Below are 56,711 nucleotides of genomic sequence, written 5' to 3'. Positions count from 1 at the left end.
AGGCCTTGCCACGGCCCCAGCCCACGGGTTCCTTAAAAAAGAAAAACCCCGGCGTTGAGTACCGCCGGGGTTTCAAAAGGGTGGAAGTTCTGGTTCAACCATTACCCTACTGCTAGCCACCAAATCCCCCGGGGTCGCCTTTCGGCTGGTTTTCAATGGTGCTGGCGGGCTTGTTGGTCCCCAGAAACCAGGTGAAGCCCAGGTAGCCCACGCGCGTTTCGTACTTGGTTTGCAGGTCGGCGCTGAGGCCGTCGGCGGCCAGCTGGGTGTACTGGCGGCGGGTGTTGAACAGGTCGCTGACGCGCAGGGTGAGGGCGGCCCGGTCGTGGAATAGCCGCTGGCGCAGGGCCACGTCCACGCCGTACACGGCCAGCAGGCGGCCCTGGGGCACCACCAGCGGGGCCCGGTAATTGCCGCTGAGCTGCACGGCCAGCGCCTTGGTGGGGCTGAAGGTGCTGAGCAAATACGCCGTGCCGGTGAAGTTGACGCGGGTGCCGTCGCCGGCGTAGCTGGCCACCTGGCTGCGGTAGAACGAGCCGTTGGCCGTGAGCTTCCACCACGCCGCCAGGGGGCGCGTGAGCGAGATTTCGAGCCCGTAGCTGGCCGTGCGGCCGAAGTTGGCGTAGCTGGTGCGGGCAATGAAATCGGGCTGGCCGCTGAGGCGCGTGGCCAGGGTATCAATCGTGCGCAGGCTCTGGATGGCTTGGCTGGTGAAGCGCCCGAAGAGGGTGGTGCTCAGCGTAGTGGCCTGCCAGGCCACCTGGTGGCCCAGCTCCGCCACGTGCACGTACTCGGGGCGCAGGTCGGGGTTGCCCACCGCGTAGTTGCGGGCATCGGAGTAGATGGGCAGGGCAATGATTTGCAGGAAATTAGGCCGGTTCAAACGGCGCGCGTAGCTGAGCTGCAGGCGCTGCTCGTGGGGCAGCGCGCGGGCCACCGTGGCCGAGGGAAACAGGTTGAAAATGCGCTGGCGGGCCGAGCCCGCAGGCAGCACCTGCGCTTGCAACCCCGTGAATTCGGCCCGCAGGCCGGCCTGGTAGTCCCACGCCCCGGCTTTCTGCTGGTAATTGCCGTAGGCCTGCGGGATAACCTGCTGGTAGTGGTAGCTATACGAGCCCGCCTCCTGCCGCACGAATGGGCCCCCGGCAGCGGGCTGCACCGCGTAATCGGCCGTGCCGGGCGTCACCATCACGTCCGTTTTCATCCCCGCGCCCCAGCGGCGCTTGTCGTCCAGCGGGTGCACGTAATCGAGCTGCGCGGAGGGCAGGTGAATCTTTACGTCGAGCAGCTGCTGGCGCGCCTGCCGGGCGTAGTCGGCCGGCCCGTCCAGCACGCGCTGCTCGGACGTGACCGTGCCGCCGTCCAGGATGTAGGTGGCGCTGGCCGTCAGCTCGCGGCCGGGGTGGGCGGCCCAGGCGCGCCGGTAGTTGCCCGAAACCCGGGCGTTGTAGAGGTTGTCCACTTCCAGGTTCTGGTTTTGTAACGTGATGGCCGGGTCGGGGTCCCTGGCAAGCTGGGTGGTGAAGTCGCTGGTCTGGCGCAGGTCGTTCTTGTAGAACTCGGTGGTCAGGGTGAAGCGCTGCTGGTCGCTGGGGGCGTAGTCCACGCCCAGGTGCAGGCCCTCGTTGGCCTGGTGGCGCGTGTTCTGGCCGGTCTGGTCGGTGCGGGCGGTGCGGCCGTCGGCCGTGGCCACCTGCTGCAAGCCCGCGCTGCCGCGGAACTGGTTATTCAGCCCGTCGGCGCTGCCAAAGAAGTTGAATCTGCCCACCTGCCGGTTGAGGTTGAGCGCCGCGCTGTACTTGTCGCGGGTGCCCAGCGTGGCTTGCGCCGCGCCGTTCCAGCCAGGCTGGGTTTGCTTTTTCTGCACCAAATTGATGATGCCGCCCGTGCCCTGGGCCGAGTACTGGGCCCCCGGGTTGGTGATGACCTCGATGGTTTCGAGGCGGCTGGCGGGCAGCTGGTCGAGGCGCAGGCTGCTGGGCGCGGGCTTGCCGTCGAGGTAGAGCGTGACGCTGGAGCTGCCCCGCAGGCTCACCTGCCCATTGTCGTCCACGGCCACAGAAGGTACTTTCTGGAGCACATCGGCCGCCGTGCCGCCCGCGCTGTTCAGGTCCTTGCCCACATTAATAATGGTTTTACCCAGCTCATTAATCATCACCGCCTTCTCGGCTTGTACCACCACGCCGCCGAGCCGCACGGCCGCCGGCGCCAGCAGCCACGCGCCCAGGCGCACCCCCGGGGCCCCAGCGGTTAGCGCCACAACCCGGCGCGCGGGTTGGTAGCCCAGGGCCTCGGCCCGGAGCAGGTAGGTGCTCGGCGCAACGCCCGCCAGTGCAAACGTGCCGTTCTCCGCCGTCTGGGCGCTGCCCACCAACGTCGAGTCGGGCAGCCGCAGCAGGATGACGTTGGCAAAGGGCAGCGGCTGGCGCGTGCGCTGGTCCAGCAATGTGCCGGCTACCTGCCCGGGGCCCTGGGCCGCCGCTGGGCGGGGCCCCAAGCTGGCCGCCACCAGCAAACAGGCCACGGTCTTCCCACGGCTTCTAAAGACAAAGTGGCCGCTAATGTGGGGCCCTAACCAAACAGCTGATGCTTTCATTTTTGACATAAGTAGTTGTTTGACAGAGATTATTGCAATACAAACTACCCGGTAATACCTAGTAAATTGCGCTGAGAATACCGGCTGATTCATGGGGTTTGGTGTTAAAGCAATGGAAAAAGGGTGGGGCCCAGCCGCTGCCCTGGCAGCTGGGGGCCCCGAAAAAGAGTGGGCAAAAACTGCCGGAAAGTCCCTACTTCGCCTGGCGGCGCAAGTAGAAGTAGTAGGCCGAAAAACCCATTGCGGTACTGAAAATCAGGATGATGACGGAATGGATGCCCAGAGGCAGGTACTTGTTGCAAAGCAGGAGCCCCGCGCCGGTGCTGAGGAGTAGCGCCACCCACTTCACCACCTTGTCCTGCTCATCCCGCGGGCCGGGCAGCAGGCGCTCCACGATGCTTTCCGAGGCGGCCGACGCCATTATCTGCCGCTTTAGCAAATAGTTTAACACCAGCCTTATGGCAGCCAACACGAAATAGCCGAGTAGAAAAAGCGCCAAACCGGGCAGCAGGACGCGGCGTGCCAGCTCTAGCCCGTTGTTGTCGAGGGCGAGGGTCGGGGCCTCCTGCGCCTGGGTTTCCCAGGCCGTCAGGCAAAAAAACAGGAGCAGCCAAATGCGTTTCATGGGTCGGGCCGGGGGGCGGTACCGGATGAGACCGGCCAGCGCCGGTCGGGTTGCAAAAAATTACGAAAAAGCGAGCAGGCGCATTTGCCGCCGGTGCCGGGCCAGCAATTCCAGGCACTGACCGGCCACCAGGAAGGCGGCCACCACCCCCAGCCCGGCCCCCAGTCCATACGACAAGCCGTGGAGCACCTGCCCCAGCACATCCCCAAACAGGGCCAGAAACGCGCCCACCACGCCCAACACCGGCACGGCCACCGCCACGAGCACCCAGGGAAAAGCGGGCCGGGGCCGGGGCAGCTGGGCCAGCACCGCCGCCGCAAGGTCGAACGCAAAAGCGGGCGGCGGCAAGTGGGCCGCGGCGGCAAACAGCTGCCGGTAAGCCGCTGCCTGGGCCTGGCAGCGGGGGCAGCCGGGCAGGTGGGCCGCGGCGGCGGCCGGCAGCGGGGCGGCGGCGGCGGCGAGTTGCAGGTCGTCGTCGGAAAGGTGGGGCTGGGTCATAGGTCGTCGCGGTGGTAGGTGGCCAGCAGGCGCTGCTTCAAGAGTTTGCGCGCCCGAAAGAGGTAGTTTTTTACCGTGCCTTCCGGCAGGGAGGTGATTTGCCCGATTTCCTCGTAGCTCAGCTCCTGCTGGTGGTAGAGGGCCACCAGCGTGCGGTAGAGCGGGGGCAGCTGCTCGATGGCCGCGCCCAGAATACCGGCCAGGTCCTGGTCGAAAAGGGCCGTTTCGGGGTCGTAGGCCGGACCGGCCACCAAGGGTGGGGGGCCCCGGCGGCCGGCTTCCGCCGGGTCGTCGGGCGCGGGCTCCGCCGGGTCTGCCAGCACCAGCTGCTTCTTTTCCAGGTAGTGCAGGCAGGTGTTGTAGGCAATCTGGCCCACCCAGGTCGAGAGCTTGGCCTGAAACTTGAACCCGGCCAGGTTCTTAAACACCTTCAGGTACACCTCCTGCGCAAGGTCCGGGCGGTCGGCGGGGTGGCGAATCATCTTGAATACCAGCTGCGTCACCAGGCCCTCGGTGCGCCGCACGAGCTGCCCAAAGGCCGCGGTGTGGCCCCCCAGCACCTGCGCCACCAGCTGCTGGTCTGTCACGGGAGGGGTGGGCAGGTGGCTCATCTGTGCATTAGACCGGGCCGCCGAAAAGATGTTGCACCCCGGCGTTTTTGGGGGCCCCGGCCGGCGCGTGTTCTCTCAACCGGTACGTTCTGTTCCATCATGCCAGCGCTGGCGTTGGCAAGGGCAATCTACTCTGCCGACAACAGCCAGGACCGCACACTACGCAGCCAAGCTATTCATTTTCAATGCGCAAGGAAGCGTCTTTACATCCCCTTGCCGCCCGACTGCGCATCGACCACGGCAATGGCGGCGATGTTCACGATGTCGCGCACCGAAGCGCCGAGCTGGAGGATGTGCACCGGCTTGCGCATGCCCATCAGCACCGGCCCGATAAGCTCGGCCCCGCCGATTTCCTGAAGCACTTTGTAGGCGATGTTGCCCGACTCCACGTTGGGAAACACGAGGGTGTTGGCTCCCTTTTCGGCCAGCGGGCTGAAGCTGTAATGCTCTTGCAGCAGGCCCGGGCTCAGGGCCACGTTGGCCTGCATCTCGCCGTCGAGGAGCAGGTCGGGGTAGCGGGCCTTGGCCAGCTCGGTGGCGCGGCGGGTTTTTTCGGGCAGGGCCCCGGCGTTCGAGCCGAAGTTGGAGTAGGAGATGACGGCGATGCGCGGCTCGTTGTCGAAAAAGCGCACGGCCCGGGCCGTGAGGCCGATAATCTCCACCATCTGCTCGGCCGTGGGGTCGATGTTCACCGTGGTGTCGGCGAAGAAATAGGGCCCCTGCTTGTGCTGGATGATGTACATCGACGACACGCGCTTCACGCCATTCTCTGTGCCAATGACTTGCAGGGCCGGGATGATGCTCTTGCCGTAGTCCTTGGTGAGGCCGGTGATGCAGGCGTCGGCCGCGCCGGTTTCCAGCATCATGGCGGCGTAGTAGTTGCGTTCGCGCATCAGGCGGCGGCCTTCGTACAGGGTCATGCCGCGGCGCTGGCGCTTCTGATACAGCAGCTGGGCAAACTCGGCGCGGCGGTCGTCTTCCTTGAGAATGTTGACGATTTCGCAGCCTTCGAGGTCGATGTTGTTGGCGCGGGCAATTTCCTCGATTTTCTCGCGGGGCCCCAGCACAATGGGCGTGGCGATGCCCTCGTCGCGCAGAATCTGGGCCGCTTTGAGGATTTTGTAGTTGTCGCCCTCGGCAAACACCACCCGCTTGGGCCCCGACTTGGCGGCGCTCGTGATGCGGTTCATCAGCTTCTGGTTGCCGCCGAGGCGGGCGTGGAGCTGGTCGCCGTAGGCCTCCCAGTCGGTGATGGGCAGGCGGGCCACGCCGCTTTCCATGGCCGCCCGCGCCACCGCCGGACTGATGGTGGTGATGAGGCGCGGGTCCAAGGGTTTGGGGATGAGGTAGGTGCGGCCGAAAGCCAGGGTGTTGTCGCCGTAGGCGCGGTTCACCATGTCGGGCACGGGCTCGCGGCTCAGCTCGGCCAGGGCCCGCACGGCGGCCAGCTTCATGGCTTCGTTGATTTCGGTGGCCCGCACGTCCATCGCCCCCCGGAAAATGTAGGGAAAGCCGAGCACGTTGTTCACCTGGTTGGGGTGGTCGCTCCGGCCGGTGGCCATGATGAGGTCGGGCCGGGTGCCCATGGCCAGCTCGTACTCGATTTCCGGGTTGGGGTTGGCCAGGGCAAACACGATGGGGTCGGCAGCCATCCGCAGCAGGAACTCGGCCGGCAGCACGTTGGCCGCCGACAGGCCCAGGAACACGTCGGCCCCGGCCAGGGCCTCGCCCAGGTTGTTGAGCTGCCGGCTGGTGGCAAACTGCATCTGGATGGGGGCCAGGTTGGTGCGCCCCGGGTGGATGAGGCCGTCCTTGTCGAACACCACCACGTTTTCCTTGCGCACGCCCAGCTCCAGGTACAGGCGCAGGCATGACACGGCCGCCGCGCCCGCCCCGCTCACCACCAGCTGGATATCCTCAATTTTCTTGCCCACCAGCGCCAGCCCGTTCAGCAGCGCCGCCGCCGTGATGATGGCCGTGCCGTGCTGGTCGTCGTGCATCAGCGGGATATTCATCTGCTCGCGCAGCGCCGTCTCAATCTGGAAGCACTCCGGGGCCTTGATGTCCTCCAGGTTGATGCCGCCGAACGTGGGCTCCAGCGCCTTCACAATGCGAATAAACTCGTCGGGGTCGGCGGCGTCAATCTCGATATCGAAGCAGTCCAGGCCCGCGAACTTCTTGAACAGCACGCCCTTGCCTTCCATCACCGGCTTGCTGGCGGCGGGCCCGATGTTGCCCAGTCCCAGCACGGCGGTGCCGTTGCTGATAACGGCCACCAGGTTGCCCTTGGCCGTGTACTTGTACACGTCGTCGGGGTTGGCGGCAATGGCCAGGCAAGGCTCGGCCACGCCCGGCGAGTAGGCCAGCGCCAAATCGAGCTGGGTGCTGACGGGCTTGGTGGGCACCACCTCAATCTTGCCCGCGGGGCTCTGCGAGTGGTAGTTGAGGGCGTCCTGCTTGTTGATTTTCAGCATGAGGGAAGGTCAAATGAAAAACGGCCGCGCGAGCCGCGCGGCCGGGGGGGCCATATCCGAGCCAGCAAAGGTACTGCCGCCGCCAGTGGGCCGGCGGCGCGTCCACCCGGCCCGGCCGCAGGGCTACGAACCAAGCCGGCGGGCGCGGCCTACCCGCGGGGCACCAGCAGCTTTTGCCCCAGCTTCACATCGTCGGAAGTGAGGTGGTTCAGGCGCCGCAGCACCGCCACGCTCACCCCAAAGCGGCGCGAGAGATTGTAGAGCGTGTCGCCGTGCTGCACCAGGTGGGTACTGGGGGCCCCGTCGAAGCGGGTGGCCGGCCGGGCAGCTGGCGCGGCCGCTGCAACGGGCGCGGCGGCCGGGGCCCGGTGCGCCCTGGCAGCGGGGGCCGCCGGCGCGGCCGGCACGGCGGCGTCAAGGGCTTCGCTGCCAGGGCCTTCGGCTTTAGTGAGGGCCTCGGCGGTGGCCAGGGCTTCGAGCGGGGCCGCAGTGGTTTCGGCGTCGGCCTCAGCAGTGGCTTGCTTTCGCTCGGCCAGGGCGGCCGTGATTTTGGCCAGCGCGGCGGCTTGCACGGCGGCAATGCGGGCCTGGGCCCGCTGCGCGGCTTCCTGCCGCTGGCGCAGCCGCGCCAGGCGGGCGGTTTGCTGCTGCTCCTGCGCCGCCACGGCGGCCAGGCGGGCTACTTCCTGGGCATTGGCCGCCGCCAGGGCCTGGCGGGCCAGCAGCTCGCCGGCCGACGGCAAGGCCTTGGCCGGGCGCGGGGCGGGCGGGGCCGCGGCCACCACCGGGGCCGCGGCGGCTGGCGGCGGCACCAGCACCACCAGGGTGCGGCCGGGCATCAGGGCCTGCTTCGCGGCCAGGTCGTTCCAGCGGCGCAGCTGGGCCGGGCTCACGTCGAACCGCTCGGCCAGGCCGGCCACGGTTTCGCCCCGGCGCACTTTGTGGTGCAGGCGGCGCACGGGCGGCGGGCTGCCGGGCTCATCTTCGGCCCCGGGCGCGGCGGCCAGCGCGGCGGCCGAGGCCCAGGGCTCCACGCCGTCGAGGCGGGGCGGCCGCGGGGGCAGCGGCTGGGGCAAGGCGGCCGGGGGCTGGCAGTACGCCAGCAGCGTGGCGCGGTCGGCCCCGGCGAAGGCGGCCCGGGCCGCCGCCGGGTAGCGCACCACGTAGGGCCGGTAGCCGGCCGGCAACCCGGCCCGGAACAGCTCCGGGTTAAAGCGGGTCAGGTAGGTAGAATCAGAATACCCGCAGGCGCGGCTCAGGCGGTACAGGTCGAAGGCCTGGCCGCGCAGGCCCAGCGTGTCCAGCGGCTCGGCGCATTGGTAAGCGAGCTGGTCGGAGTGCAGGCCGTGCTGCCGGGCGTACTTCATGCTGTACATCACCGCCGTGAAGGTGGGCACGTAGTTGCGCGTTTCGGCCGGCAGGTTGGGGTACAGGGCCCAGAAGGTTTTTTTGCCCGTGCGGCGCATCACGCGCTGCACGTTGCCCGCGCCCCAGTTGTAGGCGGCCAGCACCAGGTCCCAGTCGTGGAACACGCCGTAGAGGTAGCGCAGGTGCTTGCAGGCGGCTTCGGTGGCTTTTTCGGGGGCCATGCGCTCGTCCACCCACTCGTCGCGGCGCAGGCGCAGGTCGCCGGCCGTGGGGCCCATGAACTGCCAGAGCCCGGTGGCCCCCACCACCGACTTGGCGGTCGGAATCAGCGACGACTCCACCACGGCCAGGTACTTAAGGTCGGTGGGCAGGCCGTACTGGGCCAGGTATTTCTCAAACAACGGGAAATAAAGGTTTTCGCGCTCCAGGATGCGCTGCGTGTACTCGCGCTTGCGCACCGTGAACAGCGTGACGTAGGCCATCACCGCGTCGTTGAACTGGTGCGGGGCCTCGGTTTCGAGGCAGCTCATCCGGTCGCCCACGAGGTCGCGCACGGTGGGCGGGAGTTGCAACCAGGCCAGCCGCACCGAATCAACGGGCACCAGGGACACGACGGCCAGCGAGTCGGGCAGCGCCAGCACGGGCGCCCGAGCGGTGTCGGCGGCCAGGGGCAGCACGTGCTGGGCCCGGGCCGCTATGGGGGCGGCCAGGGGCAGCAGCACGGCCAGCCGCCACCACAAGCGGCCGGGCCGGGCGGCCGGGGTACGTCCTTGCTTCATAAGCCCGAAGGTAGAAGAAAATGCCGCAAAAGCCAGCATTATTCCTAAAGTGTTACTTCAGCCGGCGCTCACAACGTGTTAATACACCGGCCCAAACTTTACTTACTACGCAAAAGACTTGCCCGCGTTACGCTTCGGTTTCGGCCGGCACCAGCTCGGTGGCGAAGGCTAGCAGGTCGGCTTCGCGGAAGGCCCCGGCCATGATTTGCAGGCCCATAGGCAGGCCGGCGGCGTCGTTGCCCATCGGCACCGAAATGGCCGGCACGCCCGCCAGCGAGGCCTGCACCGTGAAAATGTCGGCCAGGTACATGCTCACCGGGTCCTGCTTCTCGCCGATGCGGAAGGCCGTGGTGGGCGTGGTGGGCAGCACCAAAAAATCGTACTGGCGCAGCAGCTCGTCGGTCTTGTCTTTGATGAGCCGGCGCACCCGCTGAGCCTTGGTGTAGTAAGCGTCGTAGTAGTTGGCGCTCAGCACGAACGTGCCCAGAATGATGCGCCGCTGCACCTCCGCGCCGAAACCCTGCGACCGGCTTTTCTTGTAAAGCGACTCCAGGTCCGTTACGTCGGGGGCCCGGTAACCGTACTTCACGCCGTCGAAGCGGCTGAGGTTGGAGCTGGCCTCAGCGGTGGTGAGGATGTAATAGGTCGGAATCATCACGTCGAGGTAATGAAAATCGACGGGCTCCACCACGTGGCCCAGGCCGCGCAGGTGGTCGAGCCGGCCCTCAAGGGCCGCCTTAATTTCGGGGTTCAGGCCCGCGCTGTTGATGGCGTCGGCGATGTAGCCGATGCGGTAGTGGCCGGCGGGGGCCAGCAGCTGGCCGTAGGGCGGCACCTCGCGCTGGCTGGCGGTGCTGTCCATGCCGTCGGGGCCAGCCATTACCTCCAGCAGCCGCGCCGCATCCTCCACCGAGCGGGTCAGGGGCCCGATTTGGTCGAACGACGAAGCGAAAGCCACCAGCCCGTAACGCGAAATGCGCGAGTAGGTGGGCTTCAAGCCAATAACCCCGCAAAAGGCCGCCGGCTGCCGCACCGAGCCGCCCGTGTCGGAGCCGATGGAGGCCAGGCACATGTCGGCCTGCACGGCCACGGCCGACCCGCCCGACGAGCCGCCCGGCACCCGGCTGGGGTCGGCGGCGTTGCGGGCCGGGCCGAAGTACGAGCTTTCGTTGGAGCCGCCCATCGCAAACTCGTCGCAGTTCTGCCGCCCAATCAGGATGGCGTCGGCGTCGAGCAGGCGCTGCACGGCCGTGCCGGTGAAGAGCGACTTGAAGCCGTCGAGCATCCGGCTGCTGCTTTGCAGCGAGTGGCCGGCGTAGGCCAGCACGTCCTTCAGGCCCAGCACCATGCCGGCCAGGGGCCCGGCGGTGCCGGCGGCCCGCTTGGCGTCCACGGCGTCGGCCTGGGCGCGGGCCTCGTCGGCCCACACCTCTAGGAAGGCGTTGAGGTGCTGCTGCCGCTCGATGTTACCGAGGTAATAGTCAACGAGCTGACGGCAGGACGTGGTGCCCGCCGTCAGCTCGCGCTGAATTTCCGAAAGAGAGGTGAAACGCTTCAAGCTGCTCGCAAATGACTGAGGTACTAAACGCTGGGCGGGCTGTAGGGCTGGCGGGGCTGGGTGCCTTCGGGGGCCAGGTTGGGGGGCAGCACCGGGGGCACGTAGGCGGGCTCGGCGGGGGCCCCGGCGGCCGGGTGGGCGTCGGCTACCGGCAGGGGCTCGTAGCCCGGGGCCGGCTGGCCGGCGTAGGGGGCGGGCTGCGGCGGGTAGTTGGGGTTGTAGCCGGGGTTGGGGTTGTACGCTTGGTTGGGGTTGTAGGGGGGCTGCTGGCCGGCCCGCTCAAACTCGCTGCGGATTTCGGTGCTGGCGTCTTTGAACTCGCGGATGCCCTTACCCAGGCCCCGGGCCAACTCAGGAATTTTGTTGGCCCCGAAAAACACGAGGATGACGACCATGATCAGGATCAGCTCGGAGCCGCCGATGTCGCCCAAAAATAAAAGCGTGGAATGTAGCATGGTTTCCAGTTAGTTAGGGTAGCTATTGAATAATTCCAGCGGTGGGGACTAGCCTAGCTGCTGGTTGGGTTCGTTGGGGTTGTAGGCCGGCGGGGTGGGCTGCTGGTAGCCGGGCTGGCCGGGCTGCGGGTATTGCGGGTACTGGGGCGGGTAGCCGCCCTGCTGCGGGTAGCCATTTTGCTGGGGGTAGCCCGGCTGGGCATAGCCCTGCTGCGGGTAGCCTTGCGGGGGGTACTGCGGCGGGTAGGGCTGCTGGTAGCCCTGCTGGGGCGGGTACTGGGCGTTGGGGTCCTGTGGGTACGGGGCCTGGTCGCGGTAGGCGGGCGGCGTTTCTTTGGTGGCGTCTTTGAACTCGCGCACGCCGGAACCGATACCTTTAAACAATTCGGGGATGCGCTTGGCACCGAACAACAGCACAACCACGAAAACAATCAGCAGCAGCTCGCCGCCGTTTGGAATTCCGAGCAAAAACAAAGTAGCAAGCATAAGGGTTGGGGCCACTTGGCCCGGTAGATGGTTTGAACAAGACGCTATACGGAGCCTGGGTCCGGCCGGATGGCAAAGGTACCGCACGGCCCGCGGTTGCGCGGTCTGGGGGCCCTAACAATTTGGTGGGGCCGGAAGAGAAGTTGGTCGGCCGCTAGGGGCCCTTGGTCGGAATATCAAACCCCAGTACTGATTTAACAGCGTAGTTTGTTTTTTAATTACCGACTTATCAATGGTTTCTAGTCTAATTTAAGGTTATGAGTCTTCACTTGGAGCAAGAGCTGGTTCCGCCCATTTCCGCCGCTTACGACGCCTTGGCGGCCGCTCCGGCTCAGCTTTTCGCCGACTTAGTGTACCTGGCCAGCGCGGCCTGCGGCACGCCGCAGGCCGCGCTGGCCCTGGCGGGGCCCGTGGGTTTTGTGTTCAAGGCCCAGCGCGGCTTTGCCCCCGCGACGCTGCACGCCCTGGACGGGTTTTGCCAAGCCGTGATGCACGCCGAAACCGTGTTGATCAACGACCAGGACCTGTTTCCCGACTCGGCGCAGCCGCTCTTTTGCGCCGGGGTGGCGCTGCGGGGCCCCGACGGCCAAGCGCTGGGGGTGCTGTGCGTGTCGGACCCCGCCGCCCGCACCACCCCCACCGACGCCCAGCGCGAAGCCCTGGCCTGCCTGGCCCGGCGCGCGGCCGACCACCTGGCCCTGACGCTGGCCCACCAAACCCTGGAAGCCCAGCAGCAGCAGCTGGCCGCCGCCTTCCGGCTGGCCCCGGCCGCCGAGCCGGGCCTCCGCCCCGAGCTGTTCGTGAAGCAAGACACCCGCCTGGTGCGGGTGGCCCCCGCCGACGTTACCCATTTCGAGGCGCTGGGCGACTACGTGAACCTGTACACCGTGCGCGAGCGCCTCACCGTGTACGGCACCATGAAGGACATGCAGGCCCGCCTGCCCGCCGCCGATTTTGCCCGCGTCCACCGCAAGTACATCATCCGCCTCGACCGCCTCGTGGGCCTCGACGGCGACGTGGTGCTGCTCGATGCCGGCCGCGACGGCAGCACGACCCGCCCGGCTACGTCCGTGCCCATCGGCAGCTCTTACAAGGCCGCCTTGCTGGCCCGGCTCCAGATACTGTAACCGCCGGCTGCCCTCAGCCGGGGTTTACCGAGAAAATCCGGAGGTTGGACGAATTGACGCCCCGCGCGGCCCCGCGCCGCCCGAAATTCGTTCCGGCTAAAGGTTACGGCCCCGTTGAGTAGGGCCTTGGCTCTGCCAATAGACCGTGACCGAAGCTAAGTTTGTTTTCATAGCTCAGAAAGACACCGTGCTCTGCCCGGTGTTTTTTTTTGCCCCGCCCCTAGCGGCCGCCCAGCCAGGCCTCGGGGTTGAGGTTGGCCGAGTTGTGCCACACCTGGAACTGTAGCTCCGAGGTGCCGTCGGCCCCGGCCGCCACCGTGCCGATGACCTCGCGGGCGCTGACGTGCTGGCCGTCGCTCACGCTCACCGAGCGCAGCTTGGCGTACACCGTGAAGTAGTCGCCGTGCTGAATCATAACAATGGTGTTCATGCCCGCGATGCTGGTAATGGTGAGCACCTTGCCATCGAAGCAGGCCCGCACCGGCTCGCCGGCGCTGGTCTGGATGTCGATGCCCCGGTTCTCGACCACCACGTGGCGCAGCACCGGGTGCGGGTGCCGCCCAAACCGCTGGCTGATGAAGCCGCGCCCCACCGGCCAGGGCAGCCGCCCCTTGTTGCCCGCAAAGTTGGCCGACACCAGGGCCGTTTCCGGGGTGAGGGCCACGCGGCTGGCCCGGCGGTCTTCGGCCGACTCAGCGGCGGTTTCGGGCGCGTCGTCGCTGCCTTCGGCGCGGGCCCCGCGGCCGCGGCCGCGGCGGGCCGCGGCCAGGGCTTCGCGGCGGGCGGCCAGGCGGGCGGCGCGGGCGGCGCGGGCAATTTCTTCGCGCACCCGCTCGGCAATCAGACGGTCAAGGCGCTCGCCGGCCTGCTGGCGCTCGGCCAACTCCTGGCGCAAGCCCTGCTCCTGCTGGCCCAGCTGCTGCACCACTTCGTCCTGCTGGGTTTTGAGGCTCAGCAGGTTTTTATTCTCCGATAGCTGGTTGCTGAGCAGGGCCCCCTTGCGCCGCTGCTGCTGCGTGAGGCCCGTGAGCTGCTCGTCCAGCCGCGTTTGCGTGCCCACGATGCGGGCCGCTTGCTGCTGCCGCTCCGCGGTGTACTGGCGCACGTAGCGCAGCCGCAGCGCAAACTGGTTGAACGAATCGGCGGCGAACAGGAACATGAGCTGGTTGAAGCCGCTGGCCGTTTTCGAAGCCGTGTACAGCAGCCGGGCGTACTCGTCCTTCAGCTGGGCCAGGGTCTGCCGGGTTTGCAGCACCTGCTGGTTGGTCTGCTGTACGTCGGTGTTGAGGCCGTGCAGTTGGGTCGAGATGTTTTGGATGACGCCCTGCTTCACCACCAACTTCTCCTTGATGACGCTCAGCTCGCCCAGCGACGCCTTCTTTTTGGTCTGGGTTTGCACCAGGGCCTGGCTTTTCTCCTGGATGGCCCGCAGGTTGGCGCGGCGCTCCCGCTCCAGCTGGGCCTTCGATTTGGGGGCGGGGCCCGCGGCGGGGCGCGGCTTTTTGCGGTGCGCCGGGGCCGGGCGGCTGCGGGCGGGGGCCGTTTTGTGGCGGCGCGGGTGCTTCTGCGCCGGGGCCCCGGCGGCCGGGCCCCCGCCTACACCCACAGCCAGGCACAGCACCAGCAGCCAGGCCAGCCAGCCCGGGTGGGGCCGGCCGCGCCGGGGTCGTTGCTGCCGTTGTGCCTGCGCTGTGCCGCTCACCCTGAGTTGATTACCGTACTTATTTCTTGCCGCTTACCCGCTCGAAGCCTTTGGGCCGCTCGAAGGGGAAGCTCAGCTCCTCGCGGCCGGCGCTCACCTTGCTGTACTTCAGGCTGGCCTTGGTGCTGGTGCTGCCCTGCCGGGCGTCCACCAGCAGGCTGTTGGCAAAGGGGGCCTTGGCCCCCTCCACGGCCTGGAAGTCGGCGTAGTCGGCCGTCAGGGCGCGGTCGGTGCCGGTTTCGGTCAGCGTCAGCTTCTCCACGCGCTTGTTGGCGGCCTGGATGAGCTGCTCCACGATGACGCCGTTCAGCGGGAAAGCTACTTTCTGGCCGCCGTTGGGGCCCGTGCCCAGGGTGAGGGCCGCCCCGGCGGGGGCCGCCTGGTAGTTGCCCAGCAGCAGGGCCTGCGCCTGGCTGAAGCTCACCGGCACGTTCAGCAGCTTGGTGAGGTAGTCGTAGCCGCCGGCGAAGTACGTCTTGTCGAGGCGGTTGATGACGCGCACCGAATCGGGGGTGAGCAGGGCCCGCGCGCCCTCGAAGCCCAGCAGCCCCACCGACACCCAGATGGCGCTGTCGCGCCGCATCCGCACGTTGATGTTGGCCGTCTTCTGGTCGCCCTTGATGGTGGCCTGCACCTTGCCCTTGGCCGTGAGGTAGGGCGAGTCGAAATCAACGGCCTTCACGGCGGCCTCCTTGCCGGTGCGGGCGGATGTCGAAGTGGTTACGCCCGGGGCCGAGCCTTTTTTGGTGGGTACGGCGCGGTGGCACGCCCCGGCCCCCAGCCCCGTGAGGGCCAGCAGCAGCACGGATTTATTCATAAAGTTTGTGGTCGCGGATTTTGCGGTCGAGGAATTCGGAAGCGCCGGGGCCCGCCTTGCGGGCCCGCTGCCAGGCGGCCAGCGCCTGGTCGTGGTCGCCGAGCTGGTAGAGCACGTCGCCGTAATGCTCCAGCACGGAGGCGTCTTTGGTGGTTTTCAGGGCCGTTTCGAGGGCCGTGCGGGCCCCGGCGTAGTCTTTCTGCTTGTAGAGCACCCAGGCGTAGGTATCGAGGTAGGTGTCGCGGGCCGGGAACTGCTTCACCACGCGGGCCGCCATTTCCCTGGCCTTGTCGAGCTTCTGGCCGCGCAGGGCCAGGTAGTAGCTGTAGTTGTTGAGCACCGGCCAGTTGTTGGCGTCGAGGGCCAGGGCCGCGTCGTAAGCCGCGTCCGACTTCTCGTAGTCCTTCAGGGCGTGGTAGGCGTCGCCGAGCTGCGAATCGAACTGGGCGAGCAGCTCGGGCGTGTCGGCGGCCAGCTTGCGGCCGTGCTCCAGCGCGGCCACGGCCCGCTGGGGCTGCTTTTTCAGCAGCAGGCCCGTGCCGTTGAAAAACCACAGCGGGGCCTGGTTCGGGAACAGCTCCAGGGCCCGGTCGGAGTGCACCAGCAGCGAGTCGTTCTGGCTTAGCTCGGCGTCGAGCAGCACCACCTGCTGCCACACCTGGAAGTGGGAGTTGTCGTACTTCAGCGCCTTGAGGTAGGAGTCGCGGGCCTCGCGCTTGCGCTCGGTCAGGGTTTGCACGTCGCCGGCCACGGTGTAGGCCTTGGCCTCCTTGGGGTGGTTGCGCACGGTGGCGGCGGCCAGGTCCAGCGCCAGCCCGTTCAGGGCGGGGTTGGGCAGCTGCTTCACGTAGTTGGCCAGGATGCGCACTGCGTTGTCGATGTCGAGGGCGGGCGAGTCGAAGGCCTGGCGCACTTCTTTTTCCGAGGCGTCCACGTTCTTCTGCTGGCGGTAGGCGTCGGCCAGCAGCAGGTGGGCGGCGGCGTTGCCGGGGTCGAGCTTCAGGGCCTGCTGCCCGAGGCGGATGGCGTCGGGCACGCGGTTGTTGGCCCCGTACAGCTCGGCCTGGGCCAGCACGTAGCGGGGCTGGTCGGGGTTGGCGGCCATCAGCTTTTCGCCCTCGGCCAGGGCCAGGTCCAGCTTGTTCTGCTTGAGGTAAATCTGCTGCTTCTTGAACGATACCTCGTCGCTGGCCCCGAACTGCTGCTCGGCCTGGGCCAGGGTGCTCAGGGCCTCGGGCAGCTTGCCCTGGGCCAGGTACAAGTCGGTGAGGTTGAAGAGGTAGCCGCCCGAGTTGGGCACTTCCTTCACCAGCGCGGCGTAGGTGTGGGTGGCGGCGTCGTACTGCTTCTGGGTGGCCTGGGCCTGGGCCAGCAGCAGGTAGTAGTAAGCGTTTTTCGGGTCGAGGCGCACGGCCGCGGTGGCGTAGCTGGTGGCGTCGCGCAGGTTGCCGCTCAGCAGGCTGGCCTCGGCAATCTTGTAGTTGAGGGCGGCGTTGGTGGGGCTGAAGGCGTAGGCCTTGCCCAGCCGGTCGAGGGCCTTGGGGTAGTCTTCGAGCAGCACGTACTTCACGCCGTCCACGAACAGCGCCTCGCTCATTTCCCGGTCGCGCTCCGAGAGCGGCGGCGCGGCGGCTTGGCGGGCCTGGGTGGCCACCAGCGTTTTGTTGGCCTCGCGCTGCTCCTTGGCAATGGCGCGGCGCTCCTGGCGGCTCAGCGACGAGTGGCTGCGCCCGGGGGGATCCACAGAATCGGCCCGCGACTGGGCCGGCGCGGCCCAGGCCGGCAGCAGCAGCAAAATCAAACCAACCAAGGCAGCGCGCATGACCAAAATAATTAGCTGTTAGCCATTAGCTATTAGCCGTTAGCTTTTTTCTGACCGGCAACAAAAGGCACCGGATTTATAGCCAATCCAGGCAACTCAATTTGTATAACCAACCCCAAAATTACGGCGAATAAAATAGCGGTGAGCAGTTAACAGCCAACCGTCCGCAATAGTGTTCAACCACTTTGCCAACCGTTCCCTATCAGCCGCTCACCGCTACCCGTTACCCAAAACCTCACACGCGCAGCTGGTTGTAGTCGCCCAGGCTGAGGTCGTCGGGCGTGCCGGCCACGGTGGCGAAGTTTCCCACCATCGAGTTGGTGATGACCGTGTTGAGCAGCGAGGCCGAGGTCTGCACGATGGAGTTGCTCAGGCGCGAGTCGCGCACGTTGGCGTGGTCGCCCAGGCTCACGTGGGGGCCCACCACCGAGTTGGTGATGATGGCGTGCTCGCCCACGTACACCGGCTCAATCAGCACCGAGTTGGTGATAACGGCCGAGGCCGCCACCAGCGTCTCGCCGCGCTCCTTGAGGTACTCCAGGTAGCGCTGGTTGGTGAACACGGTGGCGTCTTTGTTGCCGCAGTCGAGCCACTCCGTCACCTTGCCGGGCACGAACACGGTGCCCTGGTTCTTCATGTTTTCCAGGGCGTTGGTGAGCTGAAACTCGCCCTTGTCCTTAATGTTATTGTCGAGCAGGTATTGCAGCTCGCGGCGCAGGTACTCGCCGTCCTGGAAGTAGTAGATGCCGATGATGGCCAGATCCGACACGAACTCCTGGGGCTTCTCCACGAAGTCGGTAATCTGGCCCTGCTCGTTCAGCTTCACCACGCCGAAGGGGCGCGGGTCGTCCACCTGCTGCACCCAGATGGTGCCGGGCACGCTCGAGTCCAGCGTGAAATCGGCCTTGAACAGCGTGTCGGCGAAGGCCACCACTAGGGGCCCGGTCAGCGACTCCTTGGCGCACAGAATGGCGTGGGCCGTGCCCAGCGGCTCGTCCTGGTACACGATGGTGCACTTGGCTCCCACCGACTCGGCAATGCCGGCCAGCTGCTTCTCCACGGCCGCCCCGAAGCGCCCGATGATGAAGGCCACTTCGTCCACGGGCTCGCCGCAGACCTTGGCGATGTCTTCCACCAAGCGCTGCACGATGGGCTTGCCGGCAATGGGCACCAGGGGCTTGGGCACGGTGAGCGTGTGGGGGCGCATGCGCTTGCCCATGCCGGCCATTGGGACGATGATTTTCATTTTATTAAGGTGTGAAAGGTGGGAACGGAGAAATGTGCGGAGTGAAGCCTTGTGCAAAGGTGAAGAGAGTACGGATAATCCGGCCGGGCCGGCCAACTTGGGCCCGCGAACGGGGCCCCGGTGCTAGTCGTCGCCGCCGGCCAGCAGGGCGGCCAGCGTGGCGGGGTCCACGTTGCCGCCGCTCAGCAGCAGCACCGTGTGGCGACTGGGCGGCAGCGCGGCGCGGTGGCGCAGCAGCGCGGCCAGCGGCAGGGCCGCCGTGGGCTCCACCACCAGTCGGGCCTCGGTGAGGAGGCGGCGGGCGGCGCGGCGCAGGTCGGCCTCGCTCACGGTCACGATGCCGTCGGCGTAGGTGCGCAGGTGCTGGAAGGTCCGCTCGCTCAGGGCCAGCGTGCGCACGCCGTCGGCCAGGGTGCGGTTGGTGTCGGCAGTGGGCCACTCCACCACGCGGCCGGCCCGCAGCGAGGCCTGGGCGTCGGCGGCCAGCTCGGGCTCCACGCCGATAATTTTTACGCTGGGCTTCAAGGCCTTCAGGGCCACGGCCAGGCCGCTGAGCAGGCCGCCGCCGCCCACGGGGGCCAGCACCAGCTCCACGGCGGGCAAGTCCTCAAAAATCTCCAGCCCCGCCGTGCCCTGCCCGGCAATCACGTAGGGGTCGTCGAAGGGCGGCACCAGCACCCGGGCCCCGCGGGCCTGGAGGCGGGCGGCCACGTCTTCGCGCCGCTCCACGGCGGGGTCGTACATGACCACCTCGGCCCCCAGGGCCCGGGTGGCGGCCACCTTCACGGCCGGGGCGTTGGTGGGCATCACGATGATGGCCGACAGGCCCAGCGCGCGGGCCGCGTAGGCCACGCCCTGGGCGTGGTTGCCGCTTGAGTACGCAATGACGCCCTGGGCCCGCTCGGCCGCCGTGAGGGCCAGGATGCGGTTGGCCGCGCCCCGAATTTTGAAGGAGCCGATGGGTTGCAGGCTCTCGGCTTTGAGGTACACGGCTTCGCCGGGCAGCTCGGGCACGGCCAGCGGCAGCAGCGGCGTGCGCCGGGCCATGCCGCGCAGCCGCGCTTGGGCTTGCTCGATATCGTGCAGGGTTACGAATTCCATCGGTTAAGTGATGAGCTGTTAGCTGATGGTCATTAGCTGTTGGCTTTTATCTTGTTTTTCAAGGGTTTACAGCGTGCGCAATGCACATTTATTTATGCACGACTGCTTAGAAACTATACGGAAGAAGGGGCCCCGTAACTGGGCAAGGGCCCGGCCAGGCTACCCCGCCCCTACCCGGCCCCGGTGCTGCCGTAGCCGCCAGTGCCGCGCGACGTTTCGTCGAGGGCTTCGGTGGGCTGCCAGGCAATGGTTTCGTGGCGGGCCACCACCAGCTGGGCCACCCGCTCGCCGTCGCGCACCTCGAAGGGCACGTTGGAGAGGTTGACGAGCAGCACCCCGATTTCGCCCCGGTAGTCGGCGTCGATGGTGCCGGGGCTGTTCACCAGCGCGATGCCGTGGCGCAGGGCCAGCCCGCTGCGGGGCCGCACCTGCCCCTCGAACCCCGCCGGAATGGCCACCGCCAGCCCCGTCGGAATCAGGGCCCGCTCCAGGGGCCCCAGCGTCACGGGCGCATCGAGGAAGGCCCGCAGGTCGAGGCCGGCAGCGTGGGCGGTCTGGTATTCGGGCAGCGGGTGGCGCGAGCGGTTGCGGACGGGGATGAGCATATGGCGAGCCAAAAGATACTATGATAAAAGCAAGAAATCAGGCAAGCTTTTCAATCTTTGGGCACCGCGAAGGAAGGTATTTGGATTCAGCCAGCGAAGCCCCGGCCAGTTATTTGGCCGGTGGTATTATTGAATCGAAGTTTAATTGCAACGGCTTCCAAGGAGTTACCAGCTGAATGCCAGACCCTAACTACAAATCTGACCAGTGCTGTTTTGCGGCAAAAAGCTCGTCCATCAGACTCCGTACGCATTTCTTTGCCTGCCTTTTGCTAGTGCTCGGGGTGGCCTGTCAGCCTGAAAAACAGCGCCCGATTACAACGCACGCCGTTTCGCACCCAACTCTGCTACGGGCCGGTGAAAAAATTCTCTCCAAGAACCGTCGGTTCGTGTACGTCGCGCGGTGGTACGCGCCGGGAGCGACGACCGCCACGCTGGATACCGTGACGATGACGGCTTCGGGCGTACCCTGTTCGCATACGCCTACCCAAATGTGTTTTGAATGGTTGTTTCGGCCGGACACACTCTGGTCTTCGGGCTTCAGAGGAAGTGTGGGCGCGGTTGAAAACAAGGAGGAATTTTGGATTCATCCGCCGCGCTACGGGCGCTACCGCATTCTGGAACTCGGCCCCTTCCCCCACATCAAACTGCCAGCGGTGCCCGGCGGAACCTGGGGATGGGCCGTCTACCCGCAGGCTGCTGACTACGCGGACCTGGCGTGGGCCAATTGGAAAGACACCTTACGGGTGAAGTTTCGTTACACGCTGGGCAGTACCGTGCAGTTGGCCACCCCCTTGGGCAACTTGCCTTGCCACCGCGTACAAGGCACCGGCACCAGCAGACTGGGCACGACGGCCTTGGAGGCTTACTTCCACCCTGCCTACGGGTTCGTCCGGTTGAATTACTGCAACATCGACGGCAGTCGCGTGCAGTTGGAAATGGCAACGGTGGACATGCGGCCGGAGTCGACCGGGAAGATATTAGAACAAGTGTTTTGGCGACCTTCTAATCCACAACCGCCCAAATAAAGGGGCCCCAGAAAACTCGTACCTGTACCAATGGCAAGCCGGACCTGGCCGCGCTACGCCGCCCGCAGCCGCCGGCCCTCCACCAGCCACAGGGCCCCCACGAAGGCCCCCGACAAGGCCAGGTGCCAGGCGTGGCGGGCCCCCCAGCCGGCCACCGGTACCCACCAACCCAGGGCCACCAGCGCCACAGCCAGCCACAGCCACAGGCCCAGCCGGGCCACCGGGTAAGGCACCGGGAAGTGCCGCTCGCCCAGCCGCCAGCACAGCACGGCCATCATGAAGTAGCAGGCCAGCGTGGCGATGGCCGAGCCCATGTAGCCCAGCACCGGAATCAGCAGGAAGTTGAGCACGATGGTGAGCACCGCCCCGCCCGCCCCGATGTAGGTGCCGTAGTAAGTTTTATCGGTCAGCTTGAACCACACCGACAGGTTGTAGTACACGCCCAGGAACAGGTTGGCCAACAGCAGCACCGGCACCACGGCCAGCCCCTGCCGGTACTCGGCCCGCCGCAGAAACAGGGCCCCGAAGTCTTCCACATTCAGGCTGATGACCACGAAAATTACCGCGCAGCACAGCGTGAACCACTTGAGCACCAGCGCGAACGTAGCTGGCGAGTTCTTCTCGGTGCTCTGGGCGAAGAAGAACGGCTCGGCCGCGTAGCGAAACGCCTGGATGACGAGTGACATGAATATGCTGAGCTTGTAGCACGCCCCGTAAATGCCCACCGCCGTGAGGCTGCTCTGCCCCGGGTAGAAGCCCGCCGGCAGCCACTTAGGAAGCAAAATTCGGTCGAGGGTTTCGTTCACCATGCCCGCCAGGCCCATCAGCATCAGCGGGTACGCGTACTTGAGCAGCGGCCGCAGCGGCTCCAGGTTGAGGCGGAAGCGGAAGTCGAGCAGCTCGCGGCCCAGCAGCAGCAGCGTGAACGCGCTGGCCGCCAGGTTCGAGAGGAACACGTAGCCCACGCCCACGCCGGGGTCGTACACGGCGCTGATGGCCGCGTGGCCCCCGCCGCGCTTGAGCAGGTACGGGCACAGCACGATAAAAAACAGGTTCAGGGCCACGTTCAGCACGATGCCGGCCATCTTGACGGTGGCGAACTTGCGGGCCTTGTTTTCGAGCCGCAGCCGGGCAAACGGGATGGCCGAAGCCGCGTCGAGCCCCAGAATCAAGGCCACCCAGTAGGCGTAGCGCTCGTGGCCGGGCCCGATGTCGAGCAGGCCCAGTAGCGGCCGGGCCAGGGCCATCAGCAGCAGCGAGAGCCCGACGCTGCTCACCAGCAGCAGGCTCAGGGTGCGGTCGTAGAGGACGCGGCGGTCGGTGCCGGGGCGGTTGGCGAAGCGGAAGTACGTGGTTTCCATGCCGTAGGTGAACACCACGTTCAGAAACGACACGTAGGCGTACAGCCCCGTCACCACCCCGTACTGGGCCGCCGCAAAGGCCCCCGTGTACAGCGGCACCAGCAGGTACGTCAGTACCCGCCCCACGATGCTGCTCACCCCGTACACCGCCGTTTGGGACGCCAGCTTTTTGGCTATGCTCATGCAGTTGCCCTATTTCCCCGTGAACACCGCCGGCCGCTTCTCCACGAAGGCCCGCGTGCCTTCTTTGAAGTCCGCGGTCTGGAACGCGCGGCCGAACGCGGCGGCCTCCACCGCGTAGCCGTCCTGCCCCGGGGCGTAGCCGGCGTTCACGCTCTCGATGACCAGGCCCAGCGCCGCGGGGCCCTGGCGCAGCATCTTGCCCAGCAGCTGGCGGCAGAAGCCCAGCAGCTCGGCCTGCGGCACCACGTGGTTCACTAAGCCCAGGCGCAGGGCCTCGTCGGCCTTCACCTGGTCGGTGGTGAGCATCAGCTCCAGGGCCTTGCCTCGGCCGACGAGCCGCGGCAGGCGCTGGGTGCCGCCGTAGCCGGGCAGCAGGCCCAGGCTCACTTCGGGCAGCCCGAAGCGGGCGTTGTCCGAGGCCACGCGCAGGTGGCAGGCCAGGGCCAGCTCGCAGCCGCCGCCCAGCGCGAAGCCGTTCACGGCCGCCACCACGGGCTTGGGGCTGTTCTCCAGCAGCGCAAACGCCGCCTGCCCGCGGGCCGACGCGCCCTGGGCCTGCTCGGCCGTGAGGGCCGCCAGCTCGGCAATGTCGGCCCCGGCCACGAAGGCCTTCTCCCCGCTGCCCGTGAGCAGGATGCCGCGCACCGCCGCGTCGGCCAGGGCCCGGCGGGTGGCGTCGTGCAGCTCGCCGATGGTGGCCCCGCTCAGGGCGTTGAGCTTGGCGGGGCGGTTGACGGTGAGGGTGAGGATGCCGGTGGCGGCATCGAGGGCGTAGAGCAGGTTGTCGTAAGCGGCGGCCATGAATGCGAAAGGTGAAGCGTCAGCGCCGCCAAAGGTACGGGGCCGCGCCGGGGCGGCTTCGGCCGCCCAAATTCCGGTTTCGCAGGGCCAAAGCCCGGGTTGGGCGAAATTGGCCCCACGGCCCCGCCAACTACCACGAACTTTGCCCTGCCAAGTACAATCCAATAGTTGTTTATTTCTATTAACAGTTTATATTTACCCCAGCCCTTGTCACGAATTACCCCATAATACCCAACCTGTTACCTTTCCTTTCACCTTTCACTTTTTCATCCCATGAGCGTTGTTTCCGAATTTAAAGAGTTCATTTCCAAAGGCAACGTCCTCGACCTCGCGGTGGGCGTCATCATCGGCGCGGCCTTCGGCAAAATTGTCACTTCGCTCACCGACGACATCCTCATGCCCCTTGTGGGCCTGGTGGGCGGGTCTCCCGACTTTTCCGCCATCCACGTCGGCCCGATGAAGGTCGGCCTTTTTCTTAACGCCGTTGTTGGCTTCCTCATCCTGGCCTTCATCATCTTCATGGTTGTGAAAGGTGCCAACAGCATGAAGAAAGCCCCCATCGAAGTGGTGCCCGTGGCCCCGGTGGCCACCGCAGACCAAGTGCTGCTCACGGAAATCCGCGACGCGCTGCGGGCCGGCGGCCGGATTTAATCCACTGCCCCGCCACACGCTGGCCAGCGGGCCGAGGCCTTGGCCATCAGTGCCTCAGCCCGCCAAGCACTTTTTTGTTGGCTTGCTAAAAATACTGGGGATAATACCATTTTTACCCCGCGAACTTATTTTGCTTGCTGCCGGTTGCGGCGTTGCTTGGCATTTCTTCCGCGTCCATAATCTTATTCTGATGAAGTCAGTAGTCGTCGCCGTTTCCTTCCTCGGGCTGGGCCTTGCCGCCGCCCCGGCTGCCCGCGCCCAGTCGGCCATTGCCGACCTGCCCGCGGCGGGCGGCAGCGCCGGCGTAGCGGCCCGGGCCCCGAGCCGGGCCAACATGACGCCCGAAGAAATCAAGCACGAGCAGCAGATGCAGGTGCTGGAAGCCCGCACCGGCTTGGCCACCGGCAACACCAGCCTGGGCCGGGCCGCGGGCCCCGCCCGGCAGTTCGACACCCGCGCCGGGGGCTTCACGGTGCGCAAGTTCAAGGCCGCGCCCGGGGCCGGCAAGCAGGAGCGCGGCCAGATGCACCCGGCCGGCGGGGCCAACCCTTCGGGCAAGCCTTTGGTGCACAACCACCCGCGCAAAAAGCATTTTTTATTCTTTTAGACGGCCCGCCGCGGCAACAAAAAGCCCCGTCTGCGATGCAGGCGGGGCTTTTTGTTGGCAATCAATTTAATCGGCCGCAGCCTTACAGCGTCCGCTTGATTTCTTTTTCTTCGAAACCTTCGATGTTGTCGCCTTCCTGCAGCTCGTTGAAGTTCTTGATGGAAATACCGCACTCGTAGCCCTGGCGCACTTCCGACACGTCGTCTTTGAAGCGCTTGAGGTCCTGGATTTCGCCGGTGTGCAGCACGATGCCGTCGCGCACCACCCGCACGCGGGTGCGGCGGGTGAAGGTGCCCTCCGTTACCATGCAGCCGGCGATGGTGCCCACTTTGGTAATGTTGAACACGACGCGCACTTCGGCGTTGGCCACCACCACTTCCTGCACGGTCGGGGCCAGCATGCCCTCCATGGCGTCTTTTACTTCGTTGATGGCGTTGTAAATGATGCTGTAGAGGCGCACGTCAATCTGCTCCTGCTCGGCCAGCTTGCGGGCACTCTGCGAGGGCCGCACCTGGAAGCCGATGATGATGGCGTCGGAGGCCGAGGCCAGCAGCACGTCGCTTTCCGAGATGGCCCCCACGCCTTTGGCGAGGATGTTCACCTTCACTTCCGGCGTGCTCAGCTTCAGCAGCGAGTCCGACAAGGCTTCCACCGAGCCGTCCACGTCGCCCTTCACCAGGATGTTCAATTCCTTGAACGAGCCGATGGCCAGGCGGCGGCCAATCTCGTCGAGGGTGATGTGCTTGCGGGTGCGGATGCTCTGCTCGCGGGCCAGCTGCAGGCGCTGGGTGGCCAGCTCACGGGCTTCGCGCTCGGTCTCCATCACCTGAATCCGGTCGCCGGCCTGCGGGGCCCCGGTGAGGCCCAGCACCTGCACCGGCGTGGCGGGCGGCGCGGTCTTCATCTTCTTGCCGCGGTGGTCGGTCATGGCCTTCACGCGGCCAAAGTGCGGCCCGGCGAGGATGATGTCGCCCACGTTCAGCGTCCCGGTTTGCACCAGCACGGTGGTCACGTAGCCCCGGCCTTTGTCGAGCGAGGCTTCAATCACGGTGCCGATGGCGTTGCGGTCGGGGTTGGCTTTCAACTCCAGCAATTCGGCTTCGAGCAGCACCTTTTCCAGCAGCTCCTCAATGCCGATGCCCGACTTGGCCGACACTTCCTGGCTCTGGTACTTGCCGCCCCACTCCTCCACCAGGATGTTGATTTGCGACAGCTCCTCGCGGATTTTCTCCGGGTTGGCGCTGGGCTTGTCAATCTTATTCAGGGCGATGATGATGGGCACCCCCGCCGCCTGGGCGTGGTTGATGGCTTCTTTCGTCTGGGGCATCACCGAGTCGTCGGCCGCCACCACGATGATGGCAATGTCCGTCACCTTGGCACCCCGGGCCCGCATGGCGGTAAAGGCTTCGTGGCCCGGCGTGTCCAGGAACGTAATCGGCGAGCCCGACTTGGTGCGCACCTCGTAGGCCCCGATGTGCTGCGTGATGCCGCCGGCTTCGCCCTTGGCCACGCTCGCGTCGCGGATATAGTCAAGCAGCGACGTTTTGCCGTGGTCGACGTGGCCCATAATGGTCACGATGGGGGCCCGCGAGCGCAGGTCCTCTTCCACGTCGCCGGCATCGATGCTGATTTCCTCTTCCTCGGCCGACAGGAATTCCACGTCGTAGCCGAATTCGTCGGCAATCACGGTGATGGCTTCCGCGTCGAGGCGCTGGTTGATGGACACGAACATGCCCATGCCCAGGCACACCTTGATGACCTCGTTCACGTTCACGTCCATCAGTGAGGCCAAGTCGTTGGCCGAGATGAATTCGGTGAGCTTGAGGATTTTGGCGTCCAGCTCATTCTGGGCGCGCAGGGCCTCGCGGTCCTCGGCCAGCATGCTGCGCTTGTCGCGGCGGTACTTGGCGCGGTTGGTCTGGTTGGTTTTATTACCACCCAACTTGGCCAGCGTGGCCTTGATTTGCTCCTGAATTTGCTTCTCGGCCTGCTCAGGCGTGAGGGCCGGGGCGTTGGGCCGGGGCGCGGCGGGCTGGCCGGGGCGGTTGCCGGTTTGGCCAGGGCGGTTGCCGCCCGGTTGGCCGGGGCGGTTGGCCCCGGGGGCACCGGTTGGGCGGTTGCCCTGGTAGCCACCGCCTTGCCCGGGGGCGCTGGTGGTGGAGCCGGTGCCCGTGCCGGGAGGGCCGGGCAGGCGGGTCCGCTTTTTCTGGCCGGGGCCGCTGGGCAGGCCGCGCTTGTTCACGTCGGACGACGCGATGGGGCGCGGGCCGCGCCCGCCGCCGGGGCCGCGCCGGTCGTTGCCGGTATTAGACAGGTCAATTTTGCCCAGTACCGTCAGGCCTTTTAGCTGGTCGGCCCGGGCGGTGATGGTACCGGCCGGCTCTTCGGTGGAAGGAGCCATGGAGCCGTCGGCCACCGAAGCAGCCGGTGCGGCCGCAACTGGAGCGGCTGGGGCTGCAACTGGAGCTACCGGGGCCGGGGCCGCAACGGCGACCGGCTGCGCTGAGGCAGCCGGGGCTGGCTGTTGCACGGGGGCGGCAGGGGCAGCCGCAGCTGCCGGCGCTTCTACGGGCTTGGGCGCCGGGGCCGCGGGGGCCACTGGCGCAGCAGCGGCCGGCGCAGCGGTTTCGGCCGGCTTGGGGCGGGGGGGCACCACGCGCCCTTTGCTGTCCAGCTCAATCTTACCCAGCACTTTCAGGCCGGGGGCGGCAGACGTTTCGGGGACCGCGGGAGCCGGAGCAGCTGCCGGAGCAGCGACTGCCGGGGCCGGAGCGGCCGCCACCGGTTGGGCCACCGCAGCGGGAACCGGGGCCGGCGCGGGTGCGGTGGGCACGGGCTTGGCCGCCACCGGCGCTGCGGGGGCAGGGCGGGGCGGCGCGGGCGCGGGCTTGGGAGCCGCGTCCAAATCGCTCTGGCGCTTGGCCTGAATGATTTTCTGCGACTCCTGCCGGTCGAGCGCAAACGAGGCAAATTCCTTCTCCAACAGGCTCACTTGCTCAGCGGTCAGCTTCGTGGTGGGCTTGTTTTCTACTTGTGTTCCTTTTTTGGCCAGGGCCGCGACGGCCGTGTCCATGCCAATGCCCAGGTCTTTGGCCGCCTGTTGTAGCCGTTTCGGGGTTGCTTCCGCCATTCTATATATCTCGCGAACGATACGCTTCTAAGTGCAAAGGTATTACATTAAATCTTGCCAGCGGGGCGCAAATCGCGCCTGCTGGCGCGATTCAACGTCCTTGCCGTACCGGCCGCCCGGCCGTCATTGGGCCGCCTCGGCGGCTGAGCCGGCGCCCGCTTCCTCGGAGGTGGGGGCCGGAGCCGCTTCTTCAGTTACTGCTTCTGCTGCTTCGGCCACGGGAGCGGCCTTCTGGGCCGCAGCCTGGCGCTCGTCGAGGTCGTCGTCGTCGGCGAACTCTTGGCGGATAACACGGTAGAGGTCGTCCACAGTTTCCTCTTCCAGCTCGGTGCGGCGCACGATGTCGTCTTTTTTCACGGCCAGCACAGCGCGGCCGGTGTCGAGGCCGATTTTCTTCAGCTCGGCGATGATCCAGGGCTCAATCTCGTCGCTGAACTCTTCGAGCGAGATGTCCTCTTCGTAGTCGATGGCCTCGCGGAACACGTCGATTTCCATGCCCACCAACCGGCTGGCCAGCTTGATGTTGGCCCCGCCGCGGCCGATGGCCAGGCTCACCTGGTCGGGCTTCATGAACACCGACACGCGGCCGTTCTCGGGGTTGATTTTCATCGAGCCCACCTTGGCCGGCGACAGGGCCCGGGCGATGTACAGCTCCAGGTTGTCGGTGTAGTTGATGATGTCGATGTTCTCGTTTTCGAGCTCGCGCACCACCGGGTGGATGCGGCTGCCCTTCATGCCCACGCAGGCCCCCACGGGGTCGATGCGCTCGTCGTAGCTCTCCACGGCCACTTTGGCGCGCTCGCCGGGCTCGCGCACCACGTTTTTGATGGTGATGAGGCCGTCGTAAATCTCGGGCACTTCCAGCTCAAACAAACGCTCCAGGAAGGCCGGGGCGGCCCGCGAGAGAATGATTTTGGGCGTGCCGTTGATGACTTCCACGCGGTGCACCACGGCCCGCACGGTGTCGCCCTTGCGGAAGCGGTCCTTGGGGATTTGCTCGCCCTTGGGCATCACCAGTTCGTTGTCGTCCTTGTCCATGATGAGGGCCTCGCGGCTCCACACCTGGTACACTTCGCCGGTCACGATTTCGCCCACCTGGTCCTTGTACTTCTGGTACAGGTTGTCGCGCTCGAGGTCCTTCACGCGCTGAATCAGCGTCTGGCGGGCCATGAGCACGGCGCGGCGACCGAAGTCTTCCAGCTTGATGGATACCGGCAGAGTTTCGCCCACCTCGAAGTCGGGCTCGATTTTCTGGGCCTCGGCCAGCGGAATCTTGTCGAAATCCCAGATGTCCTCCGAGTTATCGTCCACGATTTCGCGGTTGCGCCAGATTTCCAGGTCGCCGTTGTCGGGGTTGATGATGACGTCGAAGTTGCTGTCTTCCTCAAACTTCTTGCGAATCATCGTCCGAAACACTTCGTCCAGGATGGACATCATCGTGGGCCGGTCAATGTTTTTGCTGCGGGCAAATTCGCCGAAGGATTCGATTAGTTCGTTGCTGTTCATTTTTTTGAGCTGTTAGCTAATAGCGGGGGCTTTCATACAGCCCTTGGCTGTTAGCTTTTTTAAACAAAACGATTGGGCGGCGAGCGGGCCAGGAGAACTTTGGCTAATAGCCGTTAGCTACTATACTAATAGCTAACGGCTCATTTAAAAGAGATAACAACCTTGGCCTCGGTTATGTCCCCAAAGGGGTAAAAGGCAGCGGGCAGGGTGGTTTTTTTGGTTTTGACTTTAACAACTTCTGCTATCTCGACGCCTTCGGGGGTGGCGGCGAGTAGCTCGCCGGTTTTCTCGGTGCCGTCGGCCAGCTTGAGGGCCAGCGAGCGGCCCACGTGGCGCACGTACTGGCGGGGGTCGGTGAGGGGCTGGTCGGCCCCGGGGCTGGTTACTTCGAGCGAGTAAGCGGCTTCTTCGCCGTAGTGTTCGTCGATGCGGCGGGCCAGGCGGCGGCTCACCTTGGCGCACTCCTCGATGCCCAGGCCCAGGGGCCCGTCGAGGGTGACCGTGACCTTGGGCAGCACCGAATCGGAGACGGTAAGGTCCACCATGAACACGTCCACGTCGTCGCCGATGGCGTCGTGGAGCATTTGCAGCACTAAAGCACGGTCGAGGACCATAAATTGACTCGGGCTAAGACAAAAAAAGAGGGGACTGCGCGTCCCCTCTTTTCAGATTGAATACCAAACTTCGGGCACAAAGGTACGGCGCTGCGCCCGCCCAAACAAACCGCCCCGGGGGCCCCTACCTTTGGCGGCCGTCCCGCTTTTTGCCCCATGAAGTTTATTTTGCTGCGCCCGCTGTTCGAGTTTTTGGCGGCGCTGGCCGTGGTGCTGGGCGTGGCGCGGTGGGTAGCGGGCTGGTTTGGCAAGCGCACCCACACTTACCGCGTCACCGGGGCGCGGCAGCTGCGGCTGCTTGCCTGGCCGCTGCTGGCGCTGGGCACCGGCCTGAGCGTGCTGCCGGCCCTGGCCGTGGCCCCAAGCGGCGGGGCCGGCCCGCTCGAATGGCCCTTGGCGGCCGGGCTGGTGGCCGTGGCGCTGGCCCTGGGGGCCCCCGCCCTGGTGCTGCACCTGCGCTACTGGGCGCTGAACCACGAAACCACGCTGGTGCTGGAGCCCCAGGAAAACCGCCTGGAAGTGTACCAGCACGGCCAGCGGCAGTACTTCGAGCGGCGCGACATAGCCCGGGTGCAGCGCGTGACGTGCCGCACCCGGGCCACCTTTTGGGCCCCCTACAACTACGTGCGCCTGCTGCTGCACGACGGCCGCGAAATCGTGCTCACCTCGCTGCTCGCCGACCTGGAGCCGCTGACCGTGTTCCTGCGCTCGGTGCCCACCGACCGGCGCACCGTGGCCTGGGCCTGGGCGTAGCAGTTGGCAGATACCCGCGCTTTTTATAATTGTTCATTGCTTATGGCTGCACCGCTGCTTCATTACCTCGACCAGGGCCAGGGCCGGCCCCTGGTCATCCTCCACGGCTTGTTTGGGACGCTGGATAACTGGCAAACGCTGGCCCGCCGCTGGGCCCAGGACGCCGGCCTGCGCGTCGTCAGCGCGGATTTGCGCAACCACGGCCGCTCGTTTCACAGCCCCGACCACAGCTACGAGGCCATGGCCGCCGACGTGCTAGCGCTGTTTGAGCACCTCGGCCTGGGGCCCGACACGACGCTGATGGGCCACAGCATGGGCGGCAAGGTGGCCATGCGCTTCGCCCTGGGCCACCCCGAGCGCCTGGCCCGGCTCATTGTGGTTGACATCGCGCCGAACTTCTCCGACATGGCCCACCAGGACGAGGTGCTGGCCGGGCTGCACGCCGTGAACCTGGGGGCCCTCACCAACCGGCAGGAGGCCGACGCGGCGCTGGCCCAGCACATCCGGTCGGTGGGCGTGCGGCAGTTTTTGCTGAAAAATTTGTACCGCGACGAGACAAACGCCTTTGCCTGGCGCATCAACTTGCCCGTGCTGGCCGGGGCCATGCCGGCCGTGGGCGAGCAAATTACGGGGAAGCCATTTCTGAAACCGGCCTTGTTCGTGCGTGGCGGCAAGTCGGACTACATCACGGCCAACGACAAGCTATACGTCATCCCCGCGCTGTTTCCCAACTCGGAAGTGGCCACCGTGCCCGACGCCGGCCACTGGCTGCACGCCGAAAAGCCCGACGAAGTGTACGAGCTGGTGCGGGCGTTTGTAGGATAATTGTGATGCCACCCCACTTGGATACGTTTTTAAGTTTCTGCGTTGGAACGTTGCCCTTGCGGCTACGCTGCCTGGTGAAACCTTATTTGCAGGCTTTAGTGCTTTTTGTAGTTGGTTTCGCGGGGCTCACCGCACTGCTTACACCCTGGGCCCTGGGTTACTGGTGGAGCGTTGGAGTACCGGTTACAGCCGGCTTCGGAGCCTGCTGGTGGCTATGGTACTCGTGGGCCCCGCTGGCTCGGAATTACAAAGGCGAAACTCGACTTGCCCCGTTGGTACTGGCCTTGGCAACTTTCGTTACGATGGGTTTTAATTTCAATGCATACCTCTTTTTCCGTCTGGGCGAAGTACGTGACGTACAAAACACAAAGGAATTACTGTTGCCCAGCACGGCTATTTTCTTTCGGTTGCGGGGCCCATTCTACGCCGGTAAGCCCATGATGGGCCGTCACATAGTTCATTACTCGGAATCCGAACGTGGTGGAGCCCGCCGCTATTACGCAAAGTACTATTATGCTTGTCCGCTGCTTGCGTACGCTACGGATACAACCAACATTTTGGTAACGCCGCCCGCGTGGCTGGGTTTTGCTTACGAACAGTTTTTAGGTGAAAATCTATCCTTTGGTAAGCTCGATACACGCCAACAAGATTTCGCGGTTAATTGCGAAGCCCGTGTCAAATCCCTGAATTTGACAAACTTTACCTATTTGGTGCGCGACGAAGAAGTGTCAAATGGCCTTTACCGGGCTGTGCATGCCAGTCGCCTGGCTCCCACCAGTGGAACCCCGCTGCTGCTATTGCCAGCGTGGACACCCTTTGCTCAAAGGGGCAACGACTCATTACACTGGACGCTTTTGCTTACTGCAATCGGCAGTGCGTCTATTGTCCTTTTGCTGCTGGTGATGCCCTTGCGTAAGGACGCAACAACTAACGAATAGCTTATATAAAACGCCAAAAAACACTGGCGCCAGTGTTTTTGACATCCCACGATTCCTCCTTAATAGCTTCCCTTGTCTCTCTACCTCATCCCCACGCCCTTGGCCGACGACACGGCCCCGCAAGTGCTGCCGCCGCAGGTGGTGGCCGCCGTGGGCCGGCTGCCCTATTTCCTGGTCGAGAATGCGCGTACGGCGCGGCGCTTCGTGAAGAGCGTGGCCCCGGCGCGGGTGATTGAGGAGATTCGCTTCGGCGTGATTGACAAGGACAGCACGCCGGCCGAGGTGCGGGCGGCCCTGGAGCCCCTGCTGAAGGAGGGCCTGGAGGCCGGCGTGCTCAGCGAGGCGGGCTGCCCGGGCATTGCCGACCCGGGCGCGGCGCTGGCCGCCGAGGCCCACCGGCTGGGCCTGCGCGTGGTGCCGCTGGTGGGGCCCTCGTCGCTGCTGCTGGCCCTGATGGCCTCGGGCCTGAACGGGCAGCAATTTGCTTTCCACGGCTACTTGCCCATCGAGAAGGGGCCCCGGGCCACGGCCATCAAGGCGCTGGAGCGCGAGGCCCAGCAGCGCAACCAGAGCCAGCTGTTCATCGAAACGCCCTACCGCAACGGGGCCCTGTTCCTGGATTTGCTGGCCCACTTGCAGCCCGCCACGCGGCTGTGCGTGGCGGCCGATGTGACGGGTGCGGGCGAGTTCATTCGCACGCTGCCGGTGGGCGAGTGGCGGCGGCGGCCCGCACCCGAATTACACAAGATTCCAACCGTATTTGTACTAGGGGTATAAAAACATACCAAAAGCACAAAAGGGGGCGCCGGCGGTGAAGCATTTTCACCGCCGGCGCCCCCTTTTGTGGTTGCAGACTTAGCCCACCAGCACCGTTTCGCCGTGCTGGCTGGTGTCGAGGCCGTGGGCTTCGTTCTCGGCGTTCACGCGGATGGGGATGAGCAGGTTGGTGAATTTGTAGAGCAGGAACGAGCCGCTGAACGTGAAGGCCGAGATGAACACCAGGGCCCCCAGGTGCTTCCAGAGCAGCACCGCCGAGCCGGTGGTGGCCAGGCCGCCCTCTTTGGCGAATACGGCCGTGAGCACCATGCCCACGAGGCCGCCCACGCCGTGGCACGGGAACACGTCGAGGGTGTCGTCGAGGCTGGTGCGGTTTTTCAGCTCCACGGCCAGCGAGCTGACGGCCGCGGCCACCACGCCAATGAACACGGCCGGCCCGTAGCCCACGTAGCCCGCGGCGGGCGTGATGGCCACCAGGCCCACCACGGCCCCCACGGCCGCGCCCACCGCCGAGGGCCGGCGGCCGCGCACTACTTCAATCAGCATCCAGGTGAGCATGGCCGCGGCCGACGCCATGTGCGTGGTGAAAAAGGCCTGCACGGCTACCGCGTTGGCCGCCAGCGCCGAGCCGGCGTTGAAGCCGAACCAACCGAACCACAGCAGGCCGGTGCCGAGCAGCACGAACGGCACGTTGGGCGGCACGTGCTGGTGGCCGTCGGCGTGGCTTTGGCGGCGGCCCAGGGCCAGGGCCCCGGCCAGGGCCGCGAAGCCCGCCGAGATGTGCACCACCGTGCCGCCCGCGAAGTCGAGCACGCCCCACTTAAACAGGAAGCCGTCGGGGTGCCAGGTCCAGTGGGCCAGGGGGCAGTAGATGAGCAGGCTGAACAGGCTGATGAACAGCAGGTAGCCCCAGAACCGGATGCGCTCGGCGAAGGCCCCGCTGATGAGGGCCGGCGTGATGATGGCGAACTTGAGCTGGAACGCCGCGAACAGCACCAGGGGCAGGTTGGGGGCGATGCGCGGGTGCGGGGCCGTGCCCACGTGGTTGAAGAGGAAAAACGTGCCGGGGTTGCCCACGAAGCCGCCGATGCTGTCGCCGAAGGCCAGCGAGAAGCCCACCACGTACCACAGCATCGAAATCACGGCCAGCGCGATAAAGCTTTGCAACAGGGTGGAAATCACGCTTTTCTTGTTCACCATGCCGCCGTAGAAGAAGGCCAGGCCCGGGGTCATCAGCATCACCAGGCCCGAGGCGCTCAGCATCCAGGCGATGTCGGCGGGCTCGAAGGCCTTGGGCTTGGCCTCGGGGTGCACTTGGGGCACGAACGCCGCCGCGCAGGCCAGCACCAGCAGGATGCCCAGGCAGATGGCCGACACCCGCTGCTTGCGGGCCGCGCTGGCGTCAGTTTCAATACCGTCTGATTCGAGTTCAGTTATCATTTGTTAGAGGATAGGTTGTTTTCAGGGGTCATCCTCGACAAAAATATAGATTATTTATAAAAAGTACTCCTATTTGAGGAGCCATATTCTTTTTTTGTTTCTACTGAAATGGCCACGTCTGGCTAACCGCTGCCACTGGTTTAGCCCCCAACTGGTCCAACCGAACGCAACGCACCCGGCCTGCCAGCGGCCAACCGGGCGCGGGGCCCCTCACGCCAAACCGATGGTGAACGCCGTGCGCCCCCCGGGCCCGGGGGCCAGGCCGAACGCGAAGCCGTGGGCCAGCAACACGTCGCGCACCAGCGTGAGGCCGATGCCCTGCCCGCCGCGCTTGGTGCTGAAAAAGGCCGTGAACAGCCGCTCGCGCACTTCGGGCGTGAGCGGGGCCCCGTCGTTCTCAATGCTGAGGCTGAACGGGTTGGCCGTAGTCCGCACCCAGATGTTGCCGTCCGCACCGATGGCTTCGAGGGCGTTTTTGGCCACGTTCAGCAGGGCTTGCTCCAGCTGCGGCGCGTCGGCCTCGATGACCAGCGGGGCGGCGGCCAGCTCCCAGTGCCAGGCCACGCGGCGCTCGGCGCTCTGGGGCCCCAGCAGGCGGCCCAGGTTGCGCAGCAGGGCGTGCACGTCGGTGGGCGCGAGCTGGGGCGCGGGCAGGCGCACGAGGCGGGCAAAGTCGGCGATGAAGCTGGCCAGCTGCGTGTTGCGGGCAATGCTCACGTCGAGCGCCTCGGTGAAATCGGGGCGGTCGGCGGGGGCCAGCTGGGGGGCGTAGTGCTGGAAGCTGCCCAAAATGGAGTTGATGGCCCCGATGGAGTTGTTGATTTCGTGCGACATGAGCCGGATGAGCTGCTCGTAGGCCTGCTTTTCCTGCTTGATCAGCTCCTGCGTCAGCTCCTCCAGCACGATGAACCGGCGCGTGAAGCCCCGGTCGAGGAAGTGCGCGGCCTGGGCCCGGTAGGCTTGCAGGCCCGAGAGGCGCAGCGCCCGCGGCTGGCCCTCGGCCAGGGCCCCCAGCGCGGGGCCCCAGGGCCCCGGTAGGGCCCCCAGCGGCTGGCCCAGCCAGGCCGGGGGCCCCGCGCCGGCTGGACCGATGAAGCGCACCGCCGCCGCGTTGGCCTGCTCCACATTCCCCTCAAAATCAAGCACCAAGATGCCGGCCGGCGAGGCTTCGATGAGGCGTTCGAGCAGGATGCTTTTCTCGTGCTGGCTCACCCGCTCGCGGCGCAGCGCGTCGATCATGGCGTTGTAAACGCCGATGAGCTGGTCCATTTCGCGCTGGCCCACGGGCACGAATTTCAGGGTGAAATCGCGGGCCTGCATGGCCGCCGTACCCGCCGCAATGAGCTGCAACGGCCGCACGAAGCCCCGGTAGAGCTGCGCGCTCAGCACGAGGCTGCCCAGCAGCAGCAGCTCGGTGGCGATGAACAGCACCGCGTTGGTGGTGCGCAACTGGGCCGCCAGCGCCACCAGCACGGCGTGGATGACCACGACGAAGAGCAGAAACTTAACCCGCAGGCTCATCATACCGGCTCGTCGTAAGGAATGCCGTACTTGTCGAGGCGCCGGTACAGGGCCCCGCGGCTGAGGCCCAGGGCCCGCGCCACCCGGCTCAGGTTGCCCTGGTGCTGGGCCACGCTTTGGCGAATGGCCTGGGCCTCCAGCTGGTCGAGGGTGAGGGTGCCGGGCACGGCTGGGGCCCCGGGGGCGACCAGCGGCACTGGGGCCCCGGCGCCACTCTGCTGGAAATCGGCGGGCGTCAGCTCGTCGTGGCCGCTGATGAGCACGGCGCGTTCGACCAGGTTTTTCAGCTCGCGGATGTTGCCGGGCAGCGGCTGGGCTTGTAGCCAGTGCAGCGCCGGGGCCCCCACGCGCAGGCCGGGGCGCTGGTAGGTGGCGCGTAGCTGGGCCAGGAAGTGGCGCACCAGCAGGGGCACGTCGTGGGGCCGCTCGCGCAGGGCGGGCAGGTGCAACGTGATGAGGTTGAGGCGGTAAAAGAGGTCTTCGCGGAAGCGGCCCTGGGCCACCAGCTCGGCCAGGTTCTTGTTGGTGGCGGCCACCACGCGCAGGTCGAGGCGGCGGGGCTTGCTGTCGCCGAGCACCTCGTAGGTGCGGTCTTGGAGCACGCGCAGCAGCTTCACCTGGCTGGCCAGCTCCAGCTCGCCAATTTCGTCGAGGAAAATAGTGCCGCCGTTGGCCAGCTCGAAGCGGCCCACCCGGTCGGCCTTGGCGTCGGTGAAGGCCCCGCGCCGGTGGCCAAACAGCTCGCTCTCGAACAGCGACGACGAGATGCCGCCCAGGTTCACCTTCACGAAGGGCTGGCCGCGGCGGCGGCTGTTGTGGTGCAGGGCCTCGGCAATGAGCTCCTTGCCGGTGCCGCTTTCGCCCTCGATGAGCACCGCCGCGTCGGTGGCCGCCACCTGGCCCACCTGGCGCAGCACGGCCAGCAGGCGCTCGTCTTCGCCCACAATATCAGCCAGTTGAAACTGCTTGTCCAGGGCCCGGCGGCCGGGCGGGGCCCCGGCGGCGGCGGGCCCGGGGCCCCGTAGCGCCAGCGCCGTGCCGATGGTTTGGAGCAGGGCGTCGTTGTGCCAGGGCTTGGTCACGAACTCGGCGGCCCCGGCCTTCATGCCGGCCACGGCCAGCGCAATGGAGCCCCAGCCAGTGATGAGCACCACCGGTACCAGCGGGGCCAGCTGCTTGATTTCGCGCAGCAACGCCAGGCCGTCGTCGCCGGTGGTGGCGCGCGAGAAGTTCATGTCGAGCAGCACCAGCGCCGGCGTTTCGGCGCGCACGGCGGCCAGGGCCCCGGCGGGGCCGTCGGCGGCACGGGTGGCGTAGCCGGCCTGCTTCAGCAGCAGGCCCAACGAGGTGCGCACAGCCAGGTCGTCGTCGACGATGAGGATCATAGGGGGAATGAAGCGGTTTCGATTTTAGGCCGCCGCTGGGGAACCTCACCCCCGGCCCCTCTCCGGCGGAGAGGGGTGCGTTCAAAATGTTTGTTCAAGAACTGGCTCCCAGCTGACGCCTGGCACCCCTCTCCGCCGGAGAGGGGCCGGGGGTGAGGTTCCCCGGCTGCACACCTGCAAAAAAGAACGGCGCGGGTCCCCGGGGCCCCGCGCCGTTCCAAGCGCAAATTAAACCTACATGCTGCGCACGCTGCCGCCGCTGCCGGTGTGCTTCGTGACGGTGGGCGAGCCCTGGTACTTGATGCTGGCGCCGCTGCTGGCTTCGGCCACCAGGGCCTCGCGCACGGCGATTTTCAGGGTGCTGCCGCTGCTGGCCTGGGCCTCGCACTTGTCGGTTTGCAGGTCTTTACCGTTGAACACCGAGCCGCTGCCGGTGCGGATGTCGAGGTGCGGGGCCTTGCCCTTGAGGGTGACGACGGAGCCGCTGCCCTGGCGCACGGTGAGGTCGGTGGTGGCGATGTCGGCCCGCAGCGAGGCCCCCGACGACACGTCGAGCTGGAAGGTGGGGGCCGCGTAGTCGCCCTTGGCGTCCACGGCCGCGCCGCTGCCGGCCGTGAGGGCCGTGAGCTGGTCGGCCGTCACGGCCACGCGCAGGTTTTGGGTGCTGGTGTTGCGGCGGGTGTCGCTGTCGGGGGTTTCGTAGCGGATGTTCAGCACGCCGTCCTCCACGGTGGTTTTGATGCGGTCGCGCAGCTCCGGGGTGTTGGCGCTTACCGCCACGCGCTGGTCGTGGCCGGCGGTGAGGTCGAGGGCAATGCCGGTGCCCACTTTGACGGCGTGGAACGCGGCCACCGGGCGCACCTGCGCATCGGTGGTTTGGGCGAGGACGGGCACCAGGGCCCCCAACGAGAGCAGGGCGGGGAGAACGAAATTTTTCATGTGAGAAGTGGAAAGAGAAAAGGAAAGAAGGTGAAGCAAGGATTTGGCGCGGGTACCGGGCCCCGGGCGGGTTCGTTACAGCGGCCGGCAAATAAACCTGGGGCCACCGGGCCGCAAGATGCAGCCGGAGCGCCGCCGGTTGCCCGGGGCCCTAAAAAACGACGCCGCGCCGTTAGGCCCGTACCGCGCCGGTGGGCCCCCGGGGCCCTCATTCCTCACGCAGCGCCACCGCTGGCCGGATGCCCGCCGCCTGCCAGCTCGGCTGCGCCGCGCATACCGCCGCAAAGGCGTACACCAGCGCCACGGCCAGCGCCAAGCCCACGCCGTAGAGCGCCGCCGGCAGCCCAAACACGCCCAGCAGCGGAAACTGCACGGCCACTAGTACGCCCGGCCCCACCGCCAGCGTGGTGATAATCAGCGTTTCGGCCACGAACTGCCCGCTGATGCCGGGCCCCGTGGCCCCCACCGCCCGCCGCAGCCCAATCTCGGCCCGGCGCCGGCTGATGGTTTGCCACAGGGCCCCAAACAGGCCCAGCGCCACGTTCAGCAGCAAAAATCCGCTCACCAGGGCCCCGGCAATGATGGGCGCCAGGGCAGTTTGCAGGCCCGCGGCGCGGCTGTCGGCCAGGGAAATTACGCCGGTGCTCCACGTTTTGGCAACGGCGGCCACCGTGCGCACCAGCCGTTCTTCGAGGGCCGCGCCGCTACCGGGGCGCACCCGCACCAGCAGCGTGTACGACACCCGATGACTGGCACTATCAGCCAGGTTATGGCAAGTAAACACCACCGGGCCCGGGGCCCCCAGGTCGCCGCCCGCCCGGTACGAGCCCACCACGCCCACCACCAGGGCGTCGCCGCTTTCCTGGCCAGTGGTGAAGTGGCGCACCTGTAAGCGCTGGCCCAGCGCCGGCCCGTGCGGAAACAGGGCCTGCCGCAGCTCGCGGTTGATGACGACGGGGCGCAGCGCGCTGTTTTCGTGCGGCTCAAACCAGCGGCCTTCGAGCACCGCCATTTGCAGCAGCGGGGCGAAGCGGTGGTCGGCCTCCACCTCGTCGCCGGCCAGTGGCGGGCCCCCGGGCCCGGTGCTGATTTTAACGCTCATACTGTACGTCGAAAACGGCGTGCCGAAAGCGCCGAGGCTAACGTCGGCCACGCCGGGCGTGGCCCGCAGCTGGGCCAGCAGGCGCGCCACGGTGGGAATGGCCGCCGCGGGGTCGTTGTTGGTGCTCAAACGCAGCTCCCACACGTCGGCGTAGGCGAAGCCCGGGGCGCGGCGCAGGCCCTGCGCGGCCACGGCCACCAGCGTGCCCAGCCCAAACAGCACCAGGAACGAGAGGAACAGCTCGGCGATGAGCAGCGCGTTGGCCCGCTTGCGGTGCCAGATGATTTTGAGGAGGTGCCGGATCATGCCGCTGCGTTTTTAAGGGCCTGGATGGCCGGAAGTTTGGCCATGCGGTAGGCCGGGTAGGCCCCCGAAAGCAGCCCAAATACCAGGCTGCCCAACAGCGCCCAGCCGAACACCGCCCAATCGACGCCGATGGGCCCGTAGGCGGCCAGGTAACCGCTGCCCAGCCCGCGCAGCACCGCCGCGGCCAGCGCCAGGCCCGCCACGCCGCCCAGCAGCGTCAGCACCAGGGTTTCGACCAGGAACTGGCCCGCCAGGGCCCCCGCCGTAGCGCCGAAGGCTTTGCGGATGCCGATTTCGGCGGCGCGCTCAGCCATGCGGCTCACGTTCATGGTCACCAGGTTTAGGGCGGGCAGCAACAGCAGCAGCGCTATGGCCCCGGCGCACAGGGTCCAAAACAGGCGGGCCGGGTTGTCGGACCACGCGTAGCGGGCCAGCGCGTGGCCGGCCACCGAGTTGGCGAAGGTATCGAGCGGAATTTCCAGGTGCATGTTGGGCTCCATCGGCACCGCCTTCACGGCCCGGGCAAAGGCGGCACGCACGGCCGGGGCGGCCGCCGGGCTGGGCAGCAATACCAAGGCTTCCGACTGGCCGAAGGGGTTGTCGGCCTGCAACTCCTGCGAAGTGAGGTCGTAGGGGACCCACACGTCGGCGTAGGCGTGGAAGCGCACGGCGGGCACGTCGGCCACCACGCCCAGCACGCGGTAGTTTTTCTGGTCGATTTCGATGGGACGGCCTACTGCGCCGCGCACGGCTCCAAAGTACGCCCGCGCCGTGCGGGCGCTGATGACGGCCACTCGCTCCGCGCCCGCGGCCCGGGCCGTGTAGGGCCCCCCTTCCAAAAACCGGAAGCTCAGCACCTGCCAGAACCCCGCATCGGCAGTTTTCAGGTTGAGGGCCAGCTTATGGCCGCGCACGTAGGCCACCACGGGCAGCGGCTCGGCCGCGGCAATGGCGACCGGGGCCTGGGCGCGCAGCGTGCCCGCGGTTTGGTCCAGCAGCGAGTAGCTGGAGTGCATGTGCAGCAGCGTGCCGCCCATGTCGAGGTGCATCAGGGCGGTGCAGAGCAGGCGGTCGGGGTGGGTTTCGGGGGTGCGGGGCCCCGCGGCGGCCGTGTACAGGGCCACGGCCACCAGCAGCCCCATCAGCGTGGCCCCGATGCCGACCAGGCTGAGCAAGGTGAAGAACTTGCGCCGTAGCAAGACCTTCCAGGCCATCTTTAAGTGATTGAGGAGCATCGACGCAGGTTTTTGGGTAACAACTATTCTTCACGCAGGGCCACGGCCGGCTGGATGCCGGCGGCCAACCTACTGGGGTACAAGGCGCAGCCCACCGCCAGCGCGTACAGGCCGGCCGCCGCCGCCGCCATCGCGGTGAAGTACACGCCGGCCGGCACGTTGAAGGCCCCCAGCAGCGGGAACTGCACCGCCACCAGCAGCCCCAGCAGCAAGCCAAACGTGGTGAGCACCAGCACCTCGCCCACCACCTGCCCGCTGATGCCCCCCGCCGTGGCCCCCATAGCCCGGCGCACGCCCAGCTCGGCGCGCCGCTGGTTGATGGCTTGCCACAGCACGCCAAACAGGCCCAGCGCCACGTTCACCACCAGGAACACGCAGACCAGCACCAGGGCCCCAAGGGGCGTCAGGGCCTCCTTCAGCTGGGCGGCGCGCTGCTTCGGGAGCGTCGTAATACCCACGTTCCAGCCCTTGGCAATGGCCAGCGTTTCGGTGCGCATTTGCCGCTCCAGCAGGCCCCCGGCCCCCGGCCGCACCCGCAGCAGCAGGGCTGAAGCTTCGCCCCAGGCGGTATCCTGCGGGCTGACGCGCATGAGAAGGGCGGGGCGCAGCGCTTCCAGGTCGCCGTCGGACCGAAACTGTTCGACGACGCCCACCACCCGGAACTGCTCGTCGGAGCGCAGCACCACCTGCCCCAGCGGCGACTGCCGCGGGAACAGCTGCTCGGCCAGGTCGCGGGTGAGCACGGCCGGCGGCAGGGCCGCCCCATCGTCGCGCCGGCCGAACCAGCGGCCCGCCACCAGGGGCAGCTGCAACACCTCGCGCAGGTCGTCTTCTACATAGAAGCCACTGGCTCGCGTGGCCCCCTTGCCCTCTTTGCCCGCTCCCACGTCGGTATTATTGAAGCTACCCGAAAACGGGGTGTTGGACGAGGTGCGCCCCACGGCCACCACGCCCGGCAGGGCCCGCAGCCGCGCCATTACCCGGCGCACCGTGGCCAGGCGGCCGGCCGGGGGCTGGGTGCCGGGGTCGAGGTCCACGCGCCACACCTGCGCGTAGGCGAAGCCCAGCGGCGTGCGGTAGTTGCGCTGGTAGTTGGCCAGCAGGCTGCCGACCACGAACAGGACCACGAAGGCCAGGAACATCTCGGTGATGAGCAGGAAGTTGGCCCGGCGGCGGTTCCAAACCAATGTGAATAAGTGGCGGATCATGCGGGGTTGCTTGCGCCTTTAAGGGCCTGCACGGCCTGGAGTTTCGACATTTTGTAGGCCGGGTACACCCCCGACAGCAATCCGAAAAGCAGGATGATGACCACGGCCCCCAGGAAGACCCGGCCGTTGAGCTCGAACTGCGTGTAAGCCACCAGGCCGCTGGTATTAATGAAGTGCAGCGCCGCCGCGGCCAGCCCCAGGCCCAGGGCCCCGCCCAAGGCCGTCAAAAACAGGTTCTCGACCAGAAACTGCCGAACCAGGGCCCCGCTGGTGGCCCCGAACGCCTTGCGCACCCCGATTTCGGAGCTGCGGTCGCGGATGCGGCTCACGTTGACGTTCACCAGGTTCAGGGCCGGCAGCAGCATGAACAGCAGCAGCAGCCCGGCGCCCGCCTGCCCGAACCATACTACCCCGTCGTCGGGGCCGTCCTCGCCCAGCCGCTCGCGCACCGTGGTGGCCAGCAGCGAGCCGGCGTAGAGCCGCACCTCCGTGCACCACTTGTATACGGCCGTGGGCGGGGGCACCTGGCGCACGGCCCGGGCAAATTCCTGCTGAATGGCCGGCACGTCGGCCGCCCGCCGGGCCAGCAAAATGGCCATGCAGGAGCCCATGTACTCCGCGTTGTGAATGTCCTGGGTGCTGGTCGTGATGGGCATCCACACCTCGGCGTAGGTGAACACGCGGGACGCGGGCACGTCGCGCACCACGCCCACCACCCGGTAGCGCACTTCGTCGGTGACGATGGTGCGGCCCAGCACGCCGCGGGCGGCGCCGAAGTAGTTGCGGGCGGTGCTCTCGTTGATGACGGCCACGTGGGCCGCCGCGCGCACTTCCTGCGGGTTGTAGGGCCGGCCTTCGAGGAAATCAAAGTCCAGCACCTGCCAGAATTCGCCGTCGGTGTACTTCTGGGCCAGCTCGAGCTTGGTGTTGCCCACGTAGGCCACGGCCACGCCGTGGCCCGTGCTGATGGATACCTTTTCCGGCGTGCGCAGCGGGCGGATGTAATGCTCCAGAAACGAGTAGCTGGGGTGGCCGCCGTTTTCCGTTTGCGGCGACCAGAGGTACAGGGAGCTGGTGAACAGCAGCCGGTCCACGCGCTTTTCGGGCGTGTGGGGCCCCACCGTGTGGTCGTACAGGGCGTACACCACCAGCAAGATCATCAGCGTAAAACTGATGCCAAACAAGCTGATGAACGTGAAAAACTTGCGTCGCTGCAAGACCTTCCAAGCCATTGTCAAGTAATTCCAGAACATAAAGAGACTGGTTTAGAAAGAAAATTTATTCTTCGCGCAGCGCCACAGCCGGCTGAATGCCCGCGGCCAACCGGCTGGGGTACAGCGCGCAAATCACCGTCAGCAGGTAGACAAGCCCGGCGGCCAGGGCCATGGCCGTGCCGTACACGCCTACTCGCACGCCCAGCACGCCCAGCAGCGGGAACTGCGCCGCCACCAGCAGCCCCAGCGCCAGCCCGAACGTGGCCACCACCAGAATCTCGCCCAGAATCTGCCCGCTGATGCCGCCGGCGCTGGCCCCGATGGCCCGCCGCAGCCCAATCTCGGAGCGGCGCTGGTTGATGGTCTGCCACAGCACCCCGAACAGGCCCAGGGCCACGTTCACGATGAGGAACACGCAGGTGATGACCAGGGCCACCAGCGGCGTCAGCACGGTTTTCATCTGCTTGTCGCGCGCCTCCGCGAGCGGGGTGATGTTGCTGCTCCAGCTCGGGCCAATAGCGCGGATATCGGCGCTGATTTGCTTCTCCAGGGCCCCACCGGCGCCGGGCTGCACCCGCACCAGCAGAGTTTCGAGGTGCTCGAAAGTGGTGTCTTGAAGGCCGTTGCGCAGGAAAATAGCCTGCTTGGGGTCCGCAAAGTCGCCGTCGGCGCGGTAGGTGGCCGTCACGCCCACAATCCGCTTTTTCCCGTCTGCGACGACGAATTTGCCCACCGCTGTTTCGTCTGGAAACAGCAGTTCCTTCATGTCGTGCGAAATAACGACCACCGGGGCCCCGTCGTCGCGCCGGTCGAACCAGCGGCCTTCCTCCAGGGGTACTTGGAGCACATCGCCGGCCGCGTCGTCTACCCGATAGACGTTGCTGGGGGGCCGGAAAATCCGCTGGTCGGGGCGCTCGATGTTGCTTGAGTTGTGACTGTTGCTGAACGGCGTGTTCGAGCCAGTGCGCGTCACGGCGCGCACGCCGGGCAGCGACTTGATACGCTGAATGATTTGCTGCTGGGTAGCGTAGCGCTCGGCCTTGGGCTGAATGCCGGGGTCGAGGCCGACTTCCCACACTTGCTCGTAGGCGAAGCCCAGGGGGGCCCGGTAGTTCTGCCAGCGGTACACCAGCAGACTGCCCACCACAAACAGCACCACGAAGGCCAGGAAAATCTCCACAATCAGCAAGGCGTTGGCCCGCTTACGGTTCCAGATGAGGGTAAATAAGTGCTTCAGCATTAGTTGGTTCCTCCCTTTAAAGCTTGAATGGCGGGTAGCTTTGACATCTTATAAGCCGGGTACACCCCCGACAGCAACCCGAAAAACAGCACCGCCCCCAGCGCCACCGCAAACACCCGCGCGTTTAGGGCAAACTGCGCGTACTCGATGACGCTGCTGCCGTTGAGCAACGCCAGGGCCCCGGCGGCCAGCGCTAGGCCCAGCACCCCGCCCACAAGCGTGAGAAAAAGGTTTTCGACCAGGAATTGCCCCACCAGCCGCCCCGCCGTGGCCCCGAACGCCTTGCGCACCCCGATTTCGGAGGAGCGCTCCAGCATCCGGCTCACGTTCAGGTTCACCAGGTTCAGGGCCGGCAGCAGCATGAATAGCAACGCCATGCCCCAGGCGATGCGCCCGAACCGGGCCACGCCGTCGTCGGGCTCATCGTCGTTGCGGCTCACGAAATTGCGCACCGTGTTGGCCAGCAGCGTATTGGCATAGATGCGTAGCTCGGTGAACTCCTTGGGGTCCTGTACCGGCACGTGGCGCATCACTTGCTTGAATTCTTCCTGCATGGCCGGCAGGGCTTCGGCGCTGGGGGCCAGCAGAATGGCCATGCAGTTGCCGAAGTAGTTGGGCTCGTGCACGTCCACGGTCAGGCCGAGGGGTATCCAGATGTCGGCCGTGCTGAGGTAGCGGGCGGCGGGCACGTCGCGCACCACGCCCACCACCCGGTAGCCAACGGCGTCGGCCTCGATGGTGCGGCCCACCGCGCCCGCCACCGCCCCGAAGTAGCGGCGAGCCGTGCTCTCGTTGATAACGGCCACGTGGGCGTCGGTGCCCACCTCCTGCACCGAGTATGGCCGGCCGGCCAGGAAGTCGAAATCCAGCACCTGCCAGAACACGCCGTCGGTACCCTTCAGGCTCAGCTTCAGCTTGGTGTTGCCCACGTAGGCTACCGCATAGCTGCCGCCCGTGGCGATGGATATCTTTTCGGGTGTGCGCAGCGGCCGCACGTAGCGATTCAAAAACGAGTAGCTGGGGTCAGAATTACCCTGGCTGTTGGGCGACCACAGCCCGATGTGCGTCACGAACAGCAGCCGGTCCACGCGCCGTTCGGGCGTGTGGGGCCCCACGGTGTGGTCGTACATGGCGTACACCACCAGCAAGATCATCAGCGTGAAGCTGATGCCGAACAGGCTGATGAACGTGAAGAACTTGCGCCGCTGCAAGACCTTCCAGGCAATTTTGAAGTAGGAAAGGAGCATGGTATCAGTTATGAGTTAAAAGTTATGAGTTATGAGTTTTTGCTTGAGCATAAGAGACTGACGACCAACTTATAACTCATAACTTTTAACTCATAACTCTTCTCACCCCACCTGGCTGCCGTCGAAAAGGCGGATGAGGCGCTGGGTTTTCAGGGCCTGCTGCTCGTCGTGGGTCACCATCACGATGGTGGTGCCGTGCTCGCGGTTCAGGCCCAGCAGCAGGTCCATTATTTCCTCGCCCATCACCGAGTCGAGGTTGCCGGTGGGCTCGTCGGCCAGGATGATTTCCGGGGCCCCGGCCAGGGCCCTAGCAATGGCCACCCGCTGCCGCTGCCCGCCCGAAAGCTGGCTGGGGAAGTGCCCGGTGCGGGCGCTCAGCCCCACCTTGTCCAGCGCGGCCAGGGCCCGCTGGCGGCGCTCCTTGCCGCCCATGCCGGGCCGGTACAGCAGCGGCAGCTCCACGTTATCGAGCACCGCGAGGTCGTTAATCAGGTGGTAGCTCTGGAAAACGAAGCCGATTTTCAGGTTGCGCAGCCCGGCCAATTCTTTGTCGGAATACGACTGCACGGGGCGACCATCCACGGCCACGGTGCCGTGGGTGGGCTCGTCGAGCAGCCCCATCAAGCTCAGCAGCGTGGACTTGCCGCAGCCGCTGGGCCCCATGATGGACACGAACTCGCCGCGCCCGATGGTAAGGTTGATGCGGTGCAAGGCCACCGTTTCGATGGTCTTAGTTTGGTAGATTTTCTCGATGTCGGTGAGCTGGAGCACCGGCGCGGCGGAGGTTTGCATGAGGGAGAAAGAAGGGGTTAAGAAGGGTCGTCGCTGAGGGCAACTTGGCGGTCGAAATCGTAGAGCGTGAGGGCCCGCAGGCGGTAGTGGGCCACCCAGCCGGCGCGCAGGGCCAGGATGTAGCCGCGCCGGGCCCCGTCCTTGGCGGCCTGGGCAATAATCAGGTCGGTGAGGCTGAGGCGGCCGGCCTCGTAGGTGGCGCGGGTGATGGCGTAGCGGCGCTGGGCCAGCGCGTCGGCGCGGGCGGCCAGGCCCACCTGCTGGCCCAGGGGCCCCAGCTGGCGGGCCTGCACCAGCACGGTTTGGGCAAAGGTGGCCTCGTCCTGGGCCACGTTGCGCTGCTCCTGGTCACGGTTCAGCTCGGCGGTGCGCACCAAGCTTTGGCGGCGGCCCCAGTCCACGAGCGGCAGGCTGAAGGCCAGGCTGACTTGCTGCTGGTTTTGCAGGCCCAGGTAGCTGGCGCCCAGGCGGTCGGCCTGGTTCACGTAGCCCAGGTTGGCCAGCAGCGTGGCCTGGAAGCCGGTGGTGCCGCGGGCGTAGGCCACGTCGCGGGCCGCCAGCAGCAGCCGGCGCTGAAAGGCCAGGGGCGCGGCGCGGTGCTGGCGGGCCTGGGCCAGGGCCTCGGTGGGCACCACGGGCGGGGCCGGGGCGGGCACGGGCACGGCCAGCGCGGGGGCGGCCCCGGCCTGGGGCCCCGGCAGGCCGGCGTAGGCGGCCAGGGCCACGGCGGCGTTTTCGGCGTCGAGGCCGGCCTGGGTTTGAGCCTGTTGGGCGTTGAGCAAGTTCAGCTCCAGCTGAATGACATCGCTCTGCGAGAGGCGGCCCAGGCGGTAGCGCTCCTGGCCCACGCGCAGCAGCTCGGCGGTGGCGCGGGCGTTTTGGGCGGCCACGGCGGCGTTCACCTGCTGCACCAGCACGTCGAAGTACAGCTCGGTGGCGCGCTGGGCCACGGTTTCGCGGTCTTCGGCAAACTGGCGTTGGCTCTCGCGGTAGCGCAGCGGCTCCACGGCCCGGGCCCAGCGCAGCGGGTTGAAGTAGCCGATGGGCTGCGTGAGGCCGAGCGTAAAGGGTTGGTTGTTATACTGCTTAGTATTGCCGTTGAAGTTATCGAACCGCTGCACCTGCGAGCCCAGCACCACCTGCCCGCCGGTCAGGCCGATGTTCTGCGTCACAGCCACGCCCAGCGTCGAGTTGTTGTAGCGCACCGACTGGAACGCCGTGGTGCCATCGGGCTGCACCACCGGCGCAATCAGGCGGTTGAAGTTGGGCAGCACGCCCGTCAGGCCCAGCTGCGGGCGGAAGCTGGCCTGGTAGGCGCGGTAGGCCCAGTAGCCGGTTTCGCGGTTGGTGCGCGCCTGCTGGCCCACGGCGGCGCGGCCCTGGGCCTGGGCCACCACGTCGGCCAGCGTCAGGCTGTCGGCGGCGTAGGGGCCCTGGGCGCGGGCGGTTGAGGCCGCTGTTATTAAAAGAATTATGAGAGCGGTAACCGTGCGAAATGTAGCGCGGACTTTGTAGCCCGCGGCTTTCGCTTCGTCCTGCCGGTAATCGTTCAGCGACCGGGCAGAGCCGTGGACTACAAAGTCCGCGCTACAGCGCATTAGTCCTATTAAAGTAAAGAGCGTTTTCATGGGCGACGGCGTTAATCGTGGAGCGCCAGCTCGGGCGTTTCCAGGTGGTCTTTCATGTCCGATACCACTACCTCGTCGCCGGCCTGCAAGCCACTGGTTATCTGCACGTAGTCGAAGTTGCTGTCGCCGAAGCGCACCACTTTCCGCAGGGCCTTGCCGCCGCGCACCACGAACACCGCCTGCTCCTGCCCGCCCTGGTAGAAGGGGCCGTTTTTGATGCGCAGCACGTGCGGGTGGGCACGGGTGATGACGAACACGTCGGCGCGTAGGTTGGCGCGCAGGGCCGGGGCGTGGTCGTTGGTTAGTTGGGCGTAAAAGGTCACCACGCCCTTGTCCACGGCCGGGCTGATGCTGGCCACGGTGCCGCGCAGGTCGGTGCCGTTGGCGCGCACCACCACGGGGTCGCCGGGGTGCAGCTGGCCCGCGTAAGCGTCCGAAAGCGTGGCCCGCACCCGAAAGCGGCTGAGGTCAGCCACCCGGGCCAGGGGCTCGCCGGCTGGCACGGCGGCCCCCAGGTTGTCGTTCACCCAAGTCAGCACGCCCGGCTGGGGGCTGCTGATGTCGGCCTGGCGCAGCTTGCCGGCCAGCTCGGCAATGCTGCGCTGCTGCATCGAGACGGTGTAGCCCAGCTCGCGCACATCGGCGGCGCTGGCCCGGCGCTGGTTGGCGAGCTGGCGGGCCAGGCGGTCGGCCTCCAGGCGGGCCACGGCCAAGTTCAGCTCGGCCTGGCGCACGGCCTCGGCCGTGCCGCCCCCGATTTCGAGCAAGTGTTGCTCGTCCCGCAGAGTCGACTGCAAGCTCCTGACCTTCACGGCCTGCGAGGCCGCTTGGGCCCCCAGGTCGTTGAGGTGACCTTCGAGGGCCAGGCGCAGCTGGTCGTTCTTGTTCTGGTTGCGCAGCTGCTCGTCGTCGAGCTTGGCCAGGGCCCCCTGCGAAGCTTCTTTGTCGAGCTCCAGGATGGTTTGGCCGGGGGCCACCTGGGCCCCCACGGCCACCGCCACCCGCCGGATGGTGCTGGCTATCGGGCTGGAAATCACGGCCTCGTGGGCCGGAATGATGGTGCCGGCCGCGGTGAGGGCGGCTTCCACGTCGCCGGTTTCCACGCGGGCCGTCAGCACGTCGGCGCGGCGCAGGCTGGGCTGCAAGGCCTTGCGCAGGCCCCACCAGCCGGCCACGGCCAGCGCCAGGGCCCCCAGGCCCAGCAGCCACTGGCGGCGGCGGCGGTTCGTTTGAACGGATGGGGCAAGGGCTCTGTCCATTTTCGGGCACTGTAGAGATTGGTTCTACCCTACTTTGCCAAGCCGCGTGCCAATTCTATAATTAATTGATTTTCATTAATTTGTAATAAAAACCCATAGAAAACAGGTTGTAAAAACTGTCCATTTTTGGACACCTGCCCGGTAATGGACGGTTGGTGAGGCCCCGCCCCGGGGAACCTCACCCCCGGCCCCTCTCCTGCGGAGAGGGGTGCGTTCAATAGGCTTGTTTGAGAACTACCGTGTCACCGAGGCGCAGGTCGAGCGCGGCTATCGGGGTGCGTTTAATATGCTTGTTTGAGAGCTGGCCCCTAGCTGACAACTGGCACCCCTCTCCGCAGGAGAGGGGCCGGGGGTGAGGTCCCCCTAGCCGGGCCCCCAGCACAACCCATTCCCAAAATCGGCCTACTTTCGCCCCATGACCATTCGCCTCCCCTTGCTCCTACTTGCCACCACACTCCTGAGCGCAGCCCCCACGCCGAAGCAGCTGGTGGTGCCGGGCCGCAGCCTGGGGCAAGTAAAGCTGGGCCTGGCCCCGGCCGCCGCCCACCTGCCCACCACGCCGCCCAACAGCAGCGACGGGGCCATGGGCAAGGCCTGGGTTTCGTGGTACGGGCCCCGGCCGGCCCACGGGGCCCCCACCGAGCTGGACGTGTACACGGCCCCCCCGGCCGGCGACGACGGCAGCCACCGCTCGGTGCAGGTAGTGCGGGCCACGTCGCCTTACTTCCAGCTGGCCAACGGCTTGCACGCGGGCTCGACCCTGCGCAGCATCCGGGCGGCCTACGGGGCCCTGCCGCTGGCCACCACCTACAGCGTGCCCGGCGGCGTGCGCTACCTCTACGACGCGGGGGCGAAAGGCATTGCCTTCGAAACCAACGGCAAAGCCCTGGACAGCAAGTGCACCGCCGTTATCGTGCACCTGCCCAAGCTGGCCGCGAAGAAGTTCTACGTGTCCATGGGCCAGTACCTGCACGGGCGTACCAAGCCGCGCTAGGGGCCCCGGAAGCATTTAGCAACAAGAATCGCCGGCGATGAAGAGCCATCATGCAGCGCGTAGGCAAAGCATCTCACCTGGGGGAACCTCACGAGACCCCCGCGGGGCGGGCCCCTCTCCAAAAGAGAGGGGTGCGTTCAACGATTCAAACTGGCTTAAAGCGGACGACTGGCACCCCTCTCTTTTGGAGAGGGGCCCGCCCCGCGGGGGTCTCGTGAGGTTCCCGCGCTCGGGGTCCTAGCTGCCCCAGATTTGCCAGATAAGCACCGAGGCGGCGTAAGCGAGGCCGGTCATGTACACGAGCTGGGCGGCGGGCCAGCGCCAGCTTTTGGTTTCGCGGTAGGTCACGGCCAGCGTGCTCATGCACTGCATGGCGAAGACGTAGAATACGAGCAACGAGAAGGCCCGCGCCGGCGTGAAGAACGGCTTGCCGTCGAGCCCTTTTTCGGCCCGCAGCTTCTGCTGCACGGTGCCCATGTCGGCGTCCTGGCCCACGCTGTAGATGGTGCTCATGGTGCCCACGAACACCTCGCGGGCGGCGAAGGAGGTGAGCAGCGCGATGCCGATTTTCCAGTCGAAGCCCAGCGGGCGGATGGCCGGCTCCAGTGTCTGGCCGAACGAGCCGGCGTAGGAGGTTTCGAGGCGGGCCGAGGCCACCTGGCGGCCCAGCTCGGCGGGCGTCCAGTGGTGGATGGCGGCTTCGCGGCGGGCCTGAGCCTCGGCCACGGCCTGGCGCTGGCCGGGGCCGTAGCTGGCCAACCCCCACAGCAGCACCGAGATGGCTACGATCACCTGGCCGGCCTGCCACACGAAGGCCCGCACTTTTTGGTAGATGGTGAGGCCCACGTTCTTCCAGCGCGGCCACTTGTACACCGGAAACTCCATGATGAAGTAGCTCCGCTCGCGGGCCTTCAGCAGCACTTTCAGGAGCCAGGCCGAGCCCAGGGCTGAGAACAGGCCGAGCAGGTACAGGCCCATCAGCACCACGCCGCGCAGGTTGAAAAAGCCCACGCTTTCGGCCGGCACCACCAGCGCCACCAGCACCGTGAACACCGGAATGCGCGCCGAGCACGACATCAGGGGCGTCACGAAAATGGTGATCATGCGGTCCTTCCAGCTCTCAATCGTCCGGGCCCCCATGATGGCCGGCACGGCGCAGGCCAGGCCCGAAATCAGCGGCACCACGCTCTTGCCGCTCAGCCCAAAGGGCCGCATCAGCTTGTCCATGAGGAAGGTAACGCGGGCCATGTAGCCGGTTTCCTCCAGCACGGCCAGGAAGGCGAAGAGCAGGGCAATTTGGGGAATGAAGATGAGCACGCCGCCCAGGCCGGCCAGCACGCCCTCCGTGAGCAGGCGCGTGAGGGGCCCCGGCGGCAGGGTGTTTTGCAGCCAGCCGCTCAGGGCCCCAATGCTTTGGTCGATGAGGTCCATCGGGTACTGCGCCCAGGCGAAAATGGCCTGGAACAGCAGGAACAAAACGGCCAGAAAAATCAGGTAGCCGCCCACCCGGTGCGTCAGCACCCGGTCGATGCGGTTGCTGACGGGCTCGCGCTGCTCGGTGCGCGTCACCGTCACGGTTTCGAGCAGAATCTCGTTGATGCGGGCGTAGCGCCCAATGGTTTCGCTGGCCTGCTGGGCCGTGCCATCGAAGGCGTATTCCTGCACCAAGCCCTGCACGTAGGCGCGGTCTTCGGCGCTGAGGAAGGCCAGGTACTCGGCCTGCTGGGCGTAGTGCAGGGCCAAGTAGTCGCTGTGGAGCTGGAAGTGGGTGCGCAGCCGCTGCACCAGCGGGTGCACCGCCGCGTCGGGCTGCCAGAAGCGCACGGGCGGGGCGGCCAGGCGCTCGGCCATCACAATTTTGAGGGCCGCCACGCCGCTGCCGTTGCGCGCGTTCATGGGCACCACGGGCACGCCCAGCTCGGCCTCCAGGGCCCCCAGGTCGATGTGCACGCCGTGGCGCGCGGCCACGTCGGTCATGTTCAGGGCCAGGATGGCGGGCAGGCCCAAGTCGGCCAACTGGCTGAACAGCAGTAGGCTGCGGCGCAGGTTGCTGGCGTCCACCGTCACCACCACAAAGTCGGGGTAGCTGGTCGAGGACGGATCGTAGAGCAGGTCGGTGATGACGCGCTCGTCCAAGCTTTTGGGGTAGAGCGAGTAGGTGCCGGGCAGGTCCACAATCTCGGCCCGGCGGGCGGGCGTGAGCTGGGCCCAGCCGCTCTTGCGGTCCACCGTCACGCCGGGGAAGTTGCCCACCTTCTGGTTAAGGCCGGTGAGCTGGTTGAAGAGCGAGGTTTTGCCCGAGTTGGGGTTGCCGATGAGGGCGATGCGCATGGGCCGCGCCGGGGCCTCCGGGGCCGGGGGGCCCGCCGCCGGCAAAGCCGCGGTGGTCCGGGGGGCTGCCATGCGCTTCGTTATCAGTCCTTAAGCACGATGGTGGCCGCCTCGCTGCCTCGCAGCGAGAGCGTGTACTCCTCGTCGCCGAGCACCAGCATCAGCGGGTCGCCGAGGGGGGCGCGGCCGCTCAGGCGCACCGTGACGCCGGGCACGCAGCCCATGTCGAGCAGCTTGAGGGCCATCACGGGGTCTTCCAGGCAGCAAATGGTGCCGGTTTCGCCCACGCGCAGGTCGCGGGCCGTGCGCCGAGTAGCAGGAGCAGAGGGGGAAGAAGCCACGGGGGGCATACGCATTTTATTTAGAAAGGATTTAAACAAAGGTACGGCCCCGGCGGCATTTGCCGGCGCTCCCGCGGCCCCTTTGCAGCGGGGGCAGAAGCAGGCAAGAAACAGTGAAGCGAAAAGAAGAATAATTGTTTAAGACAATTTTTTTTACAATATCTTTCGGTCACAATTTGCAGTATTTACCGTTGAACTACTCAATCATGTTGAAACGCTTACTTTTTATTGCATTATTAGGGGTTACATTACCTATCTTCGCTCAGGCACAGTCCGGGCAAGTGCTACTTAAGGGGGTAATCGTGGACCAGGCCACCAAGGAGCCGCTGCCTTTTACTTCCATCGGCTTGAAGGACGAGCAAATCGGGGCCCTGAGCAACGAGCACGGCCAATTTGTGGTGCCCGCGCCTACTAAAAATGCCCAGGACACGCTGCTCATCATGGCACTGGGCTACGTGCGCAAAACCGTGGTGGTGAAGCGCGGCGCGGCCCTCGACAACCTCACCATTGAGGTGCCCAAGCAGGCCGTGGCCCTGAAAGAAGTAACGGTGAAGTCGGGCAAGGTGAAAAACCTGGGCCTCGGGGCCAAAACCAACAACCCCGGCGACGGCATGATTCAGGGCCAGGCCGGCTCGCAGTACGCTTTCTTCGTGAAAAACGACAAGAACAAGCGCCTCGGGGCCGTGCGCACCGTCTCGTTCTACATCGGCGAGAACGGCTTCCCGCGCGAGCCCTTCCGCGTGCGCCTCTACAAGGCCGACGGCAACTACAACTCGCCCAACACCGACCTGCTCACCGAAAACGTGGTGGTGTCGGCCCCGCAGGGCGGCCAGTGGTACACCGTGGACCTGACGCCCTACAACGTGGTGGCCCCCGACGAAGGGTTTTTCGTGGCCATGGAGTGGGTGGTGAGCGGCGACAAGTTCTTCACCACCAACTTCATGGACGACTACACGCCCTACGGCCAGATCATGAAGCCCACCTTCGAGTTCAAGGAAAGCCGCACCTGGACCTACAGCATCGGCAAGGGCTGGAACCTGATGACGCTGGCCAACGGCAACGGCCAGCGCTACAACGCCATGATCAAGGCCGACGTGGACATGATTAAGTAACTATCCTATTGCTACCCCGCTTACCCGCGGCGGGGCCGGGGCCGCTATTGCCGCCGGCCCCGGCCGGGCCCCGCGTCGCTAATTATTCTATTTCCCCAGCTCTCATGTTGAAAACATTATTCTTGCTATTGGCGGGCCTCGGCCTGCTGCCGGGCCTGGCCCGGGCCCAGGAAGGCCGCATCACGGGCCGCGTGGTGAACCAGGCCACCAAAGACCCCGTGGCGTTTGCCTCCATCAGCCTGCGCGACGAAGGCACCGGGGCCCTCACCAACGAGTACGGCTACTTCCAGCTGGCCATGCCCGAGCGCAGCCTCAACGACTCCATCGTGGTGCTGGCGCTGGGCTTCCGGCGCACGGCGCTGCGCGTGAAGCGCGGGGCCAACATGGAAGACCTCATCATCGAGCTGCCCAAGCAGGCCGTGGCCCTGGCCGGCGTCACGGTGAAGGCCGGCCAGATGAAGCCCGCCGTGCTCGGGGCCCACACCTCCACGCCCGGCGTGGGCATGATCCAGGGCCTGCCCGGCTCGCAGTACGCGGCCCTGATGAAAAACGACAAGCAGCGCAAGTTCGGCTACATCCGCTCCGTCTCGTTCTACATCGGCGAGAACGGCTTCCCGCGCGAGCCCTTCCGCGTGCGCCTCTACAAGGCCGACGGCAACTACAACGCCCCAAACTCGGACTTGCTGCTCGACAACGTGGTAGTGTCGGCGGCGCGGGGCGGCGGCTGGTTCGACGTGGACCTGAGCCAGTACAACATTCCGGCCCCCGACGAAGGGTTTTACGTGGCGATGGAGTGGATCGTGAGCGGCGACAAATTCTACACCACCAACTTCATGGACAACTACACGCCCTACGGCCAGATTCTGCGGCCCACCTTCGAGTTCAAGGACAGCCGCACCTGGCTCTACGCCATTGGGCGGGGCTGGAGCCTGATTACCCTGGCCAACGGCGGCTCGCGCTACAACGCCATGATTCGGGCCGAAGTGGACGCCAGCAAGTAGCCCACCGGCCCCGGCGGCTACCGCACAGAAAAGCCCGGCGCGCAGCGTGCGCGTCGGGCTTTTCTGTGCGCGTTCTTTCCCATTGAAAAGCCCTGGGTCGGTCTCCTCGCGCGGGGCCCTACCGCACCTGGCTCACAATCCATTCCCGGATAAGCTCCTCGGCGGTGGGCGAGAACGTGGGCTTGCGCTCCCCGTTCACGATGGGCCACTCGCCGGGTGCAGCCTGAAACTGGTGGTTGACGCCCGGCAACCGCTTGGAGTACACCCCTTTGTTGTCGTTGAGCCGGAGCCCGCGCTCCAGCGGCCCCAGGTTGGCGAAGGCCCCCACGGCCCGGTCGGCGGTGCCGTTGAGCAGCAGCACGGGGCAGTACACGTAGTACAGCTTGGCGGTCGGGTCGAAGTCGAGAAAGTTGCGGTAGCGGGCCGACGTCAGGGCGGCGGCGCGGTGCTGGGCGGCGGCTTCGTCGAGGGTCGCATCGTTTTGGCGCAGCAGGCTGGCCACGTTGGCCCGGGCCTGGGCGTTGTCGGGGGCGTGGCGAATCACCTCGAGCAGGTCCTGCTCGCGTTTGGCGGCGTCCGCCAGCACGGCCGTGGTCGCGCCCGCTTCTTTCAGCGCGGTGGCCTGCGCCTGCGCCGCGACGGCGCTGCCGCGCTGACCGTAGGCCGCCAGGGCCACCACGAACGCCGGCGGCAGCTCCTGGGTAGCGGCCAGTAGCGCCACGTTGCCGCCTTCGCCGTGGCCGATGACGCCCACGTGGGTGCGGTCAATCTCGGGGCGGGCGCGCAGGAAGCTCAGGCCGGTGCGCACGTCGCTCACCAGGTCGGCGGCCGACGCGGCGGCCGTGCCCGTGGAGCGGCCCACGCCGCGCTCGTCGTAGCGCAGCACGGCCACGCCGCGCCGGGTCAGGTAGTCGGCCAGCTGGGCCAGGGGCGAGTACTCGTCGCCGCCGGAGGCCTGCGCCTGGGGGCCCGCATCGGCGGTCAGCACCACGGCCGGGAAAGGCCCGGCGCCGGCGGGCACGGTGTAGGTGGCCCCCAGGCGCAGGTTGGCCACGGCGTTGGCCAGGGCCACGGTTTCTTCGCGGTAAGGCCGGCTGAGCGTTGTGCTGGAGGCCACCGGCGCGGCCGGAATGGCCGCAAACGCCAGCGCCATCGGGGCCTTAAAGCCGGGCTGCTGCCAGGTGCCCACCAGCTGCTGGCCGTCGGCCGAGCGCAGGCCGGTGAAGCGGCTGCCGGCGGCCGGCGCGAACAGCTCCACCGAGTCGGCGTGCTGCGTCACCTGCACTTCCATGTGGATTACCTTCTGCATCGGCACGTCCAGGGTGGCAAAGTACTCGCCGTTGGAGAGCTTCATCAGGCGGAAAATGACTTCCAG

Annotated in this window: 47 protein-coding genes (1 of these 47 cut by a window edge); 11 read left to right on the top strand and 36 right to left on the bottom strand. The window is 66.4% G+C overall.

Annotation, left to right across the window (positions count from 1 at the left end; translation table 11 throughout):
- Positions 1 to 112 precede the first annotated feature (112 nt).
- The 9 genes from HNP98_RS03955 to tatA (HNP98_RS22305) all read right to left on the bottom strand — a co-directional run bounded on the left by HNP98_RS03955 (position 113) and on the right by tatA (HNP98_RS22305) (position 11,432).
- Positions 113 to 2,524 (bottom strand): outer membrane beta-barrel protein, encoded by a 2,412-nt coding sequence (locus HNP98_RS03955; RefSeq protein WP_173808755.1) that lies wholly within the window; start codon positions 2,522 to 2,524, stop codon positions 113 to 115.
- A 265-nt stretch (positions 2,525 to 2,789) separates the two neighbouring features.
- A complete protein-coding gene (locus tag HNP98_RS03950) occupies positions 2,790 to 3,221 on the bottom strand; it encodes a hypothetical protein (RefSeq protein WP_173808754.1) in 432 nt (143 codons plus the stop codon).
- A 60-nt stretch (positions 3,222 to 3,281) separates the two neighbouring features.
- Positions 3,282 to 3,719, bottom strand: coding sequence for a hypothetical protein (locus HNP98_RS03945; RefSeq protein ID WP_173808753.1), 438 nt, complete (start codon positions 3,717 to 3,719; stop codon positions 3,282 to 3,284).
- Entirely contained in the window at positions 3,716 to 4,330 is a 615-nt protein-coding gene (locus tag HNP98_RS03940) for an RNA polymerase sigma factor (protein WP_173808752.1), read from the bottom strand. The genes HNP98_RS03945 and HNP98_RS03940 overlap by 4 nt, the downstream gene beginning before the upstream one ends.
- Positions 4,331 to 4,533: 203 nt before the next feature.
- Positions 4,534 to 6,804 carry an NADP-dependent malic enzyme gene (locus HNP98_RS03935; protein WP_173808751.1) on the bottom strand — a complete coding sequence of 757 codons (2,271 nt, stop codon included), beginning with the start codon at positions 6,802 to 6,804 and terminating at the stop codon, positions 4,534 to 4,536.
- 149 nt (positions 6,805 to 6,953) lie between these two features.
- On the bottom strand, positions 6,954 to 8,951 hold the full coding sequence (locus HNP98_RS03930; RefSeq protein ID WP_173808750.1) for a LysM peptidoglycan-binding domain-containing protein: 1,998 nt from the start codon (positions 8,949 to 8,951) through the stop codon (positions 6,954 to 6,956).
- A gap of 127 nt (positions 8,952 to 9,078) precedes the next feature.
- Positions 9,079 to 10,509 carry an Asp-tRNA(Asn)/Glu-tRNA(Gln) amidotransferase subunit GatA gene (gene gatA, locus HNP98_RS03925; protein ID WP_173808749.1) on the bottom strand — a complete coding sequence of 477 codons (1,431 nt, stop codon included), beginning with the start codon at positions 10,507 to 10,509 and terminating at the stop codon, positions 9,079 to 9,081.
- 23 nt (positions 10,510 to 10,532) lie between these two features.
- Positions 10,533 to 10,964, bottom strand: a complete 432-nt coding sequence (gene tatA / locus HNP98_RS22310) for a twin-arginine translocase TatA/TatE family subunit (RefSeq protein ID WP_217425647.1) — start codon at positions 10,962 to 10,964, stop codon at positions 10,533 to 10,535.
- Positions 10,965 to 11,012: 48 nt separating this feature from the next.
- The gene (gene tatA, locus HNP98_RS22305; protein ID WP_317171040.1) at positions 11,013 to 11,432 is read right to left on the bottom strand and encodes a twin-arginine translocase TatA/TatE family subunit; all 420 of its coding nucleotides are present in this window, start codon (positions 11,430 to 11,432) and stop codon (positions 11,013 to 11,015) included.
- A gap of 275 nt (positions 11,433 to 11,707) precedes the next feature.
- Between tatA (HNP98_RS22305) and HNP98_RS03910 the strand changes: the two genes are divergently transcribed.
- Positions 11,708 to 12,577: a LytR/AlgR family response regulator transcription factor gene (locus HNP98_RS03910; RefSeq protein ID WP_173808748.1), complete on the top strand. Its 870-nt coding sequence runs from the start codon at positions 11,708 to 11,710 to the stop codon at positions 12,575 to 12,577.
- Positions 12,578 to 12,797: 220 nt separating this feature from the next.
- Here the strand turns inward: HNP98_RS03910 and HNP98_RS03905 are convergent, their stop codons facing one another.
- The 6 genes from HNP98_RS03905 to dut all read right to left on the bottom strand — a co-directional run bounded on the left by HNP98_RS03905 (position 12,798) and on the right by dut (position 19,870).
- Complete coding sequence (locus HNP98_RS03905; RefSeq protein WP_317171039.1) at positions 12,798 to 14,279, bottom strand: murein hydrolase activator EnvC family protein; 1,482 nt, start codon at positions 14,277 to 14,279, stop codon at positions 12,798 to 12,800.
- Between the two features lie 19 nt (positions 14,280 to 14,298).
- Positions 14,299 to 15,096, bottom strand: a complete 798-nt coding sequence (locus tag HNP98_RS03900) for a DUF4292 domain-containing protein (protein WP_173808747.1) — start codon at positions 15,094 to 15,096, stop codon at positions 14,299 to 14,301.
- Positions 15,089 to 16,918 (bottom strand): tetratricopeptide repeat protein, encoded by a 1,830-nt coding sequence (locus HNP98_RS03895; RefSeq protein WP_173808746.1) that lies wholly within the window; start codon positions 16,916 to 16,918, stop codon positions 15,089 to 15,091. The genes HNP98_RS03900 and HNP98_RS03895 overlap by 8 nt, the downstream gene beginning before the upstream one ends.
- A gap of 235 nt (positions 16,919 to 17,153) precedes the next feature.
- The gene (locus tag HNP98_RS03890; RefSeq protein ID WP_173808745.1) at positions 17,154 to 18,164 is read right to left on the bottom strand and encodes a sugar phosphate nucleotidyltransferase; all 1,011 of its coding nucleotides are present in this window, start codon (positions 18,162 to 18,164) and stop codon (positions 17,154 to 17,156) included.
- Positions 18,165 to 18,287: 123 nt separating this feature from the next.
- On the bottom strand, positions 18,288 to 19,265 hold the full coding sequence (locus HNP98_RS03885) for a threonine ammonia-lyase (protein WP_173808744.1): 978 nt from the start codon (positions 19,263 to 19,265) through the stop codon (positions 18,288 to 18,290).
- 170 nt (positions 19,266 to 19,435) lie between these two features.
- Positions 19,436 to 19,870 (bottom strand): dUTP diphosphatase, encoded by a 435-nt coding sequence (gene dut, locus HNP98_RS03880; RefSeq protein ID WP_173808743.1) that lies wholly within the window; start codon positions 19,868 to 19,870, stop codon positions 19,436 to 19,438.
- 176 nt (positions 19,871 to 20,046) lie between these two features.
- Here dut and HNP98_RS03875 point away from each other — a divergent pair, with 176 nt between their 5' ends.
- Positions 20,047 to 20,895 (top strand): hypothetical protein, encoded by an 849-nt coding sequence (locus HNP98_RS03875; RefSeq protein WP_173808742.1) that lies wholly within the window; start codon positions 20,047 to 20,049, stop codon positions 20,893 to 20,895.
- A 53-nt stretch (positions 20,896 to 20,948) separates the two neighbouring features.
- Here HNP98_RS03875 and HNP98_RS03870 read toward each other — a convergent pair whose 3' ends face one another.
- A complete protein-coding gene (locus tag HNP98_RS03870) occupies positions 20,949 to 22,439 on the bottom strand; it encodes a lipopolysaccharide biosynthesis protein (protein ID WP_173808741.1) in 1,491 nt (496 codons plus the stop codon).
- Positions 22,440 to 22,448: 9 nt separating this feature from the next.
- Positions 22,449 to 23,240, bottom strand: coding sequence for an enoyl-CoA hydratase/isomerase family protein (locus tag HNP98_RS03865; protein ID WP_173808740.1), 792 nt, complete (start codon positions 23,238 to 23,240; stop codon positions 22,449 to 22,451).
- A gap of 273 nt (positions 23,241 to 23,513) precedes the next feature.
- On the opposite strand from HNP98_RS03865, the gene mscL reads away from it, so the two are divergent.
- Positions 23,514 to 23,891 (top strand): large conductance mechanosensitive channel protein MscL, encoded by a 378-nt coding sequence (gene mscL / locus HNP98_RS03860; protein ID WP_173808739.1) that lies wholly within the window; start codon positions 23,514 to 23,516, stop codon positions 23,889 to 23,891.
- 190 nt (positions 23,892 to 24,081) lie between these two features.
- Positions 24,082 to 24,498: a hypothetical protein gene (locus tag HNP98_RS03855; RefSeq protein ID WP_173808738.1), complete on the top strand. Its 417-nt coding sequence runs from the start codon at positions 24,082 to 24,084 to the stop codon at positions 24,496 to 24,498.
- A gap of 82 nt (positions 24,499 to 24,580) precedes the next feature.
- Here the strand turns inward: HNP98_RS03855 and infB are convergent, their stop codons facing one another.
- The 3 genes from infB to HNP98_RS03840 form a co-directional block, all read right to left on the bottom strand.
- The gene (gene infB, locus HNP98_RS03850; RefSeq protein WP_173808737.1) at positions 24,581 to 27,628 is read right to left on the bottom strand and encodes a translation initiation factor IF-2; all 3,048 of its coding nucleotides are present in this window, start codon (positions 27,626 to 27,628) and stop codon (positions 24,581 to 24,583) included.
- Between the two features lie 123 nt (positions 27,629 to 27,751).
- Positions 27,752 to 29,134: a transcription termination factor NusA gene (nusA, locus tag HNP98_RS03845; protein WP_173808736.1), complete on the bottom strand. Its 1,383-nt coding sequence runs from the start codon at positions 29,132 to 29,134 to the stop codon at positions 27,752 to 27,754.
- 140 nt (positions 29,135 to 29,274) lie between these two features.
- Positions 29,275 to 29,748 (bottom strand): LSm family protein, encoded by a 474-nt coding sequence (locus tag HNP98_RS03840; RefSeq protein WP_173808735.1) that lies wholly within the window; start codon positions 29,746 to 29,748, stop codon positions 29,275 to 29,277.
- A gap of 156 nt (positions 29,749 to 29,904) precedes the next feature.
- On the opposite strand from HNP98_RS03840, the gene HNP98_RS03835 reads away from it, so the two are divergent.
- From HNP98_RS03835 to HNP98_RS03820, 4 genes are all read left to right on the top strand, one after another.
- Entirely contained in the window at positions 29,905 to 30,501 is a 597-nt protein-coding gene (locus tag HNP98_RS03835; protein WP_173808734.1) for a hypothetical protein, read from the top strand.
- A 42-nt stretch (positions 30,502 to 30,543) separates the two neighbouring features.
- The gene (locus HNP98_RS03830; protein ID WP_173808733.1) at positions 30,544 to 31,326 is read left to right on the top strand and encodes an alpha/beta fold hydrolase; all 783 of its coding nucleotides are present in this window, start codon (positions 30,544 to 30,546) and stop codon (positions 31,324 to 31,326) included.
- A 17-nt stretch (positions 31,327 to 31,343) separates the two neighbouring features.
- Complete coding sequence (locus tag HNP98_RS03825; RefSeq protein ID WP_173808732.1) at positions 31,344 to 32,264, top strand: hypothetical protein; 921 nt, start codon at positions 31,344 to 31,346, stop codon at positions 32,262 to 32,264.
- A gap of 72 nt (positions 32,265 to 32,336) precedes the next feature.
- Positions 32,337 to 33,041, top strand: a complete 705-nt coding sequence (locus HNP98_RS03820; protein WP_173808731.1) for an SAM-dependent methyltransferase — start codon at positions 32,337 to 32,339, stop codon at positions 33,039 to 33,041.
- A 78-nt stretch (positions 33,042 to 33,119) separates the two neighbouring features.
- Here HNP98_RS03820 and HNP98_RS03815 read toward each other — a convergent pair whose 3' ends face one another.
- From HNP98_RS03815 to HNP98_RS03755, 13 genes are all read right to left on the bottom strand, one after another.
- Positions 33,120 to 34,481 (bottom strand): ammonium transporter, encoded by a 1,362-nt coding sequence (locus HNP98_RS03815; protein WP_173808730.1) that lies wholly within the window; start codon positions 34,479 to 34,481, stop codon positions 33,120 to 33,122.
- Between the two features lie 210 nt (positions 34,482 to 34,691).
- The gene (locus HNP98_RS03810; RefSeq protein ID WP_246274964.1) at positions 34,692 to 36,005 is read right to left on the bottom strand and encodes a sensor histidine kinase; all 1,314 of its coding nucleotides are present in this window, start codon (positions 36,003 to 36,005) and stop codon (positions 34,692 to 34,694) included.
- Positions 36,002 to 37,387, bottom strand: coding sequence for a sigma-54-dependent transcriptional regulator (locus HNP98_RS03805; protein ID WP_173808729.1), 1,386 nt, complete (start codon positions 37,385 to 37,387; stop codon positions 36,002 to 36,004). Before HNP98_RS03805 ends, HNP98_RS03810 begins: the two co-directional genes overlap by 4 nt.
- 234 nt (positions 37,388 to 37,621) lie before the next feature.
- Positions 37,622 to 38,326, bottom strand: coding sequence for a head GIN domain-containing protein (locus tag HNP98_RS03800; RefSeq protein WP_173808728.1), 705 nt, complete (start codon positions 38,324 to 38,326; stop codon positions 37,622 to 37,624).
- 208 nt (positions 38,327 to 38,534) lie between these two features.
- Positions 38,535 to 39,734: an ABC transporter permease gene (locus HNP98_RS03795; protein ID WP_173808727.1), complete on the bottom strand. Its 1,200-nt coding sequence runs from the start codon at positions 39,732 to 39,734 to the stop codon at positions 38,535 to 38,537.
- Complete coding sequence (locus HNP98_RS03790; RefSeq protein WP_173808726.1) at positions 39,731 to 40,969, bottom strand: ABC transporter permease; 1,239 nt, start codon at positions 40,967 to 40,969, stop codon at positions 39,731 to 39,733. Before HNP98_RS03790 ends, HNP98_RS03795 begins: the two co-directional genes overlap by 4 nt.
- A 23-nt stretch (positions 40,970 to 40,992) precedes the next feature.
- Positions 40,993 to 42,177 (bottom strand): ABC transporter permease, encoded by a 1,185-nt coding sequence (locus tag HNP98_RS03785; protein ID WP_173808725.1) that lies wholly within the window; start codon positions 42,175 to 42,177, stop codon positions 40,993 to 40,995.
- Positions 42,174 to 43,409: an ABC transporter permease gene (locus tag HNP98_RS03780; RefSeq protein WP_246274963.1), complete on the bottom strand. Its 1,236-nt coding sequence runs from the start codon at positions 43,407 to 43,409 to the stop codon at positions 42,174 to 42,176. The genes HNP98_RS03785 and HNP98_RS03780 overlap by 4 nt, the downstream gene beginning before the upstream one ends.
- A gap of 46 nt (positions 43,410 to 43,455) precedes the next feature.
- A complete protein-coding gene (locus HNP98_RS03775) occupies positions 43,456 to 44,631 on the bottom strand; it encodes an ABC transporter permease (protein WP_173808723.1) in 1,176 nt (391 codons plus the stop codon).
- Entirely contained in the window at positions 44,631 to 45,878 is a 1,248-nt protein-coding gene (locus HNP98_RS03770; protein ID WP_173808722.1) for an ABC transporter permease, read from the bottom strand. Before HNP98_RS03770 ends, HNP98_RS03775 begins: the two co-directional genes overlap by 1 nt.
- Positions 45,879 to 45,980: 102 nt before the next feature.
- A complete protein-coding gene (locus HNP98_RS03765; RefSeq protein WP_217425646.1) occupies positions 45,981 to 46,670 on the bottom strand; it encodes an ABC transporter ATP-binding protein in 690 nt (229 codons plus the stop codon).
- A 17-nt stretch (positions 46,671 to 46,687) separates the two neighbouring features.
- Positions 46,688 to 48,298, bottom strand: a complete 1,611-nt coding sequence (locus HNP98_RS03760; RefSeq protein WP_173808721.1) for a TolC family protein — start codon at positions 48,296 to 48,298, stop codon at positions 46,688 to 46,690.
- Positions 48,299 to 48,309: 11 nt separating this feature from the next.
- Positions 48,310 to 49,557 carry an efflux RND transporter periplasmic adaptor subunit gene (locus HNP98_RS03755; protein WP_173808720.1) on the bottom strand — a complete coding sequence of 416 codons (1,248 nt, stop codon included), beginning with the start codon at positions 49,555 to 49,557 and terminating at the stop codon, positions 48,310 to 48,312.
- Between the two features lie 415 nt (positions 49,558 to 49,972).
- Here HNP98_RS03755 and HNP98_RS03750 point away from each other — a divergent pair, with 415 nt between their 5' ends.
- Positions 49,973 to 50,551, top strand: a complete 579-nt coding sequence (locus tag HNP98_RS03750; RefSeq protein ID WP_173808719.1) for a hypothetical protein — start codon at positions 49,973 to 49,975, stop codon at positions 50,549 to 50,551.
- A gap of 237 nt (positions 50,552 to 50,788) precedes the next feature.
- Here HNP98_RS03750 and feoB read toward each other — a convergent pair whose 3' ends face one another.
- Both feoB and HNP98_RS03740 read right to left on the bottom strand, forming a co-directional pair.
- On the bottom strand, positions 50,789 to 52,954 hold the full coding sequence (feoB, locus tag HNP98_RS03745) for a ferrous iron transport protein B (RefSeq protein WP_173808718.1): 2,166 nt from the start codon (positions 52,952 to 52,954) through the stop codon (positions 50,789 to 50,791).
- A gap of 11 nt (positions 52,955 to 52,965) precedes the next feature.
- Positions 52,966 to 53,238: a FeoA family protein gene (locus tag HNP98_RS03740; protein ID WP_246274962.1), complete on the bottom strand. Its 273-nt coding sequence runs from the start codon at positions 53,236 to 53,238 to the stop codon at positions 52,966 to 52,968.
- A gap of 191 nt (positions 53,239 to 53,429) precedes the next feature.
- Here HNP98_RS03740 and HNP98_RS03735 point away from each other — a divergent pair, with 191 nt between their 5' ends.
- Both HNP98_RS03735 and HNP98_RS03730 read left to right on the top strand, forming a co-directional pair.
- Complete coding sequence (locus HNP98_RS03735; protein ID WP_246274961.1) at positions 53,430 to 54,335, top strand: carboxypeptidase-like regulatory domain-containing protein; 906 nt, start codon at positions 53,430 to 53,432, stop codon at positions 54,333 to 54,335.
- 104 nt (positions 54,336 to 54,439) lie between these two features.
- On the top strand, positions 54,440 to 55,336 hold the full coding sequence (locus HNP98_RS03730; protein WP_173808716.1) for a carboxypeptidase-like regulatory domain-containing protein: 897 nt from the start codon (positions 54,440 to 54,442) through the stop codon (positions 55,334 to 55,336).
- A gap of 118 nt (positions 55,337 to 55,454) precedes the next feature.
- Here the strand turns inward: HNP98_RS03730 and HNP98_RS03725 are convergent, their stop codons facing one another.
- On the bottom strand, positions 55,455 to 56,711 hold the 3' portion of the coding sequence (locus HNP98_RS03725; protein ID WP_173808715.1) for an alpha/beta hydrolase family protein. The gene runs 162 nt beyond the window's last position; the window shows 1,257 of its 1,419 coding nt (coding positions 163-1,419); the start codon falls outside the window, past its right edge; its stop codon occupies positions 55,455 to 55,457.

It is taken from the genome of Hymenobacter caeli (assembly GCF_013294115.1).
In the GTDB taxonomy this organism is placed as follows: Bacteria; Bacteroidota; Bacteroidia; order Cytophagales; family Hymenobacteraceae; genus Hymenobacter; species Hymenobacter caeli.
Note: the sequence above shows the minus strand (reverse complement) of the source record. Positions and strands in the feature narration are given on the sequence as shown.

Coding starts and splice junctions, on each gene's coding strand:
- HNP98_RS03950 (WP_173808754.1), bottom strand. CDS start 3,221: ATGAAACGCATTTGGCTGCTCCTGTTTTTTTGCCTGACGGCCTGGGAA.
- HNP98_RS03945 (WP_173808753.1), bottom strand. CDS start 3,719: ATGACCCAGCCCCACCTTTCCGACGACGACCTGCAACTCGCCGCCGCC.
- HNP98_RS03940 (WP_173808752.1), bottom strand. CDS start 4,330: ATGAGCCACCTGCCCACCCCTCCCGTGACAGACCAGCAGCTGGTGGCG.
- HNP98_RS03935 (WP_173808751.1), bottom strand. CDS start 6,804: ATGCTGAAAATCAACAAGCAGGACGCCCTCAACTACCACTCGCAGAGC.
- HNP98_RS03930 (WP_173808750.1), bottom strand. CDS start 8,951: ATGAAGCAAGGACGTACCCCGGCCGCCCGGCCCGGCCGCTTGTGGTGG.
- tatA (WP_217425647.1), bottom strand. CDS start 10,964: ATGCTACATTCCACGCTTTTATTTTTGGGCGACATCGGCGGCTCCGAG.
- HNP98_RS03910 (WP_173808748.1), top strand. CDS start 11,708: ATGAGTCTTCACTTGGAGCAAGAGCTGGTTCCGCCCATTTCCGCCGCT.
- HNP98_RS03900 (WP_173808747.1), bottom strand. CDS start 15,096: ATGAATAAATCCGTGCTGCTGCTGGCCCTCACGGGGCTGGGGGCCGGG.
- HNP98_RS03895 (WP_173808746.1), bottom strand. CDS start 16,918: ATGCGCGCTGCCTTGGTTGGTTTGATTTTGCTGCTGCTGCCGGCCTGG.
- HNP98_RS03890 (WP_173808745.1), bottom strand. CDS start 18,164: ATGAAAATCATCGTCCCAATGGCCGGCATGGGCAAGCGCATGCGCCCC.
- HNP98_RS03885 (WP_173808744.1), bottom strand. CDS start 19,265: ATGGAATTCGTAACCCTGCACGATATCGAGCAAGCCCAAGCGCGGCTG.
- dut (WP_173808743.1), bottom strand. CDS start 19,870: ATGCTCATCCCCGTCCGCAACCGCTCGCGCCACCCGCTGCCCGAATAC.
- HNP98_RS03875 (WP_173808742.1), top strand. CDS start 20,047: ATGCCAGACCCTAACTACAAATCTGACCAGTGCTGTTTTGCGGCAAAA.
- HNP98_RS03870 (WP_173808741.1), bottom strand. CDS start 22,439: ATGAGCATAGCCAAAAAGCTGGCGTCCCAAACGGCGGTGTACGGGGTG.
- HNP98_RS03865 (WP_173808740.1), bottom strand. CDS start 23,240: ATGGCCGCCGCTTACGACAACCTGCTCTACGCCCTCGATGCCGCCACC.
- mscL (WP_173808739.1), top strand. CDS start 23,514: ATGAGCGTTGTTTCCGAATTTAAAGAGTTCATTTCCAAAGGCAACGTC.
- HNP98_RS03855 (WP_173808738.1), top strand. CDS start 24,082: ATGAAGTCAGTAGTCGTCGCCGTTTCCTTCCTCGGGCTGGGCCTTGCC.
- infB (WP_173808737.1), bottom strand. CDS start 27,628: ATGGCGGAAGCAACCCCGAAACGGCTACAACAGGCGGCCAAAGACCTG.
- nusA (WP_173808736.1), bottom strand. CDS start 29,134: ATGAACAGCAACGAACTAATCGAATCCTTCGGCGAATTTGCCCGCAGC.
- HNP98_RS03840 (WP_173808735.1), bottom strand. CDS start 29,748: ATGGTCCTCGACCGTGCTTTAGTGCTGCAAATGCTCCACGACGCCATC.
- HNP98_RS03835 (WP_173808734.1), top strand. CDS start 29,905: ATGAAGTTTATTTTGCTGCGCCCGCTGTTCGAGTTTTTGGCGGCGCTG.
- HNP98_RS03830 (WP_173808733.1), top strand. CDS start 30,544: ATGGCTGCACCGCTGCTTCATTACCTCGACCAGGGCCAGGGCCGGCCC.
- HNP98_RS03815 (WP_173808730.1), bottom strand. CDS start 34,481: ATGATAACTGAACTCGAATCAGACGGTATTGAAACTGACGCCAGCGCG.
- HNP98_RS03810 (WP_246274964.1), bottom strand. CDS start 36,005: ATGATGAGCCTGCGGGTTAAGTTTCTGCTCTTCGTCGTGGTCATCCAC.
- HNP98_RS03805 (WP_173808729.1), bottom strand. CDS start 37,387: ATGATCCTCATCGTCGACGACGACCTGGCTGTGCGCACCTCGTTGGGC.
- HNP98_RS03800 (WP_173808728.1), bottom strand. CDS start 38,326: ATGAAAAATTTCGTTCTCCCCGCCCTGCTCTCGTTGGGGGCCCTGGTG.
- HNP98_RS03795 (WP_173808727.1), bottom strand. CDS start 39,734: ATGATCCGGCACCTCCTCAAAATCATCTGGCACCGCAAGCGGGCCAAC.
- HNP98_RS03790 (WP_173808726.1), bottom strand. CDS start 40,969: ATGCTCCTCAATCACTTAAAGATGGCCTGGAAGGTCTTGCTACGGCGC.
- HNP98_RS03785 (WP_173808725.1), bottom strand. CDS start 42,177: ATGATCCGCCACTTATTCACATTGGTTTGGAACCGCCGCCGGGCCAAC.
- HNP98_RS03780 (WP_246274963.1), bottom strand. CDS start 43,409: ATGGCTTGGAAGGTCTTGCAGCGACGCAAGTTTTTCACGTTCATCAGC.
- HNP98_RS03775 (WP_173808723.1), bottom strand. CDS start 44,631: ATGCTGAAGCACTTATTTACCCTCATCTGGAACCGTAAGCGGGCCAAC.
- HNP98_RS03770 (WP_173808722.1), bottom strand. CDS start 45,878: ATGCTCCTTTCCTACTTCAAAATTGCCTGGAAGGTCTTGCAGCGGCGC.
- HNP98_RS03765 (WP_217425646.1), bottom strand. CDS start 46,670: ATGCAAACCTCCGCCGCGCCGGTGCTCCAGCTCACCGACATCGAGAAA.
- HNP98_RS03760 (WP_173808721.1), bottom strand. CDS start 48,298: ATGAAAACGCTCTTTACTTTAATAGGACTAATGCGCTGTAGCGCGGAC.
- HNP98_RS03755 (WP_173808720.1), bottom strand. CDS start 49,557: ATGGACAGAGCCCTTGCCCCATCCGTTCAAACGAACCGCCGCCGCCGC.
- HNP98_RS03750 (WP_173808719.1), top strand. CDS start 49,973: ATGACCATTCGCCTCCCCTTGCTCCTACTTGCCACCACACTCCTGAGC.
- feoB (WP_173808718.1), bottom strand. CDS start 52,954: ATGGCAGCCCCCCGGACCACCGCGGCTTTGCCGGCGGCGGGCCCCCCG.
- HNP98_RS03740 (WP_246274962.1), bottom strand. CDS start 53,238: ATGCGTATGCCCCCCGTGGCTTCTTCCCCCTCTGCTCCTGCTACTCGG.
- HNP98_RS03735 (WP_246274961.1), top strand. CDS start 53,430: ATGTTGAAACGCTTACTTTTTATTGCATTATTAGGGGTTACATTACCT.
- HNP98_RS03730 (WP_173808716.1), top strand. CDS start 54,440: ATGTTGAAAACATTATTCTTGCTATTGGCGGGCCTCGGCCTGCTGCCG.